The sequence below is a fragment of the Helicobacter pylori genome (genome assembly GCF_003637665.1).
GTDB lineage: Bacteria > Campylobacterota > Campylobacteria > Campylobacterales > Helicobacteraceae > Helicobacter > Helicobacter pylori_CK.
Map to the genome: position 1 here is coordinate 173015 of NZ_MVWR01000003.1, position 41091 is coordinate 214105.

The following is a 41091-nucleotide window of genomic DNA, read 5'->3' on the forward strand; positions in this document are numbered from 1 at the left end:
TTCTAAATCCTTTAAGGCGTTTTTCAAACTCTCTTCATCTTTATCTAAAGTATCAAAATACTTGAGCAGGACCTCTCTGGTTTCATAACTCAAAATATCTGAGCCTTTAAAAAAAGTGATGTCTGCATTAGCGACTCCATACACATAAATCGCATTGGGTTTAGGCAGGTTTGAATTCCACATGGGGCGAGATGTTTGAAGATTTTTTTCACCCTTATCGTTTTTAGAAAACTTGATTTCAATCCCCACCACATGATCAAAAATAAAAACCAAAAAATCAGGGTAATTTTGTGAGCCAAAAGGCTGGTATAAAAAATGGCTTGTAAGGTTTGAAAAAGGGTTTTTAAGGGTGTGTGGGTGGTTTTTTTCTAAAACTTGCTTTTTGAGTTGGTTAAAAGCGGTTTTGATTTCCTTATTAGGCTTTTCTTCAATATGGCTTAATTCTTCTGTTAAATCGCCATTGATTTCGCTAAAGTGTTTTTTTAATTCATTCCTAAATTGGTTTTCAAACTGCTCTCCTGTGCTAGAACTTGCAAAAAACTTTCTTTTATTGGTAATTTCTTGGAACACTTTTTCAAGCATGCATTTCCTTTAATTTGCAATATTCTTCCACAAAATCATAAGTAGAAAACCCTAAAACTTGCGTGTTTTTATGAGCGAGTTTGTTGAAATCAATTTTATGGATAATCATTAAAGCTTCTTTGGAATGGGCTTTGATGAAAAAATATTGTCGGTTTTTAATCAGTAAATTTGCATTGGTGATCTTTTCGTTGTAGTCATAAAAGCCTTGTCTCACCACCGCAAAATCCCATTGGTATTTTTCTTTGTTGAAATATTTTAGGGTGTGTGGCGTGTTGTTATGAATGTAAGTAATAAAGTCATTATGGCGGATTTTTGGGGGAGCAATGATGCGCTCGTCTTTAAGATTTAGGGCGATATTTTTATGCATATAGATTTGAAAAACGCATTTCACATCATAGGGTCGTTCATTAAAAATAAAAGCGTTTTTTTCTAAATCAGCGTTTAAAACCAATTTTGCACGCTTATCAATGTGTTTTTGAATAGAATAGCGTTTGAATAAATTGGGCAAAATAAACGCTGTAATAGGCGCTTCGTTTAAGGATTTGTTTAAAAAATCTAGGGCTAATTTCCCTCTATGCCCAAAAGGAGGGTTGCCAATAATAACACGCTTTTTGTTAAACTCAATCAATTCCAACAGATAATCTTTTTTTTGAATGCCTTGAGCTTTAGGGGCAATATCAAGGGCGAGACAATCAGCAATCCCTAATCCTTTTAATGCATCAACAAAGCTCCCACTCCCTGCACTTGGCTCTAAAAAATGGAACGCGTTTAAGTCTAGCCCTAGATTTTGATTGATGAGATCTTTTAATAAATCCAAACAAAATCGCGCGATTTTGGGGTGGGTGTAAAAAGCGTCTAAATTCTTTTGCAAGGTAGTATTACTGACCATTTTAATCCCATTTTAGTTGAAATTAAACCCGCCCGCTTCGCCTAAACTCATGCTCTCATAAGCCGCATCCACATAGCTGTTGCGGATCTTGCAATTCAAAACCTGCTCGCATTTCAAGCAACTCGTTACTTGCTTTTCCTCTTGACATGCTTTTAATTTCAAAAGAGCGTCATTGAAACGCTCTTCATATTCTAATTTTTTAGCGCTATTTTGCATCATTCTCCCTTTAAATATTTTTCTAAAATCTGAGCTTCATGCGGACTGGCTAAATAGCATTCGCTTTTTTCATGGTAATTTTCTACGCTTTGCTCTAGCAAACGCTTTTTAACCCCCTTATCAAAATAAAACGCTTCCCCTTTAGCTTTTTCAACCATCAAGGCCAAAGGAAAGACTTCAAAAAGCTTTCGCAATTTCTTTTGCGGGTAGGAAAACATTCCGCCTTTTTTAATGAGCACATGATGGACATCGGCCACCATAGACCCTGAATATCGTAAGCGGTAATTTTCTGCAAAAAACTCTTCTAAAGCCTTTTTTAAGCCCGAAGAAAAATCCTTTTGATTGCCTCCGCTAGCGACGATTTTACCCTTATTTTCTAAAACAATGGTTTCTATAAAATGAAACTTGTTTTGATAAAAAGCGTAACGATAAACTTCTTCTAAAGCCACCATTAATTCTATTTTATGCCCAAAAACCACATAAAGGCTGGCGGCTAAATTTTGCGCCTTATAATCCTTTTCATAAACCCCTATAATCGTGCCCACTAAGAAATTCGCCTCCATCACTGAGCTCCCGTCTAAGGGGTCATAAGCGATCAAATAAGAGCCGTTTTCTTTAGTAATGGGCGTTTCTTTTTCTTCGCTAAAAACGCTTTTCACATTTTCTAAACTCAAAAAACTTTCTTCTAAAAACTTGTCTAGGGCTAAATCCGCTTTAATGGGCGTATCCCCGCTGCTGTTTTCTAGCTTCGTGTAACTCCCAGCGTCCGGCTTTTCTAAAATTTCTTGGGCTTTTTTAACCCCTTTTTCTAAAAGACTGATGATTCCTATAACGATGTTTGCATGCTTGCCTTTAAAATGTTTGTAATCCATAAAAACCCTTTTATGATTTGATTAAAGATGCTAATATTTTACTTTAAAACATTGGAAATAGGGAAGTATTTTGAAAGTAGCTCCGAGCCTTTTGAGCGCTGATTTTATGCATTTAGCCAAAGAGATAGAGAGCGTGAGTAACGCTGATTTTTTGCATGTGGATGTGATGGATGGGCATTATGTGCCTAATTTAACCATGGGGCCTGTGGTTTTAGAGAATGTTACTCAAATGAGCCAAGTGCCTTTAGATGTGCATTTAATGGTAGAAAATGCGAGCTTTTTTGTGGGATTATTCGCTCCTTTAAACCCGCAAATCATCAGCATTCATGCAGAAAATGAAAAGCACCCCCACAGGGTGTTGCAACTCATTAAAAATTCAGGCATCACGCCAGGCGTTGTTCTAAACCCCCACACGCATGAAGAAAGTATTAAATACTTGCTAGAAAGCGTGGGGCTAGTGCTTTTAATGAGCGTGAATCCGGGCTTTGGCGGGCAGAAGTTTTTAGATCTGGTGCTAGAAAAGTGCCTGAAAGTCAAGGAATTGATTAGGCGCTACAATCCTAGCTGTCTTTTAGAAGTGGATGGGGGTGTGAATGATAAAAATATCTTTGAACTCCAACAAGCGGGCGTGGATGTGGTGGTTTCAGGGAGTTATATTTTTAAATCCAAAGATCGTAAGCTGGCTATTGAAGGCTTACAGAATGTCAGACAGTCTCTTGCATAAAGATATTCAAGCCCTAATCGCTCGCTTAAAGCACCAGGATTTAAGCTTAGGCATGCTAGAAAAATCGCTCTCTCGCCTTATTTATGATGAAGTCAATTTGGAATATTTAAAAGCGTGCGGACTTAATTTCATAGAAACGAGCGAAAATTTAATCACGCTCAAAAACCTTAAAACCCCCCTTAAAGATGAGGTTTTTTCCTTTATTGATTTAGAGACCACCGGCTCTTGCCCCCTAAAACATGAGATTTTAGAAATCGGGGCCGTGCAAGTGAAGGGGGGGGAAATCATTAATCGTTTTGAAACCCTTGTGAAAGTCAAAAGCGTTCCTGATTATATCGCTGAGCTTACAGGCATCACTTATGAAGACACCCTAAACGCCCCAAGCGTGCATGAAGCTTTGCAAGAATTGCGGCTTTTTTTAGGTAATAGCGTGTTTGTGGCCCACAACGCTAATTTTGATTACAACTTTTTGGGGCGTTATTTTGTGGAGAAATTGCATTGCCCTTTATTGAATTTAAAGCTTTGCACTTTGGATTTATCCAAACGAGCCATTTTGTCCATGCGTTATTCTTTGAGCTTTTTAAAAGAGCTTTTAGGGTTTGGCATAGAAGTCAGCCACAGAGCCTATGCGGACGCTTTAGCGAGCTATAAACTCTTTGAAATATGCTTATTAAACTTACCCAGCTACATCAAAACGACAATGGATTTGATTGATTTTTCCAAATGCGCTAACACCCTAATCAAAAGACCCCCAAGATCCAAATACCAAGAGACTCCACCGCCATTTTCTCTTTTTGAGAGGACAAAAGGCTTGTTCAATATCATAAAAGCAACCAGTTAAACGAAAGCTGTTTAATGGGGCTTAATAGGGCTAGGATTTTATTGTTTTTGTTCTTTGAGAATATCGCATGCTTCTTTTAATCCTAGCTTGCAACTCTTTTCAAGGTTTTCTGTCGTTTGTTTTTCATCCTTTGCCACGCCTTTACCCTCATTATAAAACGCTGCTAGAGCGTAACACCCTTTAGCATCATTCAATTCACAAGCTTTGGCAGAATATTCAAAAGCTTTTTTAAGATCCTTTGTTACGCCTTCACCATCACGATAAAACTCTCCTACAAGCGTGCATGTTAGAGCCTCGTTTAACTCGCAAGCTTTAGAGTAATATCCAAAAGCTTTTTTAAGATCTTGCGTTACGCTTTCACCAAGAAAATAATCCCCTCCTAATTTAGAACACCCTTCACCATTATTCAACTCGCAAGCTTTAGAGTAATATTTGAAAGCTCTTTTAAAATTTTGCGTTACGCCTTCACCATTATGATAAATATCCCCTAAAATCGCACAGCCATCGCCATAGTTTAACTCGCAAGCTTTAGAATAATATTCTAGATCTTTTTTATCTTTTTTCAAACCCTTTATCATATCGTTATAAAAAGTTGCTGACAGCATACACCCTTCAACATTATTTAACTTACAAGATTTAGAGTAATATTCTAAAGCATTTTTAAGATCGTTTGCATTAAAATAAAACTCTGCTAAGTCCTTGCATTTTTCAGCATCGTTTGATTTGCAAGCTTTAGCAGTAGCGGTGTGTTCAAGAGCTTTTTCAATGCTTTCTCTTGCACTTCCTTTTAGGATGACTTTAGAATAAGTCTCTCTTAAGATCGCGCAACCATCAGCATCGTTTAATTTACAAGCTTTTTCAAAGTATTCCTTAGCTCTAGTGAAATCTTTATCCGTGTAAATAGTGATACCTGAAAATATAAGCTCTTTAGGGTTTGACTCTGCCATTAACCCCCCTAAACACAACGCCCCCAAACACAAAACCCTAAAAACCGCTTTTTTGACACCCCTTAACATGACGCATTCCCTTTTGTTAAAAATATAAGATTCTATTGTGATTGATATTGATAGCTAAAATCTTTTAATGTTTAAAAAACAGGGACTTGATTATTTTATTTTAAACTCATGAAAGGATAGGGGTTATTTGCGACACCCTACCCCACAATATCCAACAAATGCTCTTCATGCCACAATTCAATTTCTTCTTCTTCCAAGCCAAACGCCTTAGCCCTTTGGCTGTTTGGATAGCGGTTTTTGGAGCCTTCTTTAGGATCTTTATCGCTAATAGCTTGCATGTTTTCTAACGCCCTTGTTTCTTGGGCTAATTCAAGCTTGCTTTGAAAGCTTTGCGCTAAATCCAGCATATCACTTCTTGCACCCTGTTGGATAGCAGAATTTAAAGGAGCGTTTTGGTTGATATAAGTTACATTGCCTAAAGCTGAAACACCCATGCTAACCTCCTTAGAATGTTTAAGTGTCCTTTAGACTAATAGTTCGGTATTTTGAGTAAATGACATTAGCTCCTTTGATGATTTTGACAAATTTTCGTTGCGTGTAGTCAATTTCGTAACTATTAAACGCATCTTTTTGCATTTTAATCAACATTTTGGCTAATTCCATAATGACCTCATCTTTGGGTGTGTTTTTTTGGCAAAAAACGATCAAATGCGATCCAGGAATATTTCTTACATGCATCCACAAATCATTCGCTCTTGCGTCTTGTAAGAGCTTGATATTCTCTTTTTGGTTTTTCCCTAAACCGATTTTAAAATCCTTATAATACAGCACTTCATACCCGCTCATCGGGCGTTTGATTTTAGAATTTTTAAAGGGCATAAACATCTCTAAAACGCTTTCTTCTTGCGCTCCTTTAACATAGTTGATTTGATTTTCTTTAAAAGCGATTTTTTCTTTTAAATTCTCTTCTTCTAAATACAAGAATTGCGATTTTTGTTTCTTTTTTTTGCTGAGAGTGAATTTTTTATTGATAAAAGCGTTTAAGGGCATGCTCTTATCAATTTCAATCATGCATTTCTTATCTTCAAAATCCTTTAAAACCACGCAACTCTCATGCTTATGGATTAAATGCTGGTAAGTGAGCAAGAGCTGGGCTTGAGTTTGCAATTCTTTCGCTTCCAGCTGTAAATTTTTAGGATCTTCTAGTTTTTCTAATTTTTCTTTCAAGCGTTCTTTTTGGGTGTTTAATCGCTTGATGATTTGATTTTTTTTGTGTTCTAATTCTTTATGCTGGTAGGATAAAAAATCTTTTTCTAAAATGTCTAACAACCCCTTAAAATCCAAATCCTCTTCTTGATGCTCGTATGCATTAAAAGGCAATGCCCCTAAAATATCGTTTTTAGCGACCCTGTCATTAAAACGAAAGGCTTCTATCACGCATTTTTCTTTATCTAAAATCATGAGATTGGCTTTTTTAGGGATCATTTCTAAACGCAAAATAAAATTTTCACTCTTATAAGCCAAATCTTTAGCGCATGTGATTTCTAAAATCCGATCGCTATCAATGATGTTTGCTTGTAAAATTTTGGCGTTTTTAGTGAATTTATTCAAACAAAAATCTAACGCTAGGGTGTTTTTTAAAACGCTCTCTGGGGGTTTTTTAGACAAACCGATATAAGGCGTGTTCAAATCTACAACAAAGGCGTGTTTTTCTTTGGAAAAAGTCTCTAATAAAAAACCAGACGCGTTCAAGCGTTTGAGGCTAAAATGCGTTTGAGCGTTTAAAAATTCGCTGAATTTCTTTAAAAGAAAAAATTTCATTCTTGCGCCTTTAATTTTTCCTTAGCGAAAGAAATCGCGCTCTCTATATTTTCGCTCCCCCCTATCATGCGCGCGATTTCTAAAACCCTTTCTTCGTTATTAAGGGTTTTTGCAAGGCTTTTGTGGTTTTCTTTGAATACTAAAATATGGTTTTTAGCGAGTGCTGGGATATGGACTTGGTGCGAAATGGCAAAGATTTGCGAATGGCTGCTTAAGGTTTCAAGGGCTTTAGAGACCGCCAAACTCTCTTCACCACTCAGGTTGGAATCCATTTCGTCTAACACCAACACGCCTTTAAAATCCTTTAAAAACTCCATTTCTAAAAGCATGAACGCCAGCCTCAAACGGCTGTATTCTCCAGAGCTTAAAGTCTCTAATTGGGAATTTTGTAAATGTAAAACGAGTTTTTGAGCGCCTTTTTCGCTCATGGGGGCTTCTTCTAAAACCAAACTGGGGCTTTTTAGGAGCAAATCTTTCGCTTTAGCGCTTAAAAGAGCGTTAAAACCGGCTAAATATTCTTTTCTAAAGCCGCTTATTTCTTCGCACAATTTCAAGCATTCGGTTTTTAATTGCTCTATTTCTTTGTGGTAAGTTTCGCAATGATGGTCAATTTCTTTTAAGTTATGCAGTTCGTTTTTAACATGCACTAATCGTTCTTTAGCATGCGCAATGCTCCCATAATCCTTAATGATCCCGCTTAGCATGCCAAGCCTTTCTAACACCTTTTCAATATCCAAACGCTCGCACTCTTCTAATTTAGCCTGCTCTTTTTCCAACAGAGCACTCGCTTCTAATAAAGCGCTTTTTAAAAACTCCGCGCTATGGCCCACGCTCTCTAAAGCATGCGTGATTTTATGGGTATTTTCTAGCACCTCTAACGCCAGAGCGATTTTATCGTTCAGTTTTTCCTTACTAGAGAGCAATTTTTTTTGCTCTAAAAGGCGTTCGTATTCATCTTCTTTTAAATCCAGCCTCTCTAATTTCATTTTTTCAAAATTCAAACGCTCTTCTAAATCCTTTTGGAAACGCTTTTTATCTTCTAATAACCGCCTTTCTTTTTCTAGCTCCTCTAAGCGGGTGAATTTTTCTTCAAGCGTGCCTAAAAGGGGGCTAAACGCCTTGTTTTTGTTTTGGATATAGCCATCCAGTAAGGAGAGCATTAAAATATCATTGAGTTCATTCTGGCTGAATCTGTCGTTAGATAAGCGTTTGATCAAACCTTTTAATAACGCTTTGAGCGTGTTTTTAGACAGGCTCGTTTGGTTTAAAAAATAGCGCGTTTTTTCTTTTTTAATCACGCTGATGACTAAAGGTTCGTGGTTATCTTCTCTAAAAATGCCGTATTCTTCCGTGTCTAAAAAAGGCGCGATCAATTCCACTTCAATGTTTGAAGCGTTGCTCTCTTTAAGTCCAAACGCCCCTAAAAGGCTCGCAATCAGAACGCTTTTGCCCACCCCACTAGCCCCACTAATCGCGCTCAAGCCGTCTTTAAATTCCAGATCCAGCTTTTCAAAAACAGCGTTTTGACGCACCTTTAAGCGTGTGATTTGAGCGTTATTGAAATCTCGCATGTTTTTTACCCTTTTTTTATCTTTTTTTGCTAGGGCTTTCCCCCCATAATAGCTTTTCTTTAAGCACTTTAAAATAATCCCTTGAATTTTTTTGTAAGAGTTTGGTAGTCGTGGGGCTTTTTTGAATGTATAGGGGTTGGTTGGCTTTTAAATTATAGGTGGCTTGCCCATCAATAACCACAAGAGCGTCCTCATGAGCGCAAAAGTTCAAACAAAATTCCGCTCCTAACACTAGGGGGCGTTGCGTTAAAGAAAAATCGCACAAGGGCGTTAAAATATAGCTCTGGCTTAAAGCATGCACAATCGGCCCATGAGCGCTCAAATTATAAGCGGTCGAGCCTAGGGGCGTGGCAATGATAAGCCCATCGCCTTTATAGGTGTTAAAGGGCGTATGGCCCGCATAAGCTTGGATGTCTAAAACCCCTAAAGCTTTTTTTTTAGCGATCACGATTTCATTGATCGCATAAAAAGAGGTTTTTCCAATACGACCCTCTAAAGCCAGATGTTCTTCTAATTTGATCCTGTTGTGCCTGAGATCTTGTAAGAAATCTTTCAACCCGTTCAATTCAACCGCGCTCAAAAACCCTAAATTCCCAATCCTCACCCCAAAACACGGCTTATTGTAAGAATGCGTCATTCTTAAAGCCCCTAAAATCGTGCCATCGCCTCCTAAACACAAAAACGCATAGGCTTTTTCTATCAATCGTTCATCTTTTGCCCCATCAAGGCTATCAATCATAAAGCTTTCAAACCCTTCATCTTCTAAAAGCTTTAAAACCCATTCTTTAGCCTGCTCTAGCTCCTTAAAAAGGGGGTTTTGATAATGGGTAGGCCGCACAAACACGCCGATAGTTTGATGTGAATCTTTCATGCGTATATTGTAGCTTAAAGCTTGAAACAAAATTTTAAAAAAGGGGGTTTTAATTGCTTTTTTATCATCTTGTGTAAAGTTCATGAAAAGTTTTTATTGTGGTTAATGTTTCATTCTTTAATCGTTTTTAATTGTTTTTTGGGTATTCTTTTTAAGAATGTAAACATTATGTTAAGGAATCACACATGAAAAAATTTTTTTCTCAATCTTTGTTAGCTTTGATTGTTTCTATGAACGTGCTATTAGCCATGGATGGCAATGGCGTTTTTTTAGGGGCGGGTTATTTGCAAGGGCAAGCCCAAATGCATGCGGATATTAATTCTCAAAAACAAGCCACTAACGCTACTATCAAGGGCTTTGATGCGCTTTTAGGGTATCAGTTTTTCTTTGGGAAATACTTTGGCTTGCGCCTTTATGGGTTTTTTGACTACGCTCATGCCAATTCTATTAGGCTTAAAAACCCTAACTATAACAACGAAGTGGTGCAATTGGCGGGTCAAATTCTTGGGAAACAAGAAATCAATCGTTTAACGAGCCTCGCTGATCCTAAAACCTTTGAGCCAAACATGCTCACTTATGGGGGGGCTATGGACTTGATGGTTAATGTCATTAATAACGGCATCATGAGTTTGGGGGCTTTTGGTGGGGTGCAATTGGCCGGCAATTCATGGCTTATGGCGACACCGAGTTTTGAGGGCATTTTGGTGGAGCAAGCTTTGGTGAGCAAAAAAGCCACTTCTTTCCAATTTTTATTCAATGTGGGGGCTCGCTTAAGGATCTTAAAGCATTCCAGCATTGAAGCGGGCGTGAAATTCCCTATGCTAAAGAAAAACCCCTATATCACTGCGAAAAATCTGGATATAGGATTTAGGCGCGTGTATTCATGGTATGTGAATTACGTGTTCACTTTCTAGGGGTGCGTCCCTAGAGCGTTAGCACGCTTTCAATGATTTGAATCAACTCTTCTTTTCTTTTTTCTAAGCTTTTGGGCGTCCATTCTGTGTAGTGGTGTGCAATATCTATGGTCATCTTATAACAAGTCATCACCTTAAAAGGTTTCTTCTTGTTTAACTTGATTTCTTCTCCCATGTAGATTTTCTTTTTATCTTTGAAATCCAAATTTGAAGCTTGAGTGTTTCTCGTGCCTCCTAAAAGCGTGAGGTTGGCTAAAGAATGCGTGTATAATCCTCTTTCTTCTTCGCTAAAGTCTTTCACCCATTGGCTTGAAAGATCGGGTTTTTGGGGTAAGATATGTTCAACATGAAAATCGTTCGTTTGAATGCGTTTAGGTCTGGGATCATCGCTCATGAAATATTCCACTAAAATGAGAATGGGTTTGAGATACGGATTCTTTGTGGGTTGTTTTTTGTATACATGGCTGTCTCCCAGGTTTTCCTTGAAGTGTTGCATTACGCTGTATAAGGCTAAATTTGTTCTTGCGATAGAGAGAATGTGTTCCATGCTTTTCTTTTCTTTCAAAGCTGTGATCATGTTGCAACAAGTCTGTTCGATTTGAGATTGTTTCGTCCTTGCAACCCAATGTTGGTAGTAAAACTTGACCAACAATTTTTTTAAAGTCTCTATCTCGCTTTGGCTATAGCGGTGCAACAAGCTAGCACACAAGATGACACGCAAATAATTATCTTCTTTATAAGAGAGCAAGTGGGCGTATCGATCCGGCATTTCTAAAACTTCCACATAAGCGTTGTAGAAATCTTCTACGCCATCAAGGTATTCCAGAGGAGATTTTTGGAGTTTGTCAAACTAGGTGTTGAGGCTCTTGTCCATTTTCTCTCTAGAAGTTTTTGCATAAAAATATATCAAATATTGACTGAACAATGTCTCCATGGCGAAACCATTATCCAAGCATTTTTGACGCAAATCCTCCCAACGGATCGCAAGCTCTTCTTGTTCTTTTTCTTCGGTGAGTTTTTTTAACAATTCCCCCTTAAAAATATCTGTCGCATTCAAAGCCAAACCTCTAGCGTTTAAAACATTAAAAATACTTAACGCCTTGTCTGCATCAGGGCAAGTGATGGTGATAAATACGACATTAGAATACAGCCACTCAATGAAATCGTTAATGTCTCCAATCTCTTTTTCTCTGAGATAGTTTTTTAAACAAATCGCATTTTTCAAGTAGTTGTTCTTACTCTTACTTGAGCCGTTGCTCTTGCTGTCCTCGCCCTTGCTTGCATCAAGATCGTCAAAAAAATCTAAGGTATCTTGAAAATCTTTTTTGGCACTAGACCCTACCAGATCAAAATCCAATCGCTTTTTCTTTTTCTTTCCTTTATATTCATGCCTGTCGCTCCAACTCTCTTGTAAATATTCTTGGGACTTACGCTCAGGGTCTAAACGCTCAGAATAAAGCGTGGCTAAAACTTTTGCGAGCAGAATGAAAGTGCTTAAGCGTTGCTGGCCATCCACAACATCATAGGTTTTGGCTTTAGAATCTTCGCTGATTGTAATTAAGACTAATGAGCCGCAAAAATAATCGCTTTCTCTGTCATCTTCATAATTAAAAAACAAATCGTCTAAAAGCTTTTCGCAGTTTTCTTCTGTCCATTGGTAAGGGCGTTGGTAAATGGGGATTTGATAGTAGAGTTCGTCTTTTAAAATATCTTGTAGGTAAGAATCTTCGCTTTCAATTTTTGCCATAAAAACCCCTTGTATTGATTAGGGTAGATTATAACATTAAAAAGTGTTTTTTTTTTTTTTTGAAATATTTCTATATATTAAGACGCATGGTTTATCGCCATGCCCTTTTTTACAACTTATTTTTAAAGCTCCTTTAAAATGTCTGAAGGCGATTTGAACGCTAGATTGAACGCTTTAGCGATGCCTTCTTGGGTGATATAGCCGTTATAAGCGCTCAAGCCTCCAAGGGTGTTTGCCACGATTTTAGTGTTGGCTGTTAAAAAGCCCTTCAAACCATGCTCTAAATAATACAACAAATACGGCACGCTCGCATGGCTGTAAGCCGTAGAACTCGTTTTAGCGACAATCCCTGGCATGTTCGGCACGCCATAATGCAACAAACCCTCTTCCACATACACCGGGTTAGAATGGCTTGTCTGGTGTATGGTCTCTATGCACCCCCCTAAATCGCAAGCCACATCAATGACTACCCCTTGTTTTTGCATGTGTTTTAAATGCTTTCTTAAGATCACTTTAGGGGTTTGGCTCGCTGTAACTAGCACCGCTCCCACTAGCCCCACCGCTCCATTTAAAGCCTGAATGATATTGGCTTCATTCACGCTTAAAACTTCTAAGTCATACAAATGGTAATAGGGGTGGTTTTGCAATTTAGCGTAGTCTAATTCCAAAATCGTTACTTTAGCCCCCATTTGGCTTAAGACTTTCGCGCTCTCCATGCCAACCACACCGCCCCCAACCACAACGATTTTAGCCCTTTGTGCACCCGATAACCCCCCTAGCATGACCCCCTTACCCATAAACCCTTTAACATGCTCTAAAGCCAATAAATAATGCTGGATTAAATGCGCCGCCAACCTCCCAGCCACCACGCTCATAGGCGCTAAAATAGGGTAGTCGTTTTTAGGCCCGGCAATGGTTTCAGTGCAAATAGAAGTGATTTTTTTATTAATAAACATTTCGCACAAGCTTTTTTGATACGCTAGATCCAAGTAACTAAACAGCGTGGCTTTTTCTTTTAGCAAAGGGTATTCATGCTCTAAAGGCTCTTTGCATTTGACCACCAAATCCTGCCCCCACGCTGTTTTAGAATCCACGACTTTAGCCCCCACGCTTTCATACGCTTCGTTACTATAACCGCTATTAGCACCGGCATTATTTTCCACCAAAACCTCCACGCCCTTTTGAATGATTAGCGCCACATCATCAGGCACCAAAGCCACTCGTGATTCTAAATCCATGCTTTCTTTAACTAGTCCAATAGTCATGTTAATCCTTTAAATAGTAGTGTCAGTTATGATTATATTCGCTCAATAAGACTATTTGAGTGTTTTTCTGTCAAAAACTTGAATGGTTTTACTCTTTTACACAATGAAATTGTTCTATTTATTATTCATTTTCTTAATTAATAATTGGTTGTTAATTTTGGTTTAGAATAAAAAATATGAGTGGGGATTTAAAAAGGAGCAATAAAATGATTTTAGTAGGATTAGAAGCGGAGTTAGGAGCGTCAAAAAGAGGCACCGATACAGGGGTTAGGCGTTTGAGAGAGGCTTTAAGCGTAACGCATGGCGATGTGATTAAAGGCATGCAAACGATCACTCAAGAGCGGTGCGTGCTTTATAAAGAGTTCAGATACGCTAAGAATTTTGAAGATTACTACCTTTTTTGTAAAGAAAATTTGATCCCTTGCATGAAAGAAGTGTTTGAGAAAAAAGAATTCCCTTTGATTTTAAGCTCAGAGCATGCGAACATGTTTGGGATTTTCCAAGCCTTTAGGAGCGTTCATAAAGACAAAAAAATAGGGATTTTGTATTTAGACGCGCATGCGGATATCCATACGGCTTATGACAGCGATACAAAGCACATTCACGGCATGCCTTTAGGCATGGTTTTAAATCGTGTCCGTAGCGGGTTTAATCGCATGAGCGAGAGCGAAGAAAAGGCATGGCAAAAGCTTTGCTCTTTGGGGTTAGAAAAGGGAGGGTTAGAAATTGATCCTAAATGTTTGGTGTATTTTGGGGTAAGAAGCACAGAAAAAAGCGAAAGAGATGTGATTAAGGAATTAGAAATCCCCTTATTTAGCGTGGGCGCGATAAGAGAAAACATGCAAGAAGTGGTTCAAAAAACCAAAGAATCATTAAAAGCGGTGGATATTATTTACTTGAGTCTGGATTTAGACATTATGGATGGCAAGCTTTTCACTTCTACCGGCGTGCGTGAAAATAACGGGCTGAGTTTTGATGAATTAAAGCAATTACTGGGCTTGCTTTTAGAAAATTTTAAAGACCGATTAGGAGCGATTGAGGTAACCGAATACAACCCCACGGTGAGTGTCAAACACAATAACGAAGAAGAAAAGCAGGTTTTGGAAATCTTGGATCTCATCATCAAGAGCTGTAAAATTAAAGATAAGAAGCACTCTTTTGCAAGGAGTAGCTGATCGCTTTTCAAGCAAAACGATAAAAAGTTGGAAAATGAAACCAACAATGGGGCAGTGTTTAGATGAAAAATTAACCCGCTTTGAGCGTCAAAAAATGTCTTGTGTGTTTTGAGAACGCATGCAAGCTATCTGTGTGTCAAAAATGGGGATTTTTCACTAGAGATTGAGCAAAATCAGCAAAATCAAAAAAAAAAAAAAAGATTTTCATGGGATTAATAAAATTTTAAGAATTTTATGATAAAATTTTGCGAATTATTAAGTTTTTTTTATTTTTATTACTTAATAGGCGTTCATTATTAGTGCGATTTTACTTGAAAAATTTAAACCATTTTTAAATCTCTCAAAACCTAGCAAGGAGTTTGCGTTGCATAAAAAAGTTCTGTTGGCTTTAACTGCCAGCTTGATTTGCCAAGAGTCTTTGTTTGCTAAGGATAAAGACTACACTTTAGGCAAGGTTTCTACTGCCGGCAAAAAGGATAGATCTGATTATTCTGGGCAGGTCAATTTGGGTTATAGCGGGATTACCGCACCTAAAAGTTGGCAAGATGAAGAAGTGAAAAAATACACAGGAAGCCGCACGGTGATCTCTAATAAAGCGCTCACCCAACAAGCTAACCAAAGCATTGAAGAAGCTTTACAGAATGTCCCCGGTCTGCAAATTAGGAACGCCACCGGTGTGGGGGCTATGCCTACTATCCAAATCCGTGGCTTTGGAGCGGGCGGTTCAGGGCATAGCGATGCGACGCTGATGTTAGTTAATGGTATTCCTGTGTATATGGCCCCCTACGCTCACATTGAGCTAGACATTTTCCCTGTTACCTTTCAAGCCATTGATCGCATTGACGTGATCAAAGGTGGAGGCAGCGTGCAATACGGGCCTAACACTTATGGGGGTATTGTCAATATCATCACTAAGCCTATCCCTACTCAATGGGAAAACCAAGCGGCTGAAAGGATCACTTATTGGGCTAAGGCTAGAAACGCCGGGTTTGCCGCTCCCCCTGATAAAACCGGCGATCCTTCTTTTATCAAGTCTTTAGGCAACAACCTCCTCTATAACACCTATGTGAGAAGCGGAGGGATGATCAATAAGCATGTGGGTATCCAAGCGCAAGCTAACTGGGTTAGAGGCCAAGGCTTTAGGGACAATAGCCCCTCTAGTATTTCAAACTATTGGCTGGATGGGATCTATGACATCAATGAAAGCAATGGGATTAAAGCCTATTACCAATACTACGATTTTGCTATCGCCCAACCGGGATCACTCAGCGAGCAAGATTACAAAACAAACCGCTTCGCTAATTTGCGCCCCTTAAACCAAAAAGGCGGGCGCTCACAACGCTTTGGGGCTGTGTATGAAAACCGCTTCGGGGATTTAGACAGAGTGGGCGGGACTTTTAGCTTCACTTACTACGGGCAGTTGATGACTAGAGACTTTCAAGTGAGCTCTAGCTACAATAGCGCTAACATGGTTACTTGTTTTAGCGAAGCGGCATGCAGGGCGGCGGGACTTCCGGCAGGGTATAACTTGGCTGTGCCTTATTATGCCACCAACTACAATGGTTGGGCAGAAGTAGAAAACCCTGTGCGCTCCATTAACAACGCTTTTGAGCCTAAAGTGAATCTGATCGTCAATACCGGGAAAGTCAAGCAAACCTTTATCATGGGCTTGCGTTTCATGACCACCACTTTTTTACAGCGCCAATACTTAAACACCAATGAATGCGCCACCAAAACGAGCGGTGAGGGGGCAGGATTCTTGTGTGAGGGCGCTAATGTGATGAGCGGTTGGAAACCCCACATCAAGCATGGCGTTTATAGAAACTGGAATAACTGGCGTAACAATTACACAGCAGTTTATTTGAGCGATCGCATTGAAGCTTGGGACGGGCGCTTTTTCATCGTGCCTGGTTTGCGCTACGCTTTTGTGCAATACAACAACGAAAATGCGGCTAATTGGGCGCAAATCCCTGAGAAGGATTTAAGAAAAATCAAGCACATGAACAATTGGATGCCCTCAACCAACATTGGCTTTATCCCTGTGCAAGGCGATCACAATGTGCTTACCTACTTCAACTACCAACGCTCTTTTGTCCCGCCTCAATTAGACGTTTTGAGCTATGGAGGAGCGGAGTATTTTACCCAACACTTTGACACGGTGGAAGCAGGAGCGCGCTACACCTATAAAGATAAATTCAGCTTCAATGCGGACTACTTTAGGATTTGGGCGCGCGATTTTGCTACCGGGCAGTATTCAGTCTATACGAGCGGTCCCATGAAAGGTAATGTGCGCCCCATTAATGGCTATTCTCAAGGCGTGGAGCTGGAATTGTATTACAGGCCTATTAGAGGGTTGCAATTCCATGCCGCTTTCAACTACATTGACACTCGTGTAACCAGCCATGGCCCTTTAACAGACTTGAATGGGGATGTGCTAAAAGGGACTAGCTATAACAAGCATTTCCCATTTGTAAGCCCTTTCCAGTTCATTTTTGACGCTCGTTACAATTGGCGTAAAACCACCATTGGTATTTCTAGCTATTTTTATAGCCGCGCTTATAGCGGGATCAGCAACAGCGCAGCAGGGGGCTATTACGGGATGCAATATTATAGTGGGGGGAACAACTATGAAAGCGTTCTTAATAGCGGTTATCAATGCGAAGCTTGGTGTATGACCCAGCATGAAGGGCTCTTGCCTTGGTATTGGGTGTGGAATATCCAAGTGAGCCAAATTTTCTGGGAAAACGGACGACACAGAGTTACAGGAAGCTTGCAAATCAATAACATCTTCAACATGAAGTATTATTTTACAGGGATTGGCTCTAGCCCTGCAGGCTTGCAACCCGCACCTGGAAGATCGGTTACAGCGTATTTGAACTACACTTTCTAAAGGCTTTAAAAAGGAGGGGGGTTATTGCGCTATGATGAGTTACTAGCCGCTTAGCGATTTCACTAATTTCACTAATATTGTGGAGCATTCATTTAAGAATATTCCAAATAAGTTTCTTTGAGGCTGGCCTTAGCCCTTTGCCAATTGGGTAAATACAAACTCAGCAAATCCCTAAAATATTCGTTATGGTGGCGCGCTTTGAAATGCAATAATTCATGCACAACCACATATTCAATGCCCTCACTAGGCGCTTTAGCCAATTCCAAATTGAAAAGCAAGGTGCGTTTAGCAATGTTGCAACTCCCCCATATCCGTTTCATTTTTTGGATCTTAAAGCTTTGTATGTTTTCGTTTAAAATCTTTTCATAATGGTTGATGTAGGTTTGTATTTTTTCTCTTAAAACTTGTCTGTAATAATTTTCTAACACCTTTAAGCGGTTTTCTAAGCTTGTTTTTTGATGGACATGCAAGATTAAATATTTAGGGCTTTGGAGGACGAAGTGTTTTTTTATGGTGTGTTCAATCTTTAACAAATGGCGTTTCCCAAAAAGATAATGGCTTTCTCTTTCTAGCATTCCTCTTTGGCTCTGTCTGTTTTGGTTTAAAAAATTTTGTTGCTGTTCTTTTATCCAAGGGAGTCTTTTAATCAAAGAAAGCCTAAGGCTCTCATCGTTTAAAGCTAGGGGGCAAGACACACGCACAGAGCCATTAGGCGGGCAAACGCTAATGTGTAAATGCTTAATATCCTTTTTTTCTATAGCGATATTGGTATTATTTAAAGTCAAACAATAAGCGTTCATCAATGATATTCCTCTATGCGTTTGGCTAAATTAAAGACATTTTCTGACAAACCCTCATCACCTATGATTTTTCTTAAAGCGAATTTAAGAATTTTTTCTTTTTGATGATGCCCCACCCAACCATCTTTTTTATTATCCCTTATGCATGCGTCTATTTCTAGGGCTAAGGCTTCATTTTCATCTAAATTATCATAGAGGGTTTTTAAAGCGTCAGTGTTGATTTTTGTAGGGTAATTTTTATCTTCTTTACGGATAACTTGTTTGGCTAAATGTTGGATTTGTTGCAAGTATTCTAAATAGGTTAATTTCTTTTCTCTAAACTGGTTGATCAAATCGTTTAAAAGCGAAGATAATTTTTCGTAATACTTAGGATCGCTCGCTTCTTTTTCTATAATGCGTTTTCTAGTGTTGTTAGCGATGCATTCTGCCATAGAGCTTTCATTTTTAAACGCTTGAGACAGATCCTTATTAAAATCATTAATATCCATTTGGGCTAAAACTTCGCACAGCCCTTGATCTTCTATTTTAATGAGCGTCTTGCTATCCGTGGCTTTAATGTAAGCGTCTAAGATCCTACGCATCTCTTCGCTATAGCTTTTTAAATCCACGCTATCCCCACTGCTTAAACCAATCATCTTTTGTAAATGCCTGTAAAATTCCGCTTCTTGTTTGATTGTTTGCATTTCTTCTTTAGAATAAACGGGCTTTTCTAAATTATTTAGCTCCACAAACATTCTTAAAAACGCGCCAACAAGCTGGTAAAATAACCGCCTTTTTTGAGCGTTTTTTTCTAAATCATTCCCGCAAAAATAAGCGGTATAATCCTCTTCATCTTTTGGCTCTTTCACGCTTTCACAAAGCGATTTCAACTGATCTCTAGCTTCTTCTAATTTTTTCTTAATCTTTTGGGCTTTGTCAGAGATAAGCCCTTGAATGTCTTCTCTTTCGTAGTTTTCAAACGCTTTATTAGTGTAATCGCTGTGCGCTTTTTCTAAACTCTCAAACAAATCCTTATAGTCTATGATACAGCCAAAATCCTTATCTTCACCATCCAGTCTGTTCACCCTGCACACCGCTTGAAAAAGCCCATGATCTTGCATTTTCTTATCCATGTATAAATAAGTGAGGCTTGGCGCATCAAAACCGGTCAATAGCTTCTCCACCACGATCAATAGCTTCATTCTAGAAGGCTCATTAATAAAACGCTCTTTAACTTTTTCTTCAAACTCTTTGATTTTATTAAGGGCTTTTTTCTCATCTTTTTCATCAAAAAAGTTTTGCAGCATTGTGCAATAAGCGCGGTATTTGTAACTCTCTTCGCTCTCATCGCTCCCGCAATCTTTCAGATCAGCGATATTGGGTTCATAGCTTGTGATCACAGCCACCTTATCCTTTAATTCTGTTTCTAAAAAGAGTTCAAAATACCGGCATGCGTTATACACGCTTCCAGCCACCAGCATGGCATTCCCCTTTTCACTCCTTAATCGTGGGAGTTTTGCCATATCCAATACAATATCTTGCACAATGCGAGCCAATCTGTCTTTAGTGGAAAAAACTTTTTGCAAATTAACCCATTTCTTTTTAAGCTCTGTTTTAGCCGTATCATTCAAGTTTTGGGTTTTTAATTCAAAATATTCGTCCAGCTTTTCAGGGCTGCTGACATATTGATCCACGCTCCTGGCTTCATAGTTTAAATCTAGCACCACTTTATCGCTAACGGCTTCATTAAATTTATAGCAATGGATATAATTCCCAAACACTTCCTGGCTTGTCTTTTTATCTTGTTTCAATAAAGGCGTGCCGCTAAAGGCGATAAAAATCGCATTAGGAAGCAGGCTTTTCATGGCGTTGTGCAATTTACCGCTGTGGGTTCTGTGGCATTCATCCACTAAAACAATCCATTCTTTAGAGAATGTAATTTTTTTCTAATCTCTAAGAAATCAATATCTAGGGATTATGACTATGCAAGAAACAGTTTTTAAAAGAAAAGTTTTGGATGCGAATATCTTAAAAGAAATGCATGCGAACAATGTCGTTTATTCCAAACATTCAAAAGACAGGTTTATTCCTTTCAGATTTAATAAATTTAATTATGTTGAATGTAAGCTCTTTAAAAAGATATTGAACTTTCCTAGCAATACAACTTTCTTTGGTGGCACAGGCTGTAAGAAACTCATGGAACTTTTAAGTGAAATTGTTATAGATTCTAGAAGTTCCAAAATCGCATTAAACCGCCATTATGCTTTAACTCGCTTGCAGTGGTGCGATAGAACTTTAAGGCATAATCTCCAAATTTTAGGGAAAATAGGATTTCTAACTGCTTTTAAGAACAAAAAGGGCTATATTTTCTTATCTATGCATGACTTCACTAAAATAGAAGGCTACGAGCATTTGGGTTTGAATGGGGAGAGCAATTTACCTAATAACTTCTTTTTAGGAATTTGTTGTTATTTGAAAAAACTCTTTAAGAAATTAAAAGATAGTACATTCAAACTCTCAAACAAGCACGGTGCATTCTTTTTAAAAATCCCTAAGCATTTTCAAATGCAAAACTTTAACAATATTTTTTTGGAGTTTGTGTCGGTTAATAATTCTTGTCTTTCTTGTAGATTAACTTATGATCAGCTTGTTGGCAAAAAAATTCCAAACATCAAGTGTTCTTACCAACAAGCGATTGTAAAAAAGAATATCTATAGAGCATTAGAAGAACTATCTATAGATAATGTGAGTTTAGCATCATAAAGAAAACAAAGGATAAAAAATGCAATTTCCACTCAAAAAAGAGTTAAAAATTTCACAAAAATATGTGATTCCTAAAGGCTTTGACCCTACAAACAAAGAATACAAAAATCTTTTGGTGAAAGATCTACCTAAAACAGTGCATAGGGAAGTTGAAATCGCTATGAGATTGTTATTTGAAATCAACGAAATAGAGACAGCGATTGAAGTCATGAAATTTCTCACTCAAGCAATGGATCGTGTTTTGTATGATGTGAGAACCAAACATTATGAAATGAGACTAGCCAAAAATATTAAAAAAAGTAGATTTGGGTAAAAGACTATGGCTTATATCGCTAATTTACAATTCTTACCATTAGATGAAATTTTACTTTCTAATGGTTATAAACACAAAGTAGAGAAATCAAGCAAAAATAATCCGGCTCTTTATAATGAATACGATACCGTTAAAGGCACACTTATTGTTTCAAGAAAGCCTGATGGGAGTTATCATTATTTCAACACTCATAATGATGAAGATAAAGGCACAATTATCGCCTTTTGTAAAAATCGTGGGCTAGATTTTAATGATTTACTCAAAAACAGAGATGATTTAGAAATTAGCGATAAGCCAAACTACAAATATAACAATTCCAAGCTTTATGCAATCATTACCAAAGAACAAGAAGCAGAGCGTCAAAAAGTGGTGAAACAATTTGAAAAGCTCCCTACCTACGATACAGAAAGCTCAGATTTGTTTCATACTTTATTAGATAGCCGCTCTTTGGATAAAACTTTACTAAAACCTTATAATCATTTACTTAAAGAAGATGAACATGCAAATTTATGCGTGCCTTGCTATTTAGTCAATGATAATGGAAATTTGATACAAAGTGGGTATAACAAGCGATTGTCCAAACCTTTCACTATGCAAGGAGCTACTACTCCCACTAAACACTTAATGCAAGCAGGTTCTATCAAGGGTTTTGAAGTTTTATGCCCACAAAATACTAAAAATATTCAAAATATTATTGTGGCTGAAAGCGTTTTTGATGGCTTAAGCGTGTTAGAAATGCAAGGGCTTGATTCCAATCAAACAGCTATTATTTCTACTATTGGTAATTTCACAGAAGAAAGAATGCAAAAATTTGTAGATAAATTTCTTAATACCATCAACACTCATAAGTGTAAGGAATACAATGAATACCACAAAGAAATTGATCGCTACAACAAGCAATTAGGGTACTATGAAAATTACACAAATTTTCAAAAAAGATATGAGAAATGGCGTGCTAAAGAGTTAGCTAAACACAATAATGACCCTAAAAAAGTCCCTAATGACCCCTTTTTCTCGCCCATAAGAGATAAAAATAATCTTATCCCTAAACCCATTTTTAAACCTAGTGCTCTAGCCTTACGCCTAAAAGAACCAAAAATTCCTAATTTAAGTCTTAATATTATTTTAGCAATGGATAATGATGAACAAGGACGAAAATTCAATGCTATTTTGGAAAAAATTTTTTACGCTCACACTAAAGAAATTCCAAATATCTATACGCCTATCAGTAAAGATGCGAACGATGATTTGAAAATTGCTAAAGCATTAGGATTGAAGCAAATTAGCAATATGATTTTACAAGATTTTTTATTTGATGCTAAAGAAAAAATGCAAAACCCTACTACCACACCATTACAAAAAAGCATCTTGGCTAACCAATTACAAAAACTACAAGATCTAATGCCAAAACCTAAACTACTACAAGGAGTGTTTAATGGTTACCAACAAGATCATGGCTTTGGATCTAAATATGTAGCTAATTCTGTCTATTACACCAACAATCAATCTCAAAACAAAGGACATGAAAGATGAAAACAAAACATAAAGAAATAAGAATGTTTAAGAAAATTCGCAGAATGATGAGTTTGGCAATGTTAATGCCTAGTTTTTTATTGGCAGCACCAGATTACAGACAAAAATTCACTCAAATATTGGATTTCATAAGTAATGATTTTATCAAAGCTATCGGTGGTCTAATCATTGTTGGGACTTGCATTTACGCCTATAAAAATTGGGACAGGCTTGGAGAAATTGGTTGGAAATGCGCTGGGATTATCATTATAACCGCTGCTATTTCTAATGCTAAAACTTTAAGTCAATGGTTATTTTAGATGGCATTGCATATTGTTTGTATTGAAAGTACCAACATTAGAGAAATCAGCAAAAGAGAAACTTTTTTGGGGTTAAACTTGGATAGCTGGATTGTTAGCTTCTTAATGTCGGCATGGTTACTTTCATTCCAACCACTTTATGCTATGGGTTTAATGGCTAGTTGTGTGTTTGTATTCTACATTTTAGAATTTTTTGATGAAGATATAACAGCCATTTTGCACGCCCTTTTCACCTTAAGAACAGGAGCTAGAAGTTATTATGCTTGAGAAAGTTTTTAATTCTTTATGCTCGCTAGTTCCTAAGCGTTATAGCATGAAAGAAGAAACTAACATTGTAGGCATTTACAATGAGCATTATCTTTTAAGTGAAAAATCAAACCTTGTGGGTGCTCTTAAGCTAGAGGGAATTTCTTATTTATCTTTAGATGACAAAGAAATAGGGCAAAAATTTAATGAACGCATTTTAGCTCTTAATGAAATTGTAGATGGAGTGCATTTTAAAATCGTAGCTAAAAGGCGTAAGATTTTCATGCACCATGAATATACTCAAGAAGAGATAAGTAATCCTTTTGCATTAGAAGTTATCAATTTATGGGAGCAAGGGGTTGAGGATGTCTATCAAAATTTCTATTATTTAATTTTTGAAACTAAGAATGATAGCATTAAAGGTTATTTGGAACGATTTAAGAAAAAAATCACTACCAATGAATTAGAAAATATTCAAGAAAGTGATAAACAAAATGAAGTTAAATATCAAGAAAACTATTTCATAGGCTTTGATAATTTTAATTTAGTAGATAAATCTAAAATATTAGACAGCATTATCAATAATGTCAAAAGCATGCTTTCCAATTTGTTTGTAGAAAAATTAGACGCCAATAGTTTGCTTAATTTTTATGCGGAATATATCAATGGCGTTCCTAGTGAATACACTTTTGCTAGAGGTCGTTTGCATGATGGCATGATCAATTCTGATGTGCATTTTAAAAAAGATTTTTTCACTCACATTCATAATGGTAAAGAGATTTTCAAGCGTTTCATCAGCATTAAGACTTATGATATAGACAAAATTGTCAGCACTGCTCTTTCTTCAGTGTTGCATTTATCTTTAGAATTTGATGTGATTTTAAACATTGACAATATTCCTAAAGCAAAGGCTGAAAAAAAGATTGAAACTAAAAGAAAAAGAGCGAATAAGAGTATTAGAGTTGAAATTGATGAATTGAATGACATGGTTAAAACAGACAGAGTTTTAATGCAAGAGATTTCTTTAAATATTTTAGTTCATGCCAAAACTAAAACCGATTTAGATAGTGCTTGTATAGAAATTGCCAACTTGCTCAAACAAAAAGGCATTGTAAACACACAAGAAAGTATTGGCATGCTTCCTATGTTTTTTAGCTTCTTCCCCAATCGTAATCGCTTGAATTTTAGAAAGCGTTTGTTGTCTAGTCAAAATATTGCTTCTTTAATCATATTAGAAAAGCAAAATTGTGGTTTTTCTAGAAATTCATGGGGTAACCGCCATTTAACTATTTTTAGAAACCAAGACAAATCGCCTTATTTATTCAATTTCCATGCTTATGAGGCAAAAAGAAAAGATGATATGGTATCAGGTCATACCATCATCTTTGGTGGCACAGGGGCTGGTAAAACCACTTTAATTGAATTTTTAATCACTAATTGTTTTAAGTATAAAGATTTAAGTATTTTGGCTTTAGATAGAAATAATGGCATGCGTGTGATGACTGAGTTTTTAGATGGCCACTACAACGATAGCAATGATTTTTACATTAATCCGTTTTCTTTAAAAGATACAAGCGCTAATTGCACCTTTTTAGTGAGTTGGCTAGCGTTCATGCTCAATATTGATGAATATACTAAAGATGAGAAAGAAAAAAAGACTTTAAGTGCCTTATCTAAAACGATCAGAGTTTGCTATAACAATATCACAAAACAAGGGGGTGCTATTTTTAAGTTAAAGGATTTTAAAGACACGCTAGAAAGAGACTATTTAGATAGCAAAGACATTTTAGAAAAAGAGGGCTCAAAAGACTTATACAAGCATTCTACTGATTGTTTAGACTTTGCCAAAAAGCTTTCCGTTATTGATATGGACGCTCTTTCTAGTAATAAAAAAGATTTCCACTTGGCAGTATTATACCTATTCTATAAAGTCATGAACAGAGCTAAATTAGAAAACAAGCCTTTTTATATATTCATTGATGAAGCAAAATCTGTTATTGAAAATCCCATCATGTTAGCTAAAATCAAAGACACACTCGCTCAAGCTAGAAAACTCAATGGGGTTTTAACTTTAGCCTTTCAAGACATTAACCAACTTGATGGTGTAGAGGGAGCAAAGTCCATTGTGGAAAATGCCGCTCAAGTCATACTCTATCCTACAAGCAATTTTGAGAAATTAGAGAGCTATGGCATTTTATTAAGTCCTATTGAAAAATCCTTTTTAAACAAAACACCATTAAACGCTAGGCAAATATTAGTGAAAAACCTCCTCACTCAATCTAGCGTATTTTTAGAGATCAACTTAGAAAAGTTAAACAGCACCAATAAAAAATTTTTAAGAGCGTATAGCTCTAGCGCATCTAGCGTTTTTGAACTGGAAATGCTTAAAAAGGATAATCCAAGAGATTACAAAGAAATTTATTTGACAAAGGAGTAGGAATGAAAGATAGCGTGATTATTATTGAGAGCCCTAATAAAGTTGAAAAGATTAAGCAACTAACAGGTGCGGAAGTTTATGCAACTATAGGGCATTTTACTAACCTTATAGGCGTAGATATTGAAAATAATTTTGCTTGTAAGTTTGAAATCAAAGAAGAAAAAGCTAAGAAAATAAATTTTTTAATTAATGCTTGTAGGGACAAAAAAGTCTATATCGCTACTGACCCTGATAGAGAGGGCTATGGTATTGGCTATCAATTCTATAAAAAAATTAAAAATGTAGCTAGTGAAATTTATCGTGCAGAATTTCATGAGATCACACCAAGCGGTATTGAAAAGGGCTTAAAAAATGCGGTGTTATTTTCTCGTTCTAACACCAATTTATATCAATCATTCTTAGGCAGGATTGCAAGCGATCAGGTTGTTGGATTTGCTCTAACAAACTATTTAAGAAAAAGTTTAAACATTAGTGAATTGAGCGCTGGTAGAGTACAAATTCCAGCTCTAGCTTTAATCTGCCACAGAGATCAAGAAATAAGGGATTTTGATAAGTTGGATGGTGAAGAAAAAGTAGATTATCAAATCCAAGCTAAGATTGTGTGCAATGAAAAAGAAGTGATTATTAAGCATGTAAGGGCGAATGAAAAAAACGAACTAGTGGATTTTAAATTTAAAGACAAAAACGAAGCATCTCAATTTTTAGAAGATTTAAAGGACGGATTAGGATCTATGAGCGTTCTAGCTTCATTAAAAGAAAGTCTTTATAATAAAGAACCCAAAAAACCTTTCACCACTTCTAAACTTTTATCCCAAGCGAGTAAAGCCTTAAAAATACCTACTAAAGAAATCGCACAGCTTGCTCAAAAACTCTTTGAAGCTGGTCTCATCACTTATCACAGAACTGATAGTGAATTTTTAAGTCCTGAGTATCTCAAAGAGCATCAAGCGTTTTTTGAACCTATTTATCCGAGTGTTTATCAATACAGGGAATATAAGGCTGGTAAAAATTCACAAGCTGAAGCACATGAAGCCATAAGAATTACACATCTGCATGCTTTAAAAGACTTAGAAAAAGTGTGCAGTGACACTAAAATAAGCGAAGAATTAGCGCTGAAGTTGTATCAACTTATTTATGCCAATACAATTTGTTCTCAAAGTAAAAACGCCCTATACAATCAATATGATTGTATCTTTAGAATTAAAAGCGAGAGTTTTAAGCTCTCTTTCAAACTTTTAAAAGAAAAGGGTTTTTTAGAGATTGAAGAACTCATTCAAGGCAAAGAAGAACCTAACAAGGAAGAACAAGAAAATGAAATAGAAAACTTTTCATTAAAAGAAAATGATAGTGTCCCATTAAAAGAAGTTTTTATTAAAGAAATAGAAAAACCTAGTCCTAAACCTTATAAAGAAAGTGCCTTTATTCCCTTATTAGAAAGCGAGGGGATTGGTCGTCCTAGTACTTATGCGAGCTTCTTAGATATTCTTTTGAAGCGTAAATATATTAGCATTGATACAAAAACTAACGCCATCACCCCTACTAGTCAAGGATTAGAAGTGATTTCATTTTTCAAAAAAGATAAAGAAGTGGATTTCATCGCTCTTACAAGCAAGGATAAGAGCAAATTAGGAAACACTACCAAACAATTTGAAGAATGCTTGGATTTAATCATGAGGGGTGAAGTTAGTTATGAAAAGTTTATGTCTGAAGTCATAAGCAAGTTAAAAAGCACCTCCAAGTTTTATCAAACAAAATCTGCTGACAATAACATGCCTACCGACAAGCAACTTGAACTCATAGACAAAATTTGTAAAGATAAAAAATTACAAAAACCCAGTCAAGAAATCTTGCAGAACAAGGAAAAATGTTCTGATTGGATTGCAGAGCATATTAAAGAAAAACCTAGTCAAAAACAACTGGATCTGGTTAAAAAAATTTGTGAAGAGTGTAAATTAGAAATGCCAATCAATGAAATATTGAATAACAAATTCGCTATCTCTAAATGGATTGATAAATACAAAAAGACAAAGAAATGAGAATATTTTTAATAGGAATAATTTTGTTATCACTAAGTGGATGTTCTAATAAACAATATGAAATGTATAAAAGCCCTTGTGCCTTTTTCATTCAAATCAACCCATAGGCTAGTTGATGTCAAAAAGAAGCAAAGCTTTAGAACAATTTCATGGCGATTTAAAAAATTTAGAATTACAAACTAAAAGGCGCATGGATTTGTGGGGCGATCTAAAAGAGAATGAAGAACAAACTTTGCTTTTAGAAGAAATTGAAAATGAATTAAAACAATTAGAAAACAAAAAGAATCTTAAAGCAGGCAACAACACAAAAGAAGAAAATCAAGACACTCAAGAAAACCAGCCTAACGATTTGTTTTCTTTGCCATTGCCCACTCAAACCATCATCAGTGAAACTAAAGAGTTTGTAGAAGAGCCTATGACAGAAACAGAAGAAAAAGAAACGCCCCAAAACGAGACAATCCAAGAAAAAAAAGAAAGAATTTTTAAAAACCTTTTCTCTAGAATAGGATTTGATAAAAGTATTGCCCCCACAATGCTCTTTGAAGAAGTGAGAGATGCAAGCGTTATCTATCATTTAGAGAAAAAATTAGGCGATTATATCTTTTATGTAGCGTGTTTCTTCTTTGGCACAACAGCGTTGCTTATTATCTTACTGATTATTCTGTTGCCCTTAAAACAAAAAGAGCCGTATTTAGTGCAATTTTCTAACAATAAAGAAAATTTTGCTTTAGTTCAAAAGGCAGATAGCACCATTACAGCCAATAAAGCTCTTATTCGTTCATTAGTGGGAGCGTATGTGCTAAATAGGGAAAGCATTACTCATATTAAACAACATGAAAAAATGCGTCAAAACACCATTAAAGAGCAAAGTTCCAATGAGGTATGGTATGAATTTGAAAAACTCATCGCTCATTATGACAGCATTTACACTAATCCTTTACTCACAAGAAAAGTAAAGATTGCAAATATCTATTTAGATAAAGATTTAGCCTATATTGACATTGAAGTGAGCTTGTATCATAGTGGAGAATTAGAGAGCTTAAAGCGCTATAAAGTGGTGATGAGTTTTGAATTCAAAAAGCAAGAAATCAATTTTGACTCCATGTCTTTAAACCCTACAGGCTTTATTGTTACAGGTTACGATGTAACTGAAATTGCGATTTTAAAAGACTTGGATGAAAAAAATAAAGTCAAAGATGATGGTGTGAAATCTAGGATTATCCATACCGAGAAAAAAGACCCTCACATGAGCCAATATGAAGATGTTAAGGAACAATAATGAAAAAATTTACCCTATCGCTATTTTTGTATTGCGCTTTGCTTAGTGCTGAAGAGGATATTTTTAGGAACAATGCAAATGAAACTGATCCTACAAGTTCTTTTGAACATGGCAAAGAAAACAACAATCTTATCCCAGCAAAATCTGATAGTTTAGAAAGTTTCAAAGAGCAAGAAAACAAAGAAAAAGCCAAACAGCTTATGGATTTAAAAGCCTTACAGAGCGTGTATTTTTCTAAAAATAGAAAATTGCAAGACAATAATTTCAATGTCTTATATGTGGCAGGCAACACCAATAAAATCCGCTTACGCTATGCGATGACTACCACTTTTATTTTTGACAATGATCCTATTATCTATGTGAGCTTAGGAGATCCTAGCGGTTTTGAGCTCACTTACCCTACTAACGATCATTACGATTTATCCAACATGCTAGTGATCAAACCCTTGCTTATAGGGGTGGATACAAACCTAACTGTAGTCGGAGCAAGCGGGACAATTTATACTTTTTACTTGTTTAGCACCACTTACACCAGCAAGTTTCAAAGCTATTTTTCAGTGTTTGTCTCTAATAAAAGAGCTATCGGTAAGCTCAATATTTTGTCTAAGAGCGATCTAGAAAAAAGAGAGCAAGAACAATTGGCTAAAACAGAAACAGATACGAATAGCTCTAATAAACAAGATAAGCAAAAGCTTGACTATAGAAAAATCAATTATGAGAGCAAGGAAATTGATGATGGCAAGTTTATAAGAATTGGAGATGAAGTCAATCACATTTTCATTGAAAAAGCTAAAATCAATCGTGGTTATTTGCAAAAACCCAAACACAAACGCACCTGGTGGAGTTTGTGGCTCTATAAAAAACCCAGTGATGACGCGCTTGATATAAAGGCACTAGATGTCTTTGATGATGGCAAATACACTTATTTTAGATACGACAGAGATCAAGCCTTTTCAAAATTTCCTTACACCTATAAGGTTGTAGATGGGTATGATAATCCTATCAATAGCCGTGTTGTAGGGAATTACATTATTGCTGAAGATGTTTCTAAAAAATGGACTTTAAGGAGCGGTAAGGAATATGTGTGCGTAAGAAGAGATAAGCACAAATACCAAAAATCTAAGGACTTCATGCGTTTAAAAAGGCTTTTAGAGCAAGATGAAGCCATGAAAGCCAAACGAAACAACATTCACTTGATTGAAGACACTACGCCTCAACCTAAAAATGCCATTAGCGTAACGGAGTTGTTAGCTCAAATCAAAAACCAAACTCCAAGCAAAGAATGCCGAGCCTTAAATGAAGAAGAAGTTAAGACTTTAGAAGAGGTTAAAAACATCATAAAAGCTCCTAAGCCTTTGCAAAAAGATTTGAAAAAGAACGCTAAAAAACACACCATCAAAACCCAATATTGCGTGCCTATCCCCTATATTGAAAGACTAAAAACCACTGATGGTTTAGAGAAGCATCAAAAGGGGCTGAATAACACCCCAAAACAAATTCAAGCGAACCCTAATGAAGAGATTAAAAAATGATGGGCTTTTTTAGAGTAATTAGAAACGCACCGATTGTAAGTATCTTTATTGTTTTGATGCTTATTTTTTGTGCATGGTTTTTCCTTTATGATGATAGCTCGCCTAAATCAGTGAGAAATTATGTTAAAGGCAAGTTTCCAATTTCTGACTATCTCTACAAAAAAGCAGATAAAAAGGAAATCCCACCACAGAACAATGTCGTTAAACAAGAGAAAGAAGAAATTAAAAAATCTTGTAAGGGTCAGATAACAGATAATAAGGGTAATTTAATAGATGATGATTGCAATATTATAGCCACTCAAAAACAAGTTAATAACTTACCAAATTTGCCTAAGGATTTTAATAAAACACTTATTAAACCACAAAGTCCATCCTTCAACTACAATACCGCTAATGAAGAAGAAAAATTCCGTCTGGTGATTTTAGCGTCTCGTATTAGCACTCAAAAAGAAACACAGCCTCCAATCTCTATAAAAAATAGTGTTTCTAACACAAAATCCAAAGAAAAACGAGAGCTTGAAAAAGAATACGGCTCTAGCGGGTTTAAAAATTTTAAAAGAAAAAATGTAGCGAGCAGTGAAAACAAACTTTTAAGAACGATTACAGCTGACAGGATGATCCCAGCCATTCTGATCACTCCTATTAGCAGTGAAATAGGGGGGAGTAAGATAGTCGCTCAAGTGGAGAGCGATATATACGCAACGATGGGTAGAGCGGTTTTAATCCCTAAAGGGAGTAGAGCCATAGGTTATTACAACTCCAATAACAAAATAGGAGAATACCGATTAGAAATTGCTTGGAATAGGATAATCACGCCTCAAGGGGTCAATATCATACTAAGCGATGCTAAGGGAGCTGATGTCAAGGGTTATAATGGCATGATAGGCACACTCCATAACAAATATTGGGAACGCTATGGTATTCCTTTATCCTTAAGCACCTTGTCAAATGGGCTACTCATAGGTCTTACTAGCGGTCTTACCGAAGCGATGAAAAACAAAAGGGGTGGTTTTAACCAAAACTATTTTGGAGATTACATGATGATGCAAATGACAAGGCAAACTGGTATCAGCCTAAATAATATTATCGCTCAAATCATGCGAGAGCAAATAAGGATTAAGCCCATTATCACTATTAGAGAAGGAAGCCATATTTTTATTAGTCCTAATACGGATATTTGGTTTCCTATCCCTAAAAACAATGAAGTCTTAGCGAAATTCTTTAATGAAGAAAAGGAGCAAAACAATGATACAAAATAGCATTATTAATAATAATTTTATTCTAAATAGTGTAAAATTAAAATACAATATTAAACATAAGGATTGCTAATGGAACTCAACCTTGAAGAAGAATTATTGAACACTCTAGAAGAAAGCAAAGATGCAGAATATGTGGAGCTTTGCAAAAAAGCAATAGAGACGCAAATGGAATTAAGAAAAGTTATGGATAAACGCCTAGAAAATGAAACCAAAGAGTCAAGATCGAGAATGCAAGCAAGGATTACTGAAAGACTGGTTTCAGAAATTTTAAATACCGAAGAGCATTTTTCAAACAAGATTATCCAAAACGAGAAAACGCTTGAAATTATTTTTGATATAGAAAGGACTTATAATAATGATTGATGAATTAAAAAATATTCATGATGCTGAAAAAACTAATGAAAATACCGGCGAAAGCAAGAACAATCAAGTTGTGAAAAGATCTAGACAATACACTAAAAACAAAAAGAGCTACGAAGAGAGTTTAAAGGAGTATAACAAGTATGTTATTACGCAAAATGTTGAACAAGAACGCTATGAAAGTCTTGTAAAAGAATTTGAAGAGCTTTTAAACAAAAGAAAAGCTATTGATAATGAGTTGGATGCTAAAAGTGGGGAAATTATAACTAGTGCTAAAAAACTAGGATATTTCAAAAAACTAAATCATAAGGTTTAAGAATGGTAGATAAGTTACAGAGTTTGGGCTTTTTGAAAGATCTAATACAAAAAAGAGAGGTTTTGTTAAGAAAGAAAGAATTCTACAATGACAAGGTCATTAAAGAAAGATTCCTTATTATGGAAAACAAGGAAAAAAACAGATTGGCTAACAAACGACTAGTGAGTTATAGGAAATCGTTAGCTAATATCAATAAGGAGTTATTAGAATTAAGAAGAGAAATTAACGCTAAAAAGACACGCACCTTTAAAATTCAAGATGGTGAACAATATCATGGTTTTATAGAAAAAGGTGCAGATAAATGAACGGTCTTTTCAATTCTAAACAAGAGCAACTCCCACTAGTATTGCAAAGATTTGTGAGAGATTTAAAGCCTTATTTAGAAATGCCCATCAATGAAATCATGTTTAATAAAGAAAAAGAGTTTTATTTGGCTAAAGGCTCTTCTATGAGATTAGTGGCTGATGAAAGGTTCAGTCAAGATTACTTGATCACTTTTTGCGAACAATTAGCGAATTTTAGAAATCAAATGTTTGATTTAAAGCACCCACAGCTCGCTACTTCTATACCTTACACACAATTTCGCGTGCATGCCTTACATCCTAGTGTTATTGCTAATAGTAATATTGCGATCAATATTAGAATACCCAGTCTTTTTAAATTCCCTATTGAGAGTTTTAAACTTTCTCAAAAATGTTTAGAGAAAAACATGACTTACCAACAAATTATCAATGCAGTAATGGATGCAAAAAACATGCTCATCGTAGGTGGGACAAGTAGCGGTAAGACTTCTTTTGCAAACTGCTTACTCAATTTTATTCCTTTAGAAGATAGAGTGGTTACTATAGAAGATAGTCCTGAATTACATATGGAAAATCCTAATCAAGTTAACATTTTGGTAGGAAAAAATGAAGATAGCTTTTTTACCTATGAGCAAGCTTTAAACTCGGCTATGAGAATGACACCTAAAAGGCTTTTGCTTGGCGAACTTGACACAAGAAACACTTCTTTATTTTTAAGGCTCTCTAACACAGGACATAGTGGTATGATAAGTACTTTACATGCCAATAGCACTAAAGATGCATTTGAAGCTATTTCTATGAATATGGCAATAAGCAGAAATGAAGTAAGCCCAACCGCTCTTTTAAATTATTTTTGTGCTGGAATGGATTATTTAATCTATTTGAAATTTAATTATAAAACCCATGAGAGAGAAATTACAGATTTTTTAGATGTCAAAACAGATTTAAAACAACTTTTAGGATACGAATGAAAAAGACGACCAAACCTTATCAAAACTCTAAACTTAAAAATGGTGGGAAACGCTTAGTGTTGGTTTTAGAGAAAAACGCTTATGAGAAACTCAAAGAATTATCTAAAAATCACTATATGCCTATGACTAAATATATAGAAACTCGTATTCTAAGCCATTCTAGCGATCTTAACACGCAATCTTTAGCGCAGTATCAAGCCCTTAAAAAAAGTCTTTTAGTCTATATGAAAAATCTTAATCAAGTTTATAAGGGCTTGAATGCAACTTTTAATAATTTAAACCAAATCGCTCATCATTTAAATCTTCAAGTTTTATTGCAACAAGAAAATAAGGTTTCTACTATTCTCAGTGAGACTTCTTTAAAGCAAATAGAGATACAACTTATTTCTTATGCTAAAGAAACACAATTTTTAAAAAAGGTTATTTTAAGTAGCTTGATTGGATACAAAAAAATAATAACGGAGGATTAGTATGGAAAATTTTCACCAAAAAATTTCTATCATTTTACTTCGCATGCAACATAGCGTTGTAAATTTGAAACAAACTATTGCTATGCAAAATAATATAGCCAAGAGAGAAGAATTAGATAAAAGTCTTTCTAATCTTTTAATGAATTTTAATGAAATAATAAATTTGTTAGAAAACGCTCAAGATAGCCAAGAAGAAAAGCTCAAAATCGCTGAAGAACTTCTAGAAAAAGAAATAGACAAATTTCTCAACAAATTTTAAATCACTGGACTTCACTGCATGCATAAATACCGCCCTTTTATTTACTCTTTAAGTATTGTATTAGTACCTATTGTATTTTTAATTGCATTATTCTATTTAATGGACTTAAAAAGTTTTCACTCTAGCATTTTGCTCAGTCAAGAAATTTTTGCAAATTTAAAGCATTTTAAATCCTTTAAGCCCCAAATTTATTTAGCTTTTATCTACGCTCTTACTCCGTTGATTTTCACTATCTATTTGTTTTTTAAAGGTGCGAATATGAATAGTCATGGTAAGGCTAAATGGGCTAGCATTAAAGATATTGAAACCTATAAATACTCGCTTGTTTCTTGGGTTAAATCCATTTGTGCTTTGTTTTTTCTGTTTTTATTTGCTCCATTAAGCATCTTTGCCATCTTTAAAAAGCACTTAATAATCTTTTGTAATGAAAGAGTATTTGAAGATAAAACAGGTTTTAGGATTTTTGATTTCAAAACCTACTACAACGCCTTAAAGATTATAACAAGACAAATTTTTTATGAAAATTTTTTAAGCGGTTTGATGTTGATGCTTAAAAGTCAAAAAACTTATTACCAAAACTTATTAGGACACCTAAAAGTCTCTATGTTATTAGGCTTAAAAAAAGAAAATCCCATCACCTTAAATTTTGATAATGGACTGCCTTTAGGCGTGTATGATGTGATGACTAGAGCTAAAGTAGTGTATTATAATTCTCCCCTTTCCACTTTAATTGTTGCTCCTCCTGGTGCTGGTAAAACTTCTGCAGTGGCTATCCCAACACTTTTGAGCGTGCCTAGCTCTTGTGTGGTGTTAGACATCAAAGGCGAATTGTGCAATTTAACGGCTGGATACAGGCAAAAGCATTTTAAAAATAAGATTTTTATTTTCAATCCTTATGGAACAGATAATAGTTTATACTTCAATCCTTTTGATAAGAAGATTGTTTATAAAATGAGCTTTAGCGAAAAACGTCGTTTGGTTGAAGAGATTGCTAACACTATCTTTAACGAAAAATCTCAAGACCCTCATTGGGTAGAACAAGCTAAGAATGTCTTTACTTTCCATGCATTGTATGAGCTATGTGTCAATGAAGAAACCACCCTTTTTGAAATTGCTTTATCATTAGATAAAAACTACACTCCTTTGATCAATAAAAGAGGGCGTTTCTATCCACAAGTTTTTAAATGTGTTGAAAAAAGCAAAGAAGAAGGTGGTGGTTTTGAGATGAATAATGATGGCACTTACATGTTAGATAAAGACGCTAATGAAAAACCTATACAAATTGTTGATGTTGATGTTAGGAAATTATGGTATCAACAAGTGGCTGAACAAATTTACATTGATATTGACAAGAAAGAAAACTATGATGGCACAATTAACAAGTTAGAATTGAAGCTAGATAAAGACAAAATGCCTATTTTAGAAGAAGGCATGCTAGATCCTTTCATGCGTTCTTATGCAAACAGATGGGCGAATACTAACACCAAGGAATTTAGCTCTATCAAATCTACTTTTGATAGATTTATGCAAGTATTCACGGATTATAGAGTTAAAAGAGCAACCTCTAAAATGAGTTTTGAATATGAAGATCTAAGAAAAGATAATATCACTCTTTACATTAAAATCGCTCAAACAGATATTGACATTATTGCTCCGTTGATTAGGGTGCTTTTAGAAAGCATAGGCAAAAACTTGCTTTTAAAAGAAAGTAAAAGATTTGATGAAAGAATTTATTTTATACTAGATGAGTTTGTTAGATTTGGCAAACTCAGTTTCTTGTTAGAAATGCCAGCATTAAGTAGAAGTTATGGAGTGGTGTTGCTTTACATCACTCAAAGCAATGCAATGATTGAAAAATACTATGGCAAAGAAGACGCTAAGATTTTAAACGGCACGGTGAATTATAGAGTTCTTTTTAGAATGAACGATTATGAATACGCACAACAAATTTCTAATGAAATCGGCAAGATGACTAGAAAAACACGAAGCCATTCTACAGAAAAAGGACAGCTTATTATGGGTGGAACTTCTAGTATAGGCAAAGAGGCATGGGATTTGATCAGTCCGCAAGATATTCTAAATATTGACAAAGATGAAGTGATTATATTAGTAGGCGGTCATCAAGCCAAACCTTTAAAACTAAAAGCGAATTACTATTTTAGAAATCCTAAAATGACAGAATGCTTGAATTGGGAAGTCAAACCTAATGAAGAAGTGTTTTCCAAATTGTAAAAAAGATTGTATAAGTATTTCACCCATCAAGGCAAACTTTTTTCACTTGTAAACTTTTAGCATTGTGGTTTAAGCACTTGACTCATGCATCAAAACACACAACCTTTAAAAAATATAGTGCTTAATTTGTTATGGGCAAAGCACACAAGATTTTAGCTAAAAATAAAGAAAGTTAGTTCTTAAAAGCAATCAAAACTTGAAAAAGAAAAAGTAAAATTTTTCACCAAATATTTTCAATGAGATAAGTAATTTCTTCTTGATATTTTTTAGGATAGTGCGACAACTCTTTTCCAAACACTCTGCCTTTTTTCAGTTCGCTTTGCAATTTGCGATAGAATTTTCTCAACTCCTTGATCATGTAATTTTCATATTCTCTGTCTTTTTCAGGCGACAACTGATAATTTTTTTTCACAGCACAACGCATGATTTCAAAATGCATTTTATTCTCATAATGAAATTTTGTTAAGCGATCTAGCTTTCTTTGGTGGTTCAATTTTCTCTTTTGCCACTCAGTCATCACAAATTCACTCCGTTATTTGAGTTTCTAGTATTGTAGCATCTTCTAGCAAAATTCAAAAAAAGAGCCAAAAAAGGGTTCTCATTTTTAAGGTTTTTTTAAGGAACGCCGTAACCACCTTATTTAGTGGTCTGCGTAAGACACCCCTACTCAAAAAGTGCACATTTTTTTCTTTTTGAGTGTTATCCTGCCCTTTTTTAGGTCTTGAAAAAACACCATTTTTTTGGTAAAATAAATGGTGTGAAATTTGGGTTCTATTAGGGACTTTTTTACCTTTTTGAAATACCAAAAGCGAAATCAAGTTTACAACAAAGGGGAAGAATTTTTGAGTGGTTTGAAAAACTTTAAAAGAATAGAAAAGAAACACTATTCTTACAAAATATGTCAAATTCTTTTAGACGATGAGGAAGAATCTCTTTTTGAATATGAAGAGATACGCCCTAAAAAAACTCCTAAACCCAAACGATCTTATGATGAAGTTTTTACAGCAGCTATTAAAGAATACGCAAAAACTTTCATCTCTCAAATTGAAACTTCTACTTTGAACTCTAATATGAAAACCAATTCTAAAAAACAAGTTGTGATCAAAAACATAGGCAACATGGCACAGCTCCACACTAACAAGGCAATGGATTACATTGCTAAAGATGGCGAGCTGGTTAGAGATGAATTTTTTAGATGGATTGATTATGGCATTATTGCTAACGATTGGAATGCAGATTTCACTGAGTTGAGAAGTAAAAATCCTAGATTGAAAAACATGGCTATGCATTTAGTTTTTAGCCTTGATGAAGATCTGCATCCTAGTAATTTAGCAATTCTAGAATTAAGCGTTCATAACTCTTTGATTGATGTGCTAAGATATGACTATCCTTTTATGATTAAACTCCATACACACCAAAACAAACCACATGCTCATGTAATCATCAATAAGACCCACAAATTTACAGGCAAACAATTACGCTTTGCTAATAAACAGCATGTTAGGGAATTCTTTTTTCAATTGAGAGAAAGCTTTCAAGACCAGTTATATATCCATTCGCATGGTAGGTTAAATTATTCTAATGAGCCTAATATTCAAAAAAGAATAGCTGGAATTAACGAAGAGCTATCCAAACTTATTTCACAAGGTCAAGAACAATTTAAACAAAATTTTAATCATAATGAGTTTTTTGATAAGGCTTATGATGATGCTCATAGGGAAATGAAACTTCTAGCTAGTGTTAAAAGCAAAGAACTAGACAAGTTAGACTTCATTAAAATTAAAATCATCACTTCAAAAGCGATTGAGCTTTTAGAAGAAAATTTTGAAATAGATGATGAGCATATGGTATGGCTTGAAAAGTTTTTAAAAGAAAAATCCACTAAACCTGACTTAAAAGAATTGGGCATTTTGAAAAAAGGAACTTACAAAAAAGTTAAGGAAAATAATTACCATATCAAGAATTTTGATAAAGCTTTAAAAAACAAAAAGACTTCTCTTTTAGAAAGACAACGCTTGAATGCACTAAAACAAAAAGCCCTAGCATTCAATGAATTTTTTAAAGAGCTACAAAATTTTTATAATAGCGTTAAGAAAATCCATACACTAGAGCAAAAAATAAATGCACTTGATAAGGCTTGCTCTAACTATATTAATATGCCCAATAAATTTCATGCTCTCAATAAGGCTTATCATGCAATTGTTCAAAAAAGAAAAGCTTATGAATTATTAAAGCCATTACAACATCATGGTGCAAACAAAACGATGACTAAAAATCTTATTTTGTTAGAAAAAGAAATTAAAGAACATAACGATGACACTAAAAATGCTTTAGGTATTGTGTATAACTATTTGTCTTATTCACAGTTAGCACTCAATGACAAAACAAATTCATTCGCTCTTAATAGACACTTAAAATATTTAAACAATATTGCATTGATTGCAAGCGATACTTTAAGGGCTGAAAATGTTAATGAGACTAATCACTCTTACATTGAACTTCTAAAAAATCTTGCCCAAAGAGAAAATGAAACCATTGAGCTTTTAAAAAAACGAAAAAATTTCTGTATTGAAAGAAAAGAGCGACTGCAAATTGAGATTTTAGAATGTGAAGATAATGGCAAAAAATTAACTCGCCTTAAAAAGTCGTTGCAATTTTTAGAAAAAGAATTAGAATTGCAAAAGAGTGTAAGTAAGGGTGTGGCTAATATAACGCTAAGAGTGTTGCAAGAAATGGTGTCTTTACAAAATGTGCAAAAAATGCAACAAGAAGTTTCAAGAAATACCGAACCAAAACACAATTTGAAGCAATACACTAGAGATGATAGGTTTGAAAGATAGCCTTACAAACAAGGTATGATGTGAAATCACAACTTGCTTGCCTTATCTAAAAGCATTTGCTTCATTTCTCTTTTCTTGTATTCTAAATAAAAAACAATAGAATCTTGAACAAACACGCTTTTATTTTCCCTGAACGCTCCAAATTCATTCAAATACTCTTCTACGCTATTCATCACTTTCTCTGAAATATAGAGCGTGTGGGCTTTTTTCCTGTCTTCTTTTTCATGTTGGTTTGTTTCATGCTTGTTGGCATTCTCAAAGCGGTTTTCTAAATCGCTTAGCTTGTCTTTTTTAGTATTTTTAAATTCCATGTTTATCCTTTAAAGTAGATTACTTTTAATATCATAACACAATTAAGCGTTATTTAGAATTAAACTAATTCTACCCTTTCATTTTTTGCCCCCTAAATACCCACTCAATTCATCATAGAATTGAGACCATTCGTTTTTAGCCTTATGGTCATTGTATTCCATTACCCCCATACCTTCACTCACTGAACGCTTATAAGCTATCCTTTCGCTTAATAGATTATCCATTAAAAACACGCTTTCATTAGCGTTATTTTGGTGGATAAAATCAATGAGGGCTTTTTTCTCTTTAAGGGTAGGGATGGTAGGGATGCGGTTCATCACAATACAAGCTTTCAAGTTTTCATTCAACGCCTGGATGTCTTTAATCCTTTCTAGCATGTCTAATAACACCGCTATGTCTAGTTGGCTTGGCGTGGTGGGTATTAGCACCCAATCGCTCAATAGCATAGCCCTTTGGCTTTCTTTGGAATGTTCGCCCTTAGTATCAATAAGGATGTATTCGTATTTATCCGTCATCTGTTTTAAGGTGTCTGTGATATTGCCTGTGCGATTAAAGAGCGTGAAATTGGGCAAACTTGTTTCGCTTCTAATATTGTTGAACACTTCCAAACTCTTTTGGCTATCAGTGTCTAATGCGGCAATATCTTTCTTGTCTAGCAATAATTGAACGCACAAGTTCAAGCATAAAGTGGATTTACCGCTCCCTCCTTTTTCGTTAGCTATGGTGATTATCATCGCTTATTCCTTTAGAATTTTGTTAAATATATTTTAAAGATAAATAGCTTAAAAGTATATAAAATAGAAAAACTTAATACTATTTTATTGTAAATAGTTATGTTATCTGTTAGTTCTTTTTGTAATGGTTAGCAGTGTTTTACTAGTGGTGGTTTTTTAGAGTGTTTCTAAAAAGGGGAAAGTTTAGAGAAAAGAATATTAAAAGGCGTTACGCCAAATTCAATAACATTATTTAAAAATATGTTATTGAAAGTATTAGTGAAACTCACATCCCCATGTCGTAATCATCATTAGCCGCTTTTTTCATTGGTCTATGCGCTTCTTGGTTGGCTTGTTCTTTTATCTCTTCTGTTACGCCCTCATTCTCTAAGCTCGCTCTTTTTTCAGCGTTCAAATTCTTTAAGACTTCTTTAGATTTAGGGTTGAACACAGGCTTATAATCTCTGTCTTTGCTCATTTTGGCTAAATCGTCTATTAGAGTTTTA

Annotated in this window: 38 protein-coding genes and 2 pseudogenes (1 of these 40 running past the window's edge); 23 read left to right on the plus strand and 17 right to left on the minus strand. The window is 35.5% G+C overall.

The genetic code is table 11. The features are described from left to right. The 4 genes in view from EAL49_RS03675 to EAL49_RS03695 are tightly spaced (at most 12 nt apart) and all read right to left on the minus strand, a layout consistent with a single transcriptional unit that may run on beyond the window. Positions 1-582, minus strand: the 5' portion of a protein-coding gene (locus EAL49_RS03675) for a type II restriction endonuclease (protein WP_120829010.1). The gene continues 150 nt to the left of window position 1, outside the view; the window shows 582 of its 732 coding nt (coding positions 1-582); it begins with the start codon at positions 580-582; its stop codon lies beyond the left edge, outside the window. Beyond that, on the minus strand, positions 575-1471 hold the full coding sequence (locus EAL49_RS08245; RefSeq protein WP_162973094.1) for an SAM-dependent methyltransferase: 897 nt from the start codon (positions 1469-1471) through the stop codon (positions 575-577). Before EAL49_RS08245 ends, EAL49_RS03675 begins: the two co-directional genes overlap by 8 nt. Before the next feature lie 12 nt (positions 1472-1483). Beyond that, positions 1484-1687: a hypothetical protein gene (locus EAL49_RS03690; protein WP_162973095.1), complete on the minus strand. Its 204-nt coding sequence runs from the start codon at positions 1685-1687 to the stop codon at positions 1484-1486. Further along, complete coding sequence (locus tag EAL49_RS03695; protein WP_120829014.1) at positions 1687-2559, minus strand: class 1 fructose-bisphosphatase; 873 nt, start codon at positions 2557-2559, stop codon at positions 1687-1689. The genes EAL49_RS03690 and EAL49_RS03695 overlap by 1 nt, the downstream gene beginning before the upstream one ends. Positions 2560-2629: 70 nt before the next feature. Here EAL49_RS03695 and rpe point away from each other — a divergent pair, with 70 nt between their 5' ends. Together rpe and EAL49_RS03705 are read left to right on the plus strand one after the other, a co-directional pair. Continuing rightward, complete coding sequence (gene rpe, locus EAL49_RS03700; protein WP_100976859.1) at positions 2630-3283, plus strand: ribulose-phosphate 3-epimerase; 654 nt, start codon at positions 2630-2632, stop codon at positions 3281-3283. Next, positions 3261-4124 carry a 3'-5' exonuclease gene (locus EAL49_RS03705; protein WP_120829016.1) on the plus strand — a complete coding sequence of 288 codons (864 nt, stop codon included), beginning with the start codon at positions 3261-3263 and terminating at the stop codon, positions 4122-4124. Before rpe ends, EAL49_RS03705 begins: the two co-directional genes overlap by 23 nt. Before the next feature lie 38 nt (positions 4125-4162). Here the strand turns inward: EAL49_RS03705 and hcpG are convergent, their stop codons facing one another. From hcpG to EAL49_RS03730, 5 genes are all read right to left on the minus strand, one after another. Continuing rightward, positions 4163-5140, minus strand: coding sequence for a Sel1-like repeat protein HcpG (gene hcpG, locus EAL49_RS03710; protein ID WP_120829018.1), 978 nt, complete (start codon positions 5138-5140; stop codon positions 4163-4165). Between the two features lie 137 nt (positions 5141-5277). After that, on the minus strand, positions 5278-5574 hold the full coding sequence (locus EAL49_RS03715; protein WP_000539097.1) for a hypothetical protein: 297 nt from the start codon (positions 5572-5574) through the stop codon (positions 5278-5280). A gap of 19 nt (positions 5575-5593) precedes the next feature. Next, positions 5594-6901: an NFACT family protein gene (locus EAL49_RS03720; RefSeq protein WP_120829020.1), complete on the minus strand. Its 1308-nt coding sequence runs from the start codon at positions 6899-6901 to the stop codon at positions 5594-5596. Further along, positions 6898-8472 carry a DNA repair protein RecN gene (locus EAL49_RS03725; RefSeq protein ID WP_120829022.1) on the minus strand — a complete coding sequence of 525 codons (1575 nt, stop codon included), beginning with the start codon at positions 8470-8472 and terminating at the stop codon, positions 6898-6900. The genes EAL49_RS03720 and EAL49_RS03725 overlap by 4 nt, the downstream gene beginning before the upstream one ends. Positions 8473-8488: 16 nt before the next feature. After that, positions 8489-9343: an NAD(+)/NADH kinase gene (locus EAL49_RS03730; protein WP_120829062.1), complete on the minus strand. Its 855-nt coding sequence runs from the start codon at positions 9341-9343 to the stop codon at positions 8489-8491. A gap of 185 nt (positions 9344-9528) precedes the next feature. On the opposite strand from EAL49_RS03730, the gene EAL49_RS03735 reads away from it, so the two are divergent. Further along, positions 9529-10257 carry an outer membrane protein gene (locus EAL49_RS03735; protein WP_120829024.1) on the plus strand — a complete coding sequence of 243 codons (729 nt, stop codon included), beginning with the start codon at positions 9529-9531 and terminating at the stop codon, positions 10255-10257. Between the two features lie 10 nt (positions 10258-10267). Here EAL49_RS03735 and EAL49_RS03740 read toward each other — a convergent pair. After that, a pseudogene (locus EAL49_RS03740) lies at positions 10268-12004 on the minus strand (DUF262 domain-containing protein). Between the two features lie 122 nt (positions 12005-12126). Then, on the minus strand, positions 12127-13269 hold the full coding sequence (locus tag EAL49_RS03745; protein WP_120829026.1) for an alanine dehydrogenase: 1143 nt from the start codon (positions 13267-13269) through the stop codon (positions 12127-12129). 206 nt (positions 13270-13475) lie between these two features. Between EAL49_RS03745 and rocF the strand changes: the two genes are divergently transcribed. Both rocF and EAL49_RS03755 read left to right on the plus strand, forming a co-directional pair. Next, positions 13476-14444 (plus strand): arginase, encoded by a 969-nt coding sequence (gene rocF / locus EAL49_RS03750; protein ID WP_120829028.1) that lies wholly within the window; start codon positions 13476-13478, stop codon positions 14442-14444. A 364-nt stretch (positions 14445-14808) separates the two neighbouring features. Continuing rightward, positions 14809-17334, plus strand: a complete 2526-nt coding sequence (locus tag EAL49_RS03755) for a TonB-dependent receptor family protein (protein ID WP_120829030.1) — start codon at positions 14809-14811, stop codon at positions 17332-17334. A 92-nt stretch (positions 17335-17426) separates the two neighbouring features. On the opposite strand, the gene EAL49_RS03760 is transcribed toward EAL49_RS03755, so the two are convergent. Further along, complete coding sequence (locus tag EAL49_RS03760; protein ID WP_033740421.1) at positions 17427-18134, minus strand: YgjP family zinc-dependent metalloprotease; 708 nt, start codon at positions 18132-18134, stop codon at positions 17427-17429. Continuing rightward, positions 18134-20059: pseudogene (locus EAL49_RS03765) on the minus strand (HsdR family type I site-specific deoxyribonuclease); the annotation flags it as partial. The gene EAL49_RS03760 and the pseudogene EAL49_RS03765, both read right to left, overlap by 1 nt. A 37-nt stretch (positions 20060-20096) precedes the next feature. Between EAL49_RS03765 and EAL49_RS03770 the strand changes: the two are divergent. From EAL49_RS03770 to EAL49_RS03850, 17 genes are all read left to right on the plus strand, one after another. Then, a complete protein-coding gene (locus EAL49_RS03770; protein ID WP_120829032.1) occupies positions 20097-20876 on the plus strand; it encodes a hypothetical protein in 780 nt (259 codons plus the stop codon). 19 nt (positions 20877-20895) lie between these two features. Next, positions 20896-21189, plus strand: coding sequence for a hypothetical protein (locus EAL49_RS03775; RefSeq protein ID WP_001160325.1), 294 nt, complete (start codon positions 20896-20898; stop codon positions 21187-21189). Positions 21190-21195: 6 nt separating this feature from the next. Further along, on the plus strand, positions 21196-22722 hold the full coding sequence (locus EAL49_RS03780) for a toprim domain-containing protein (protein ID WP_120829034.1): 1527 nt from the start codon (positions 21196-21198) through the stop codon (positions 22720-22722). Next, positions 22719-23021, plus strand: coding sequence for a virB2 type IV secretion protein (locus tag EAL49_RS03785; protein WP_120829036.1), 303 nt, complete (start codon positions 22719-22721; stop codon positions 23019-23021). Before EAL49_RS03780 ends, EAL49_RS03785 begins: the two co-directional genes overlap by 4 nt. Further along, complete coding sequence (locus tag EAL49_RS03790) at positions 23022-23288, plus strand: hypothetical protein (protein WP_001173700.1); 267 nt, start codon at positions 23022-23024, stop codon at positions 23286-23288. It abuts the gene before it with no gap. Beyond that, entirely contained in the window at positions 23281-25704 is a 2424-nt protein-coding gene (locus EAL49_RS03795) for a VirB4 family type IV secretion/conjugal transfer ATPase (RefSeq protein ID WP_033752327.1), read from the plus strand. The genes EAL49_RS03790 and EAL49_RS03795 overlap by 8 nt, the downstream gene beginning before the upstream one ends. 2 nt (positions 25705-25706) lie before the next feature. Then, entirely contained in the window at positions 25707-27740 is a 2034-nt protein-coding gene (locus EAL49_RS03800) for a type IA DNA topoisomerase (protein WP_120829039.1), read from the plus strand. Between the two features lie 115 nt (positions 27741-27855). Further along, a complete protein-coding gene (locus EAL49_RS03805) occupies positions 27856-29019 on the plus strand; it encodes a VirB8 family type IV secretion system protein (RefSeq protein ID WP_120829041.1) in 1164 nt (387 codons plus the stop codon). After that, positions 29019-30551 carry a TrbG/VirB9 family P-type conjugative transfer protein gene (locus EAL49_RS03810; protein ID WP_120829043.1) on the plus strand — a complete coding sequence of 511 codons (1533 nt, stop codon included), beginning with the start codon at positions 29019-29021 and terminating at the stop codon, positions 30549-30551. Before EAL49_RS03805 ends, EAL49_RS03810 begins: the two co-directional genes overlap by 1 nt. After that, complete coding sequence (locus tag EAL49_RS03815) at positions 30551-31810, plus strand: DNA type IV secretion system protein ComB10 (protein ID WP_120829064.1); 1260 nt, start codon at positions 30551-30553, stop codon at positions 31808-31810. The genes EAL49_RS03810 and EAL49_RS03815 overlap by 1 nt, the downstream gene beginning before the upstream one ends. Before the next feature lie 69 nt (positions 31811-31879). Next, entirely contained in the window at positions 31880-32173 is a 294-nt protein-coding gene (locus EAL49_RS03820) for a hypothetical protein (RefSeq protein WP_120829045.1), read from the plus strand. Next, positions 32166-32486, plus strand: coding sequence for a hypothetical protein (locus EAL49_RS03825; protein WP_120829047.1), 321 nt, complete (start codon positions 32166-32168; stop codon positions 32484-32486). Before EAL49_RS03820 ends, EAL49_RS03825 begins: the two co-directional genes overlap by 8 nt. A 2-nt stretch (positions 32487-32488) precedes the next feature. Next, positions 32489-32791 (plus strand): hypothetical protein, encoded by a 303-nt coding sequence (locus EAL49_RS03830; protein WP_000227831.1) that lies wholly within the window; start codon positions 32489-32491, stop codon positions 32789-32791. Next, the gene (locus EAL49_RS03835) at positions 32788-33759 is read left to right on the plus strand and encodes an ATPase, T2SS/T4P/T4SS family (protein ID WP_001013681.1); all 972 of its coding nucleotides are present in this window, start codon (positions 32788-32790) and stop codon (positions 33757-33759) included. Before EAL49_RS03830 ends, EAL49_RS03835 begins: the two co-directional genes overlap by 4 nt. Then, a complete protein-coding gene (locus EAL49_RS03840; RefSeq protein WP_000753930.1) occupies positions 33756-34229 on the plus strand; it encodes a hypothetical protein in 474 nt (157 codons plus the stop codon). The genes EAL49_RS03835 and EAL49_RS03840 overlap by 4 nt, the downstream gene beginning before the upstream one ends. Position 34230: 1 nt before the next feature. Beyond that, on the plus strand, positions 34231-34488 hold the full coding sequence (locus EAL49_RS03845) for a hypothetical protein (protein WP_000427016.1): 258 nt from the start codon (positions 34231-34233) through the stop codon (positions 34486-34488). Positions 34489-35028: 540 nt separating this feature from the next. Continuing rightward, positions 35029-36720, plus strand: coding sequence for a type IV secretory system conjugative DNA transfer family protein (locus EAL49_RS03850; RefSeq protein ID WP_423750150.1), 1692 nt, complete (start codon positions 35029-35031; stop codon positions 36718-36720). Between the two features lie 220 nt (positions 36721-36940). Here the strand turns inward: EAL49_RS03850 and EAL49_RS03855 are convergent, their stop codons facing one another. Then, positions 36941-37213, minus strand: a complete 273-nt coding sequence (locus EAL49_RS03855; protein ID WP_001016462.1) for a hypothetical protein — start codon at positions 37211-37213, stop codon at positions 36941-36943. 349 nt (positions 37214-37562) lie between these two features. On the opposite strand from EAL49_RS03855, the gene EAL49_RS03865 reads away from it, so the two are divergent. Beyond that, positions 37563-39560 (plus strand): relaxase/mobilization nuclease domain-containing protein, encoded by a 1998-nt coding sequence (locus tag EAL49_RS03865; protein WP_120829052.1) that lies wholly within the window; start codon positions 37563-37565, stop codon positions 39558-39560. A 26-nt stretch (positions 39561-39586) separates the two neighbouring features. On the opposite strand, the gene EAL49_RS03870 is transcribed toward EAL49_RS03865, so the two are convergent. The 3 genes from EAL49_RS03870 to EAL49_RS03880 all read right to left on the minus strand — a co-directional run. Beyond that, positions 39587-39871, minus strand: a complete 285-nt coding sequence (locus EAL49_RS03870) for a hypothetical protein (RefSeq protein ID WP_120829054.1) — start codon at positions 39869-39871, stop codon at positions 39587-39589. A 78-nt stretch (positions 39872-39949) separates the two neighbouring features. Then, positions 39950-40606, minus strand: coding sequence for a ParA family protein (locus tag EAL49_RS03875; protein ID WP_120829056.1), 657 nt, complete (start codon positions 40604-40606; stop codon positions 39950-39952). A gap of 265 nt (positions 40607-40871) precedes the next feature. Further along, positions 40872-41091, minus strand: a 220-nt coding sequence (locus EAL49_RS03880) for a DNA methyltransferase (protein ID WP_120829066.1), incomplete at its 5' end; no start/stop codon positions are given.

Bases quoted from the DNA above. Each gene is read 5' to 3' on its own strand.
- EAL49_RS08245 (WP_162973094.1), bottom strand. From the start codon at position 1,471: ATGGTCAGTAATACTACCTTGCAAAAGAATTTAGACGCTTTTTACACC.
- EAL49_RS03690 (WP_162973095.1), bottom strand. From the start codon at position 1,687: ATGCAAAATAGCGCTAAAAAATTAGAATATGAAGAGCGTTTCAATGAC.
- EAL49_RS03695 (WP_120829014.1), bottom strand. From the start codon at position 2,559: ATGGATTACAAACATTTTAAAGGCAAGCATGCAAACATCGTTATAGGA.
- EAL49_RS03705 (WP_120829016.1), top strand. From the start codon at position 3,261: ATGTCAGACAGTCTCTTGCATAAAGATATTCAAGCCCTAATCGCTCGC.
- hcpG (WP_120829018.1), bottom strand. From the start codon at position 5,140: ATGTTAAGGGGTGTCAAAAAAGCGGTTTTTAGGGTTTTGTGTTTGGGG.
- EAL49_RS03715 (WP_000539097.1), bottom strand. From the start codon at position 5,574: ATGGGTGTTTCAGCTTTAGGCAATGTAACTTATATCAACCAAAACGCT.
- EAL49_RS03720 (WP_120829020.1), bottom strand. From the start codon at position 6,901: ATGAAATTTTTTCTTTTAAAGAAATTCAGCGAATTTTTAAACGCTCAA.
- EAL49_RS03725 (WP_120829022.1), bottom strand. From the start codon at position 8,472: ATGCGAGATTTCAATAACGCTCAAATCACACGCTTAAAGGTGCGTCAA.
- EAL49_RS03730 (WP_120829062.1), bottom strand. From the start codon at position 9,343: ATGAAAGATTCACATCAAACTATCGGCGTGTTTGTGCGGCCTACCCAT.
- EAL49_RS03735 (WP_120829024.1), top strand. From the start codon at position 9,529: ATGAAAAAATTTTTTTCTCAATCTTTGTTAGCTTTGATTGTTTCTATG.
- EAL49_RS03745 (WP_120829026.1), bottom strand. From the start codon at position 13,269: ATGACTATTGGACTAGTTAAAGAAAGCATGGATTTAGAATCACGAGTG.
- rocF (WP_120829028.1), top strand. From the start codon at position 13,476: ATGATTTTAGTAGGATTAGAAGCGGAGTTAGGAGCGTCAAAAAGAGGC.
- EAL49_RS03760 (WP_033740421.1), bottom strand. From the start codon at position 18,134: ATGAACGCTTATTGTTTGACTTTAAATAATACCAATATCGCTATAGAA.
- EAL49_RS03770 (WP_120829032.1), top strand. From the start codon at position 20,097: ATGCAAGAAACAGTTTTTAAAAGAAAAGTTTTGGATGCGAATATCTTA.
- EAL49_RS03775 (WP_001160325.1), top strand. From the start codon at position 20,896: ATGCAATTTCCACTCAAAAAAGAGTTAAAAATTTCACAAAAATATGTG.
- EAL49_RS03780 (WP_120829034.1), top strand. From the start codon at position 21,196: ATGGCTTATATCGCTAATTTACAATTCTTACCATTAGATGAAATTTTA.
- EAL49_RS03785 (WP_120829036.1), top strand. From the start codon at position 22,719: ATGAAAACAAAACATAAAGAAATAAGAATGTTTAAGAAAATTCGCAGA.
- EAL49_RS03790 (WP_001173700.1), top strand. From the start codon at position 23,022: ATGGCATTGCATATTGTTTGTATTGAAAGTACCAACATTAGAGAAATC.
- EAL49_RS03795 (WP_033752327.1), top strand. From the start codon at position 23,281: ATGCTTGAGAAAGTTTTTAATTCTTTATGCTCGCTAGTTCCTAAGCGT.
- EAL49_RS03800 (WP_120829039.1), top strand. From the start codon at position 25,707: ATGAAAGATAGCGTGATTATTATTGAGAGCCCTAATAAAGTTGAAAAG.
- EAL49_RS03805 (WP_120829041.1), top strand. From the start codon at position 27,856: ATGTCAAAAAGAAGCAAAGCTTTAGAACAATTTCATGGCGATTTAAAA.
- EAL49_RS03810 (WP_120829043.1), top strand. From the start codon at position 29,019: ATGAAAAAATTTACCCTATCGCTATTTTTGTATTGCGCTTTGCTTAGT.
- EAL49_RS03815 (WP_120829064.1), top strand. From the start codon at position 30,551: ATGGGCTTTTTTAGAGTAATTAGAAACGCACCGATTGTAAGTATCTTT.
- EAL49_RS03820 (WP_120829045.1), top strand. From the start codon at position 31,880: ATGGAACTCAACCTTGAAGAAGAATTATTGAACACTCTAGAAGAAAGC.
- EAL49_RS03825 (WP_120829047.1), top strand. From the start codon at position 32,166: ATGATTGATGAATTAAAAAATATTCATGATGCTGAAAAAACTAATGAA.
- EAL49_RS03830 (WP_000227831.1), top strand. From the start codon at position 32,489: ATGGTAGATAAGTTACAGAGTTTGGGCTTTTTGAAAGATCTAATACAA.
- EAL49_RS03835 (WP_001013681.1), top strand. From the start codon at position 32,788: ATGAACGGTCTTTTCAATTCTAAACAAGAGCAACTCCCACTAGTATTG.
- EAL49_RS03840 (WP_000753930.1), top strand. From the start codon at position 33,756: ATGAAAAAGACGACCAAACCTTATCAAAACTCTAAACTTAAAAATGGT.
- EAL49_RS03845 (WP_000427016.1), top strand. From the start codon at position 34,231: ATGGAAAATTTTCACCAAAAAATTTCTATCATTTTACTTCGCATGCAA.
- EAL49_RS03850 (WP_423750150.1), top strand. From the start codon at position 35,029: ATGTTGATGCTTAAAAGTCAAAAAACTTATTACCAAAACTTATTAGGA.
- EAL49_RS03870 (WP_120829054.1), bottom strand. From the start codon at position 39,871: ATGGAATTTAAAAATACTAAAAAAGACAAGCTAAGCGATTTAGAAAAC.
- EAL49_RS03875 (WP_120829056.1), bottom strand. From the start codon at position 40,606: ATGATAATCACCATAGCTAACGAAAAAGGAGGGAGCGGTAAATCCACT.